The organism is Streptomyces sp. NPDC025273, assembly GCF_040638585.1.
In the GTDB taxonomy this organism is placed as follows: domain Bacteria; phylum Actinomycetota; class Actinomycetes; order Streptomycetales; family Streptomycetaceae; genus Streptomyces; species Streptomyces cinereorectus.
In genome coordinates, this window is sequence record NZ_JBEZYP010000013.1 from 168,378 (window position 1) to 212,103 (window position 43,726).

The following is a 43,726-nucleotide window of genomic DNA, read 5'->3' on the forward strand; positions in this document are numbered from 1 at the left end:
GCCCGGGAAGAGACCACCACATGACCGCCGATCGGACAGCCGCGACAGCGGCACCGCCAGCCAAGAGCACCGCGACCCCCGCTCCGCCGCGCCGCAGGCGGAACTGGGCGCCCGCCTTCTTTCTCCTGCCGTTCTTCATACCGTTCGTCCTGTTCACCCTGGTACCGGTCGGCTACGCCTTCTACCAGAGCCTGCTCAAGACCGAACGGACCGGCGGCACCTTCGGCCGCAAGACGACCGTGTTCGCCGGTCTCGACCAGTACAGGGAAGTACTGGGCGACGCCGAGTTCCTCGCCAGCGTCGGCCGGGTGCTGCTCTTCGGGCTGGTGCAGATCCCGGTGATGCTGCTGCTGGCCCTGGTGCTCGCGCTGCTGCTGGACTCCACCGTGGCCCGCCTCAAACGCTTCTTCCGCATCGCCTACTTCGTCCCGTACGGCATCCCCGGCGTGGTCGCCGCACTCATGTGGGCGTTCCTGTACGACCCGCGCCTGTCGCCCGTCGTGGACCTGCTCGACACGGTGGGGTCCGCGCCGGACTTCCTCGGCTCGTCCATGATGCTCTGGTCCATCGGCAACATCGTGACCTGGACCTACACCGGGTACAACATGCTGATCATCTACGCCGCGCTGCAGGCCATTCCGTCCGACGTCTACGAGGCGGCGCGCATGGACGGAGCGAGCGAGGTGACGATCGCCTGGCGCATCAAGGTCCCCATCCTGCGTCCGGCCCTCATCCTGACGGGCGTCTTCTCGATCATCGGGACCCTGCAGCTGTTCACCGAGCCGCAGGTGCTGCGCTCCATCTCCACCAGCGTCACCAGCACCTACACACCGAACCTGGCGGCCTACTCGCTCGCCTCGTCGGACAACTACAGCGAGGCCGCCGCCATGTCGGTGACGCTGGCCCTGGCCACGTTCGTCCTGTCGTTCGGATTTCTCAAGTTCACGGGTCGAAAGGCCGAATCATGAGCCTCCTCACCGACACCGCGGGTGCCCACGCGCCCGCGCCGGCCTCCGGGACGGCATCGCGCGGCCCGCGGGAGAGCCGCCTCTCCGTGGTCGTCGCCACCGGTTTCCTGACCGTGATCGCCCTCTACATGCTGCTTCCGGTGTTCTGGCTCGTCGTTTCGGCCACCAAGAGCCAGGGCGACCTGGTCGGCTCGTTCGGCCTGTGGTTCTCCGACTTCCACCTGATCGACAACCTGCGGGCGTTGTTCGCCAAGCAGGACGGGGTCTACCTTCCCTGGCTGCTCAACAGCCTCCTCTACGCGGGGGCGGGTGCGGCCGTCGGCACGCTGCTGTCCGCCATGGCCGGATACGCCTTGGCCAAGTACCGTTTCCGCGGAAGGGAGTTCCTGTTCTCCGTCGTGCTCGGCGGGGTGCTGGTCCCGGCCACGGCGCTCGCACTGCCGCTGTTCCTGCTCTTCGCCAAGGTGGGCGCCACCAACACCTTCTGGGCGGTCTTCCTGCCGAGCGTCGTCAGCCCGTTCGGCGTCTACCTCTCGCGCATCTTCGCGGCCGCCTCCGTGCCCGACGAACTCCTGGAGGCCGCCCGCATCGACGGGTCCGGAGAGCTGCGGACCTTCTTCACCATGGCACTCAGACTGATGTCGCCCGCCATGGTGACGATCTTCCTGTTCCAGTTCGTCGTCATCTGGAACAACTTCCTGCTGCCGCTGGTGATGCTCCAGGACGAGCGCCTCTACCCGGTCACCCTGGGCCTGTTCACCTGGCAGTCCCAGGTCAGCCGCGACCCCTCGCTGCAGATCCTCAGCCTCACCGGATCGCTCGTCTCGGTCGTCCCGATCGTCATCACCTTCCTGGTGCTCCAGCGCTACTGGAAGGCCGGTCTGGCGGCGGGAGCGGTGAAGTCGTGAACGGCGCACTCAAGCAGCTGTCCGACCGGCTCGGCGGCATCGCGTACGGCGGCGACTACAACCCGGAGCAGTGGCCGCGCGAGGTGTGGGAGGAGGACGTCCGCCTCATGCGCGAGGCGGGCGTCAACCTCGTCACCGTCGGCGTCTTCTCCTGGGCCTTCCTGGAGCCCCGTCCGGGAACGTACGAGTTCGGCCTGCTCGACGAGGTCATGGACCTGTTGCACGCGAACGGCATCGCGGCCGACCTGGCGACGGCCACGGCGTCCCCGCCACCGTGGTTCTCGCTGCGCCACCCCGAGGCCCTTCCCGTGACCTCCGACGGCGTACGGCTGAGTCACGGCTCGCGGCAGACGTTCTGCCCGAGCAGCCCCGCGTACGCCGAGGCGGCCGGCCGTCTCGTCGAGCGGCTCGTGGAGCGGTACCGCGACCACCCCGCGCTCGCGCTGTGGCACCTCCACAACGAGTGGGGCAACCACAACGCGCACTGCTTCTGCGACACCAGCGCCGAGGCGTTCCGCACCTGGCTCAGGCAGCGGTACGGCGGTCTCGACGGCCTCAACGAGGCCTGGGGAACGGCGTTCTGGAGCCAGCGGTACGGCGACTGGGCGGAGGTCGTGCCGCCACGCGCCACCGCCGCCGTGGCCAATCCGACCCAGCAGCTCGACTTCTGGCGGTTCTCCTCGGACGCGCTGCTGGGGCTGCACCGGCGGGAGGCCGGGATCGTGCGCCGCCTCTCCCCCGGTGTGCCGCTCACCACCAACCTCCTGGTCACGCTCGAGAAGAAGGTCGACGGATTCTCCTTCGCCGGGGAGTGCGACTTCGTCTCCGTGGACCAGTACCTCACGGCCGCGGACCCCGAGGCGCACGTCGGGCTCTCCCTCGACGCCGACCTCGCACGCGGCATGGGCGGCGGCGCACCGTGGCTGCTGATGGAGCACTCCACCTCCGCGGTGAACTGGCAGCCCCGCAACGTCGCGAAGACCCCGGGGCAGATGCGGCGCAACAGCCTCGCGCACGTGGCGCGCGGCGCCGACGGCGTCCTGTACTTCCAGTGGCGCCAGTCGAAGGCCGGCGCCGAGAAATGGCATTCGGCGATGCTGCCGCACGGCGGCACGGACACCAGGACCTGGCGCGAGGTCACCGCTCTCGGCCGGGACCTGAGGGCGCTGGCGGAGGTGCGCGGCACCCGCGTGGTGTCGGACGTGGCGCTCCTCTTCGACTGGAACGCCTGGTGGGCCCTCGAGATGGACGCCACCCCCTCACAGGACGTGCGCTACCTCGACCTGGTCCGCGCCTGGTACGAGGCGCTGTGGTCGCTGGGCGTCACCTGCGACCTCGTGCACCCCGGGAGCGACCTGAGCGGCTACCGGCTGGTCCTCGTCCCCAGCCTCTGTCTGACGCGCGACACGGACGCCGCGGCGCTGAACGGGTTCGTCGCACAGGGCGGACACGCGGCCGTCGGCTTCTTCAGCGGTGTGGTGGACGAGAACGACCACGTCCGCCTCGGCGGCCACCCCGGAGCGTACCGGGACATGCTCGGAATCCGTGTCGACGAGTTCTTCCCGCTCCGGGAGGCGGAGACGGTCCGGCTCTCCGACGGCTCCCGGGCCACGGTCTGGACCGAACTCGTCGAACCGCGCGGGGCCGAGACGGTCCTGTCGTTCGCGGCGGACCCCTCGCGCGGCGGCCCTGCCCCGGGCCACCCCGCGATCACCCGTCACCGCCACGGCGACGGCGTCTCCTGGTACGTGGCGACGCGCCCGGACCCGGACGCCCTGCGCGCGCTGCTGGCCCGGGTGTGCCGGGAGGCCGGGGTCACCGCCGCGGCCGAGGTCCCGGCCGGGGTCGAGGCGGTCCGCAGGCGTGGCACGGACGCCACGTACCTGTTCCTGATCAACCACTCCCCGCGCCACGTGTCCGTCCCGGCGGCGGGCACCGACCTGTTGAGCGGCGCCACGGCCGACGGTGAGGTCGTCGTCCGCGCGGGCGACGTCGCGGTGATCCGGGAGCACGGCGCCCCCTCGCCGGGACGGTGACGGGGCGCCGTGCTCGCCCGGCGACGGCAGGATGAGAGGGCCGGGCTCGGGCGTCGCCGGGCACCGCCGTGAGGTACCGGAACCCGGTGTCGGCGACCTGACCGTGGTCGATCCGGCCCGGCTTCCGCCGCGGACGGCTTCCTCCCACCCCCATTCCTGACCGATCGAAAGCGTACGCACGTGACTACCGACAGTTCTCCCCGCTTCCTCCATTTCCGTGCAGGAGGCACGAGCCTGGTCCTCGACTGCTCCGGTCCCCGCCTCCCGCGGGTACTGCACTGGGGAGCCGACCTCGGAGACGTGGAAGGGGACGCACCGGGCGGCACCGGCGATCTCGCGTCCCTCGCCGCGGCGGGCGTCGCGGAGCTGGGCACCAGCGTGCCCGACGTCCCGGTCCCCGTGAGTGTGCTGCCCGAGCAGTCGGCGGGCTGGCTGGGCACGCCGGGGCTGTCCGGTCACCGCGAGGGCGCCGACTTCTCGTGTTCCTTCACCGTGCGGGAGCTGCGGTTGCCCGCCCCCCGTTCGCTGACGGTCGAGGCCACGGACGAACAGGCCCGGCTCCACCTGCGATGGGAGCTGGAGCTGACCTCCTCCGGTCTCGTCCGCCAGCGTGCGCTCCTGACCAACCGAGGTGAGGGCACCTACACGCTGGAGGCGCTGCAGCTCGCCCTGCCGGTGCCGGCCCACACCGCCGAAGTACTCGACCTGACCGGCCGCCACCTGCGGGAACGCTCTCCGCAACGGCACGAGTTCACCCTCGGCACCCATCTTCGGGAGAACCGTCGCGGCCGTACCGGCGTCGATGCGACCCTCGTCCACGCGGTGGGTGAGCGGGGTTTCGGCTTCCGCGGCGGCGAGGTGTGGGGCCTGCACGTGGCGTGGAGCGGCAACCACCGCTCGTTCGCCGAGCGGACGAACTCCGGCGTCTCGCTCCTGGGCGGCGGTGAGCTGCTCCTGCCGGGCGAGGTGCGCCTGCGGCCGGGCGCCACGTACGGGACCCCGTGGATGTACGGCTCGTACGGCCGGGGTCTGGACGACATGGCGGCCCGCTTCCACGCCCACCTGCGGCAACGCCCCCACCACCCCGCCACACCGCGGCCCGTCACGCTCAACACCTGGGAGGCGGTCTACTTCCGGCAGGACCTGGACACTCTCGCCGCCCTGGCGGACGCGGCGGCGGAGGTGGGCGCCGAGCGGTTCGTGCTCGACGACGGCTGGTTCCGCGGACGCCGCGACGACCGGGCCGGGCTGGGCGACTGGTACGTGGACCCCGAGGTCTGGCCGCGGGGACTGCACCCGCTCGTCGAACACGTCCGGTCCCGGGGGCTCCAGTTCGGCCTCTGGGTCGAACCCGAGATGATCAACCCGGACTCGGACCTGGCCAGGGCCCATCCGGAGTGGATCCTGTCCGCGGCCGGGCGCATGCCACCGGAGGCCCGGCACCAGCAGGTGCTCGACCTGGGCCGCCCGGAGGCGCACGCGCACGTGCTCGACCGCCTGGACGCCCTGGTCACCGAATACGCCGTCGACTACCTCAAGTGGGACCACAACCGCGACCTCGTCGACGCGGGCAGCGGTTCGCGCGGCGTCGGCGGGGTGCACGCGCAGACCACAGCGGTGTACGCCCTGATGGACGAACTGCGCCGACGCCATCCGGCGCTGGAGATCGAGTCCTGCTCCTCGGGCGGCGCCCGCGTGGACCTCGGAATCCTCGAACGCAGCGACCGGGTGTGGACGAGCGACTGCATCGACGCCCTGGAGCGGCAGCAGATCCAGTGCTGGACGGGCCTGCTGCTGCCTCCGGAGCTGATGGGGGCGCACGTCGGCGCCCCCGTCTCGCACACCACGGGCCGCACGCACGGTCTCGACTTCCGCGCCGGCACCGCGCTCTTCGGCCACATGGGCATCGAGTGGGACCTCACCCGGGCGACGCCCGGGGAACGCCGGCGGCTCGCCGAGTGGATCGAGGTCCACAAGCGCCTCCGCCCGCTGCTGCACGGCGGGACGGTCGTCCACGCCGACCATCACGACCCCGCGCTGCTGGTGCACGGCGTCGTGGCCCCCGACCGGTCCCGTGCCGTCTACGCCGTGGTGCAGACGGCGACGAGCGTGCAGGTCCCGGCGGGGCGCGTGCGCCTGCCCGGCCTGGCGCAGGACGCGCGCTACACCCTCGCGCCGCTGCCGCCGGGCAACGAGTTCCGGGGGCCGACGACGAGCCCCCTGCCCTGGTGGACGCCGGAAGGTGTCACGCTGCCGGGCCGCGTCCTGTCCGTCCTCGGCGTCCAGGCCCCCACCCTCCATCCGGAGAGCCTGGTACTGATCGAGGCCCGGCGGATCGCCCCCTGATCGTCGGCCGCCGGGGCCGGCCCAGAGGTGCCGGTGGAGCCGCCGAGGCCGTTGGGGACGGAGAACGAACCGCCCCGGCTCACCGCCCATCGCGGATTCCGCGACCGTTTCCCTGACCGGGATCTCGGCCGGCCCGCGAACGGCCGGGGCCGTCCGCTTCCGCGCGGCATGGATCCGGGTGAGGCGCTCGATCGCGTGGTCCTGCGACGCAAGGAGGTATCACCGGGGGCCGACGGCACGGTCGTGCCGACGGCGCCCGGGCTCGGTGCCACGCCGACGCCGACGCCGGCGGGCAGGACGTGACCGGGCCGGTGCGGGCGAGGACGCCCCCCGGTCTGCCCGGCGCGATCAGTCCACCGCCTCGATCTCGCCCGGCCGCCAGGTCTTGTCGAAGAACGGCCGCAGAGGGCTGTAGAGCCGCAGGACCACGAACCACCCCCGGCCCGGCGGGGTCTCGATCCAGTTGCCCTCCGGCACGCCGTCGGGCCGGCCGGGCCCGAAGTGCACCGTGGTCGTGCCGTCCGCCCCGGCCACCGCGGCCGGGCTCGGGTAGGCCTGGCTGCCCGCCCGGGGGAACCGGCTCGGGGTGTCGATCATCGATCGCGTCTGGTTGTCGTAGACGGTGCACGACCAGAACCGGGCGGCGGGAATGTCCGGCGGAAGCACCAGCCGGTAGTGCCTGCCGCCATCGAGGGCCCCGCCCTCCTGGTCCGCGAACGAGAACACGTACTGCGAGCCGACACCGGTCAGCCGCGTGGCGAACGTCGGGCTGATGCCCACGGCCAGGTACCACCACCAGGACCGCATGTTCAGCTTCCGGGCGCCGGTGCTCGGACGAGGCTCGACGCCGCTGTCGGTGATGTCCGCGGGCGGGGTCATGAAGTCGTAGCCGGACGCGAGCAGGCCGTTGACCCACCGGGAGGACGCACCGTAGAAGTGCGCCGCCTCGGCCGGGCGCGGACGGCAGGCGAGCGTGCGGGCCGTGGCGTTCCCCACCGCGGCCGCTTCGGTGAGGATGTTCCGCATGCGCGCGTCCGGCTGGAAGGACTCGCCCGCGACGATCCCGACCGCGGCCAGAGGACCGGCGATCTCGGGATCGAGAGCCTCGGCCGGCTGATCCTGCACCAGCTCATTCGCGAAGTCGAAGTACGTCGCGTCCGCGGGCGGAATCGTGTTCACCGGGAGTCCGGAACCCTCGACGAAGCGCGGCGGGCCGGCCCGGTGCAGCGCGTCCGTCCAGGTCTCCGCGGTCCATGGCAGTGGCGGGGCCGTGCCCCCGCTGACGATCTCGGCGACACTCGTTCCGTACAGCCCCGGGACGTAGCGGTGGATGCGCAGCCCCTCCTTGACACGGTCGACCGCCGGCGTCGGGTCATCGCCCTCCAGGAACGCCCGCCCGCCCAGGAGCAGCCGCGTGGTGCGGACGTGGTGCGTGAAGAACCCTCCTTCGGGAAGCGGACCTTCATAACCCGGCGGGACGAAGAGGTAGGCACCGCCCGCCCCGCGATCGGGTCCGGGCATCCCGGGGTCCGTGACCCAGCGGAACCACATGTCATTGACGAAACTGAGGGCACCGGGCGGCATCTCCACCACCACCGGCCCCTCGGTCAGGTCGAGGAACGTCGAGAAGTAGACGGTGTCCGCGTTCCCGGTCAGCAGCAGCGTCCCGGCGTCCATGAACTGCGAGAAGAGCAGGACGTCATGGTCCTCGACCCCCGCCGCGAGGAAGCCCCTGCGCACCGCCCACGCGCTGACCCCGGCGTACGCGTCGAGGAACGCACGCTCGGCGTGCGCTTGGTCCAGATGGTCATAGATGCGCCCGGCGGTCTCATCGGTGGGCATGCCCAGCGGAAATTCCAAAGTGCCCAGGTGCGTCTCGACCCGCTCGGGAGTCGAGATCGACTCCATGACCTGTGGTGGGATCTGTGCGGCTTGCCGCAAGGGACCGCTCCGGTCTCGGGAAGACGGAAAGGCGTCCCCTCGACCATGATCCCTGCCTGCCGCAGACCACCACTTCACCTGGGCCAACAGGGTGCCTCCGAGGTGAGCGGTGCGTGGGCATGGCTTGCGGCGAGGTTCACGGCGAACTGACGCCGGTGGACACCCGCCTTCAGGTGTGCGGGATCGCCCCCTCCACCGACCGGGACGAGCCGCGTCCCGGCCCGCCGGAACCGATACGCCCGTAGGCCGATGCCTGCCGCCCGGACGCCACGCTTTCCGGCCCCCTGTGGCATTCCTCACAGCGAAAGCAGAGGGAGTGAAAGCAACTGCACCTTTTCGTCTTCTCTGTCCGCCCCGGGGTCGCGAGGTCCGCCGGAAGGGGTGAAGAAACCGTGACAGCCGACCGCCGTCCCGGCCATACGATCACCCCAAGTCGCATCTGCGTGTCCCATTCCGCTGCGACCTCTTCTCTTCTTTCGGACCTCGAAGGGCTTTTGTGAAGATTCGCCGGATTCTTGCCACAGCTGTTGCCTCCGCAGTGACCACGCCTGTCCTCCTGCTGTCGGTCACCCCCGCGTTCGCCGACGACAAGCCGGCGGCACAGGCACAGGAGAAGCCGTCCATCGCGGAGCTGGAAAAGGCCGCCGCCGCAGCGAAGGCGGCGTACGACGACGCCGTGGCGGCCGAGAGTGCCGCCTACGCGGCTCTGGAAGCGATCCTGTCCGACACCGCTCCCCTGGCCGTGGCGGCCAAGGCCGCCGAGGCCGCCGCGGCGGCGGCCGCCACAGCGAAGACCGACGCCGACCAGGCGGTCGTCGACGCCGAGGCGGCGGTGGACGCGCTCCCGGAGACGGCCACCGAGGAGGAGAAGAACGCCGCGGCGACGACGCTCGCCGAGGCGGAAGCCGCCGCGACAGCGGCCGGTGAGGCGTTGACCGCCGCCGACACCCGGCTCGCGGAAGCCCTGGACGCTCGCGACGACGAGCGGGTCGCCGCAGCCCGGACCCTGCACCAGGCGCAGAAGGCCACCGAGACGGCGCTCGCTGACAAGACCGCCGCCGACGAGGCGCTGGCCGAGGCGAAGGAGGAGGAGGATGAAGGCGGCGAGGACTGCGTCCCCGAGGCCAAGCTCACCACGGTCGTCACGGGTCTGCCGTCCACGGTCGTCGCCGGCACGAAGGTCAGCTTCAGGCTCCGGGTGACCAACGGCACCGACAAGACGATGGACGAGGTGCTTCCGTTCGCCTACGTCCACGCGACCGACCGGAGCGGGCTGAACGACATCGACGACCTGGTGCACCTGCAGTGGTCGTCCGCCTCGTCCTCGACGTGGAAGACCGTCGACAACGAGCACTACATGGACGCCATCAGCCCGCTGAAGGCGGGTGCCCACGCGGACGTCAAGATGCGTCTCACGATCGACGCCTCCGCTCCCGCGGGCAACGGCGTCACCTTCGTCGCCGGTGACTACTTCAACGACAACGGCACCTGTGGCGGGAGCCCGGATGTCGAGGGCTACGAGTTCCTGATCGCCGCCGCGGGCAGCAAGCCCGGCAAGGTCGACGACGCCAAGCCCAGCACGACGGAGCCGAGCACCTCGGACCTCAAGCCGCAGAGCGGCGCGTCGGCCGGTCCCGTGGGCGGCAGCCTCGCCGCCACGGGCTCGTCCTCCGCGACGTCGCAGCTCGCCCTCGCGAGCGGCGCGGCCCTGGCGATCGGCGCGGGCGCGGTGTTCGTCGCACGCCGTCGCGAGGCCGGATCCCACGCCTGACGCACAGGCCGGGGTGCCGACCAGGCACCCCGGCCCGCCCGCCGGCCGCGCAATGGGCCCGACACCGCCGCCTCGGTGTCGGGTCCATTGCGCTGCGCGGGTGCACCGCATGATTCCCTGGTTCGGTGGCGGTCGCTTCGGCGGCCTTCAGCCGAGCTGCTCGGCCAGTTTGACGATGATGCCTTCGGGGCCGCGGACATAGCAGAGCCGATAGCTGTCCTCGTGATGCGACCACGGTGGCCGTATCCACCCCTGGGACGGAGCCGCCACGCCGCTTTCGACCCTCCCCGGCCACAGCAAGCCGCTCATCCGGGCTGGCGAGGGAGCATGGGCGCCGTAACCGAGTTCCGCGGACAAGAAGCGGAGAAGGAAAGCGGCTGGAGCCACATGGGGCTCGTCGCGCGGATGCCGTATTCCCTTCCGGGCGTCGGCACGACGGTGCTGGCCGGAAAGCCCCGGTGGCCGATGAGCGCGCCGATCGGGCCGTCGGAAGCGCGAGCATCCTCCGGGCGCTGTCCGGCAGTTCGGGTACGGACGCATCACCCCTGCGGTTACTCGTTCGCCGAAAAGGGGTGGAATTCATGGAATTCATATGGGCCCACATCGGGGACGGCGGTGAGCGCCGGAGGATTCGACGGATCCGGACCGATGGCAAAGAACACGGTGACGTCGCTTTCCTGACATGCCGTCGCCCTTCGGATCGCGTACGGATCACCGACGCGTACCCGAAGGTCATGTTCCGAACCCACGGGCATCCGGGCGGCCGGGCCCTTCGCATGTGCTTCTCCACCTGCTGACAGATGTCGTCGGGGAACACGGGTGAGGCTCATCGTCCGCGGCCGGCGCAGACACGAAGACGTGAGGAGTGAAGCCGGGACGCCCGGGCACATGAGGCCTCGGAGGTTGATAATCATGGTCCCCGTCATTCTTGTTCTTCTGCTCGCCCTGATCCTCTTCGGTGCCGGTTTCGCACTGAAGGCCCTGTGGTGGATCGCCGTCATCGTGCTGGCGGTATGGCTGCTCGGCTTCGTGATCCGTCCCGCAGCAAGCGGTGGCAAGCGCGGCCGCTGGTACCGCTGGTAAAGAGACCTGAACAGCACAGTCGATATGCGGGTGGGCCGCGGCGAACCGTCGTCGCGGCCCACCCGCGTGTCGACTGCCGGTCCCATCGATTTCCTGCGCGTAGCAAGGAACGGGAAGTAAGGGTGGGCGAGATCATCGGCATTCGGGATACGTGGCTGGATGCACTGACGGCAACCGTGGTCTCCGGGGCGACGCACCCTGTCGCCTTAACTTCCACCGCGGGAATGTGTGGGGCCCGTCATCCAGGGCAGGCGGTGTTCCGAGAGCGCGTCGACGGATTACCGGAGGCGCCGATCCAGCTTCACGCGAATGTGGAGCAGCAATTTCGATGAGGGAGCCGTTTTATGAGTGACAGCATCTGGGGCTACCAGCCGACCGCCGGCCACACCGCGGGAACCGACCTGATCGGCTACAAGGTCGAGGCCACCGACGGCAGCATCGGCAAGGTCGACAAGCACTCGGACGACGTCAACTCCGCGTATCTCGTCGTCGACACCGGTGTCTGGATCCTCGGGAAGCATGTTCTGCTGCCCGCCGGCACCGTGCGCGCTGTTGACCAGGCCGAGCGGAAGATCTTCGTCGACCTCACCAAGGACCAGATCAAGAACTCACCCGAGTTCGACAAGGACAAGCACGTGGGCGACTCCGGGTACCACGAGCAGGTCGGCGGCTATTACACCAGCCACCGCCGCCCCTGACCCCCAGCGCCACCCCGGAAGTGGGGGCCGACCGGAGTCTCTCCGGTCGGCCCCCACCTTTCGTGGGCAGCCTGACCCGTGACCGCTGTAGCCGGGACGCGGACTCCGACGAGATCCAGGATGGTTCGCCTTGCCACCGGCAGCGGGGCCGAGTGCCCCGCCCGATGCCGCCGGCCCCGGAGCGGCCACCGCCCAGAACCATTGCGCAGTGTGGTCCAGCACCCGTCGCCAGCTCACCGAACCGCCTGCGCGGCACACCCCCACACACGGCACAAGCCCGCCGAGCACTCCCGCCGCCGGGCGGGCGTTCCGGCACCGATGCCGGAGCCTCGCTTCGGCGGGGTTTTCAGGCGGTGCGCTCGTGCAGGGGCTGGAGGGGTTCGGAGACGGCGTCGCTGAGTGCGGAAAGTCCGGTGACCAGGGCTTGACGGTCATCAGGAGTCATGCGGCTCATGGCCTGGGACAGGGCGTACTCGCGGCGACGCCGGATTTCCCGCAGATGGGCGGAGCCGGCGTCGGTGAGTTCCAGCTGGATCTCCCGGCGGTCCTCGGGACGGGGAACCCTCCGGAGGAAGCCGGCGGCCTGGAGGCGGTCGCAGAGGCGGGTGACGGAGGGGGCGGCGATCGACAGGTGGTGGCGCAGGGTGCTGAGGTTGATGCCGGGTTCGCGTTGGATGATGTACATCACGCGTGTCTGCGCGGTGGAGACGGGAGCCGTGGTGAGAACGTCGCGGCCGCGCTCCCAGGCGATTTCGAGGAGTTCCAGGGCCTGGGTCACTTCCGGATGGGCGTCGGGCGCCCGCGGGTGGAAGGCGGAGGGGTCCTCGCGCATGTGACACTCCCGTTGGGCATTTTATGCCCGTTCCGGCTGGTCGAAGTGAGCAGTCGCATAGATGAAGATATGTCAGGGAAAGCAGGGCCAGTACAGGTGGAGAGACCCAGTGCAGTCGATCGCGTTCTGCGTGAGGCCGCACCACATGAGATTTTCGACGTCCTTCGTGCCCTGATCGAGCGGCGCCATCACGCCGTGACGGTGGAGCTGCTGATGGCCGACTACGCCATGACGAAGCTCCAGCCGGTCGGTGTCCTGCCGCGAACGCGTACGCCTGTGCCGGTGCACGACTCCGCTGCGGGTCGCGCTTTCGGCACCCAGGAGCCGCACTGCGTTCAGGACGGCTCCGCCTCTACCGTAACGGTCCATCTGCCCGTCAGCGTCCGGGGTGACCGGCTGGGCGTGCTGAGCGTCACACTGCCCGCCGGTGAGGACGGGCTGAGGGAGGATGCGAGGGATGACCTTCAGCAGTGCGCGGATGCGCTGGCGCACGCGATCGTCGTAGCTGAGCGGGACACCGATCTGTTCCTCCAGGCCCGTCGGGCCGAGCGGCTGACCCTGGCTGCCGAGATGCAGTGGCAACTGCTCCCCGGCCGGGCGTCCGCCCGGCCCGAGTACAGCATCGGCGCCCAGCTGGAGCCCGCCTACGCCATCTTCGGGGATTGCTTCGACTGGTCGACATCGGCCGACGATCTCACGCTGACGGTCAGCAACGGTATGGGCGAAGGCATCGACGCCGCCCTGCTCACCAACCTCGCCGTCAACGCCCTGCGCAACGCTCGCCGCGCCGGGCTCAGCCTGGCGGACCAGGCGTTCCTGGCCGATCAGGCCGTCTACGGCCAGCACCAGGGACGTCAGTTCCTGTCCACGCTGCTGCTTCGTTTCCATCTGCCGACCGGGAATGTGGAGATCATCGACGCCGGGTCCCCGCGTATCTGGCGGCTGCGCCGGGAGGTCATCGAGCCGATCGAGCTCGAAGCGCAGATGCCACTGGGCATGTTCGAGGACACGTCCTACAGGTCGCAGCACTTCACGGTCGAGCCCGGAGACCGGCTGCTGTTCATCAGCGACGGCGTCTACGACGCCTTGTCGCCCTCGGGCGAGAAGTACAGCCTCCACGCACTGGCCAGGGCGATCACCAGTACGCGCCTGCTGCCCGCGTCGCAGGTACCGAGGACGATGCTGCAGGAGCTGCTGGGGCATCGCGGCGCAGGTCCGGCCGCAGATGATTCCCTGGTCGTCTGCCTGGACTGGCACGGCCGCCCGGCCGCGGACTGAACCGGGTGTTCGGTGGATCCATCCCGGATGGCGGTCGTCGGGACGGGCGACATGACCTTTCGGTGAAGGTTCCGAAACCATGCCGTGTGCCCGCGTCGGAGCATGGCGTTCCTCGGTGCCCCGACGCGGGTCGTGGGTTGCTATTGGGAGCGCGCCTGCGAGATGGTTGCCGCAAGGTAAGTAATTTCTTCCAGTTGGAAGGTGGTGCGGCTCGCCGTAGGCGGGTCCCCCCTCATGGCACCTCCCATCAAGGGAAACTCCGTCACGAAGACTCAGAAGCGTCGTGCGTCCGACGTCTGGGGCATGGCCCCGTGCCCCGTGATCGAGGCCCACGCGGACGGCACCGTCATCGAGTTGAACCCCGCGGCCGCACTCCTCCTGGACGGCGTGCTACCGGGGGCCCGCATGGCGGACGCTGTCCCGGCCTGGCTCGCCCGGGCCCACCACGAGGCGGTCGTACACGCCACGCCTCCGGGCCAGGACCCTCGGAGCGGCGAAGCGCTGCCTCCGGTGTCGGGGCGGATCGAGGCGCACAGCTTCGAGGCACATCCCACACGGGGCGAGGACGGTAGCGTGATCTGGTGGCTGGTGGAGGACACCGGCCGGCGGCGCGCCGAAGAGGCCCTCGCCGCGGAGCGGGAGCGCACCACCTTCCTCGCGGAGGCGTCAAGTGTCCTGTCGGCTTCGTTGAACACCGACAGGTGCATGCTCACCACCGCGCAGCTCGCCGCGGAGTACCTGGCGGACGCGGCGGTCGTCGTCGCCCCCGCGACGGGTCAGAAGCTGCCCGTCGCGCACGCCGTCGCGGACCAGGCGGCCACCCGCGGCCTGATCGTCGCGAGCCCGTCGCAACTGCCCGGTCTGAGCGAGGCGCTGCAGGGGTTCCCACCCGTGCCCTCTCGCTGGATAGACCCCGCGTCCCTGCCCGAATGGGTGGTTCCGGCCGGCTACGAAGGCGTCATCAGGTCGGTCGTCATCACCCCGCTGCCCGGTCACGGGATGCCCGCCGGCGCGCTGATCCTGCTGCGCGGCAGCGGGCAGTTCAACGAGAACGAGGAGACCTTCGCCCGCCTGTTCGCCGCGCGGGCCGGTGCCGCCCTGTCAGCTGCCCGGATGTACGCGGAGCAGAGCAGCATCACCAAGACCCTGATGCGTGACCTGCTGCCGCCGCAGCTGCACCGGATCAACGGGGTGGAGTTCGCGGGCGGCTACCGGCCCGCCGGTGCCAGGGAACGGGTGGGGGGCGACTTCTACGACGTCCACCCGGGGAGCACGGCGTCGGACGCGTCGCTGGTGGTCCTGGGTGATGTCTGTGGCAAGGGCCTGGACGCGGCCGTGCTCACCGGCAAGATCCGCAACACCCTGCAGGCTCTCGCACCCATGGCCGAGGACCACGAGCGGATGCTGCAACTCCTCAACGGGTCCCTTCTCAACTCCCACCACGCCCGCTTCGCGACGATGGTCATCGCCTCGGTACGGCGGTCGGAGAACGTGGTGCGGCTGCGCCTGACCTCGGCCGGACACCCCCCGCCCCTGGTGGTGCGGGCCGACGGCCGGGTCGAGGAGGTCCGTACCCTCGGCACCCTGATCGGCGCCCTCCCCCACGTCGAAGCCCGCACCGAGGAGATCACCCTGCAGCCGGGCGAGACCTGTCTGCTGTACACCGACGGGATCACCGAGGCCCGCGGCGGGCCGCTCGGGGACGAGATGTTCGGCGAGGACCGTCTGAGACAGGCACTGTCGGAATGTACGGACATGCCCGGTAAGGCGGTCGTCGAGCGCATCCAGATGCTTGCCTCCCAGTGGCTGCGCGACGGCAACCACGACGACATGGCTGTGGTCGCGATCACCGCGCCCCGCACCCAGCACCTGAGCGCGGTGAACGGCCACACCCGGGGCAGGTACACCACATGACTGTGTGCACCACCGCTGGAGGAGACGACCTGCAGGCACTGCGTGACCGACTGTGGACCACGGTGACCCGACGGGACGAGTTCGCCGCCGCGGACCTGATCCTCGCCGCCCTGGACGACGGCATGCACCCGGAGACGGCCCTTCTGGACGTCATCGCCCCGGTGCAGATGAAGGTCGGCGCGGAGTGGGCGGCCAACCGTCTCAGCGTGGCGCAGGAACACGCCGCCAGCGCGATAGCCGAGCGCGTGGTCGCGGCCCTCGCCCACCGCACCACCATCCGGGCCGTACCCCGGCTGGGACGGGTCACGGTGGCCTGTGTGGAACAGGAATGGCACGTCCTGCCGGCCCGCCTGCTCGCCGAGGTCCTCACCCTGCGGGGCTGGCAGGTGGACTTCCTCGGCGCACAGGTACCCACGGCGCACCTCGTCTCCCACCTGCACGACAGCGGTGCGGACGTGGTCGCTCTGTCCTCCTCCTTGCCCACCCGGCTGCCCGCCGCCCACGGAGCGATCGCCGCCTGCCAGTCCGTGGGCGTCCCGGTCCTCGTCGGCGGGGCGGCCTTCGGAGCCGACGGCCGCTACGCACGACTGCTGGGCGCCAACGCGTGGGCTCCTGACGCCCGGACAGCCGCCCGGCAGCTCGCGGACGGGATTCCCGAACCCGATCTGGCAGCCGGACGGCTGCAGGTGGACGACCTGCCCCACCTCGCCGACCAGGAGTACACCCTCGTCGCCCGCTCCCGGGGACAGCTCGTCAAGCAGGTGCTGACCGACCTGGAGCAGCGCTTCCCGGCGATGGCGGCCTACACCGATCAGCAACGCGAGCACACGGCCGAGGACATCTCCCACCTCGTCGAGTTCCTGACCGTCGCCCTGTACACCGACGACGACGACCTGCTCACCACCTTCGTGACCTGGACCGCGGACGTCCTCACCGCCCGACACGTCCCCGCCCGGTCCCTGCACCCGGCCCTCGACGTCCTGAGGACCGAACTCAAGGACTTCCCCCGATCCAACCGGCTGCTCGAACGGGCGCTCGTCGCCCTGGATGGCAACCTGGCAGCCACCGGCCGAAACCCCGGAGCTCTCACATGACCGCGATGCCCCGCCCCTCCTTCACCCTCACCGTTGAAGCCGGCCCGGGCACGGCCCATCTGCACCTCACGGGTGATCTGGAGTACGACACCACCGACGAACTCCTGGAACGCGCGGACAGGTGTCTCGCCGAGCAGCCACGGCTACGCGAACTGCGTCTCGACTGCACCCACCTCCAGCTGTGCGACTCGATGGGCATCTCCGCCTTCATCCAGATCCAGCGCACCACCAGCGCCCGCGACGTACGGCTCCATCTCGACAACCCCCCGCCGTTCCTCGCACGCATCCTGACCATCACAGGGGTCGACAAGCTCTTCTCCCCCGACCGGGAAGACCAGCGAGCCGACCAGACACGCGCCGAGAAGGGTCCCTCGCCCGCCGGTTCCCCGCTCAACACCCCCTCGGTCTGACGAGCGCGGAATCACCGAACGGGCCGACCCCGCTCAGCCCCAGCATCGTCACCGGCGGGATCAGCGGCCGTGTCGCGAGCCGCTTCACGGGTAGTCACCAGGCCGGCCACGCGAATCGGCGGCTCGCCGGCCGTCAGCCGGCCCGTGTTCCGGACGGCTGACGGCCGGCGGCGCCGAAGTCGAACGTCGTGACCGTCCACGGTCCACGGTGAGTCCAAGGGCGGCGGCCTTGCCGGTCAGGCCACGGTCATCGCGTCACCGTCCACTTCTGGTTCGCGGCTCCGGTGCACGTCCAGATCTGCAGCCGGGTGCCGTTGGCGGAGCTGCTCCCGCTCGCGTCGAGGCACTTGTTCGCCTGGGGGTTGACGATGTCCCGGGCCGCGGGGACGGCCCATTGCTGGGCGGCGCTGCCGTTGCAGTCGTAGAGCTGTACGGGCGTTCCGTCCGCCGTGCCGCCCGAGGCCACGTCCAGGCATTTTCCGAGCGCGCGGACGGTGCCGTCGGAGCCGACCGTCCAGCGCTGGGCGGCGGAGCCGTTGCAGTCGTAGAGCTGTACGGGTGTGCCGTTGGCGCTGTTGGCCCCGGCCACGTCCACGCACTTGCCGCCGATGCCGGTGATGGGTCCGCCACCGCCCGGCTGGCCGCTGTCGGTGCTGACACGGACGTAGTCGACGAGGAGCTGCTGCGGGAAGACCGTGTTGCCGTCGGGGTCCCCGGGCCAGTAGCCGCCGACCGCGAGATTGAGGATCAGGAAGAAGGGCTTGTTGAAGACCCACTGCCTTCCGCCGAGGTCCGCGGGGGTACGCCGCTGGTACACGGTGCCGTCCACGGACCAGGTGATCGCGTCAGGGCTCCAGTCGACGGCGAAGGTGTGGAAGGCGTCGGCGAACACCTGACCGCCGGGCAGGGTGTACCCGGCACCGATGCCTCCGGAGCCGGAGTATCCGGGGCCGTGCAGGGTTCCGTGGACCGTGGAGGGCTCGAAGCCCACGTTCTCCATGACGTCGATCTCACCGGAGTTGGGCCAGCCGACCTGGCCGATGTCGTTGCCCAGCATCCAGAACGCGGGCCACATGCCCTGGCCGCGCGGGATCTTCATCCTGGCCTCGACGCGGCCGTACGTCGTGGTGAACCTGCCGGCCGTGTTCAGCCGTGCGGAGGTGTACTCGCACCGCCCGTACCAGCACTGGTAGTTGTCGGGGTTCTCCCGGCGGGCGGTGATGGCCAGATGGCCCTGGCCGTCGAGGACGGCGTTGCGGTTGCCCGCGGTGTAGTACTGCCGCTCGTGGTTGTTGACGTTGTCGCCGGTCTCGATCTGCCATTTGGAGCCGTCGACGGCGGCACCCGCCGGCCCGTCGAACTCGTCGGAGAACGTGACGGCGGCTGCCGCGGCGGCGGTGGACGCCGACGGCTTGTCCGCGGGCGGGGGTGCTCCCTGCGCCAGTCCGGTGGACAGCGTCGCGAGGGCGAGGACCGAGACGAGGGACGAAAGCAGTCGCCGGGGAAGGCGTGAAGCGTCCATGAGTCTCCCTTCGAGGAGCGTGTGGGGGCACTCCCTCAGGGCATGCACATGTCATGCATGAGGGTGCACGCCAATTCAGGCAATGACGGCGCTGACCAGGATCAGGCAGAGACAACTCACCCCGGGAGGGGCTTACTTCACTACGTGATTTAAGAAGTGAACGTCAACCCTGTCAAGGGTTCGGTCTGGACCGGACTCATGAACGAAAGCCCCGCCGGCCCACGTCGACGCATGGGGGTTCCGCGGTGCGCCGCCGGGGCGGGCTCCACCTGCGCGGCTCCGGCCGACCCGGTGGTCCGCGCGGCCGACCGGAGCCGGACCGGCCGGACGACCGGCATCACCGCCGTCATGCACACCGCCTCGTACCGTCGGGTGGCCCCCGGCACCACACGCGGGAGGACGAGGACCGTCACGCGTCCGATGCGGGCGAACCGACCGGGACGGCAGCCCGGTTCGGCAGCCCGGTTCGGCACCGCCTTGCGCCACACCCCCGCGCGACGCCCGGGCGGTCGAGAACGGCGACCGCCCGCGGGTCGTCCCCGTTCGCGGCGGCCCGCGGCCGGTCCGGTGCTGCGCCCTCAGCCGTTGGGCAGGATGACCGCGCGGCCGTTGATCCTGCCGGCGTGCAGCCGCTCGTAGGCGAGCGGGGCCTCGTCGATGGAGTACGTCTCGACGTGCACGTCGACCGCACCGGCGTGGGCGAGCTCGATCACCTCGGCGAGCTCCCGGCGGGAGCCCCAGTACGGCGCGGTGACGGACGTGGAGAACGGCAGGACGCCGAAGCCGACGGGCAGCGTGCCGCCGCCGATGCCGACGATGGTGACGTCGCTGTCGATGGAGGCGACCGCACCTGCCGTCCTGACGGTGGGCTCGGCCCCGACGAAGTCGAACACGACCCTGGCGCCCGTGCCTCCGGTGAGCGCACGGACCTTCGCGGCCGCGTTCTCGTCGGAGAGCACGGTCTCGTGGGCGCCGACCGCACGGGCGAGGGCGAGCTTCTCGTCGGTGACGTCCAGGGCGATGACCCGGACCGCGGTCATCGCGCGGAGCAGCTGGATGGCGACGTGGCCGAGGCCTCCGGTGCCGATGACCACCGCGGTGGCGCCGGGCAGCAGCTTCGGCAGCGAGCGCTTGATCGCGTGATACGGAGTGAGACCTGCGTCGGTCAGCGAGACGGTCTTGACGGGGTCCAGGTCGCCGATCGGCGTCAGATGACGGGCGTCGTCGACGATCATGTATTCGGCCATGGCACCGGGGTTGCCCAGCCCGGGCGGGTTGATACCGAGCTCGGCGGCGCGCAGGCAGTAGTTCTCCCTGCCCTCCGCGCAGTTGACACAGGTGCCGCAGCCCCAGGGCCCGTAGACGGCCACGGGGTCGCCCACCGAGACGCCCTGGGCTCCTTCACCCAGCACGGCGACCGTGCCGACGCCCTCGTGGCCGAGGGTGAGCGGCAGCTCGTAAGGCAGTTCGTCGGCGGACCAGCTCATCACGGCGATGTCGGAATGACACACGCCGGCGGCGGTGACCTTCAGCAGGATCTGACCTGGCCCGGGTACGGGCTTCGGGATCTCGACGACCTCGGGGGCGGCGCCGACTGCGCGGTACTGGACGGCTTTCATGGCTCTCCTTCGTTCTCCGTTACTACCTTTGTGACCCTCGTGGTTCCCGTGCGCCACTCGGGGCTCCGGACGCGGAGCAGCCGCCGCCCACCGGGTGGTGGCCGCCGTGCATGAAGGAAGGGGGGTGGAAGAGCGGAAGGCCCTGAGCTCGGCGACGTCCCGTGACGTGCCGGGGCGGACCGCTGAGGACGGGGAGACCCGGGAAGTGGCGGCCGACGATGCGCGTGTCCTCTGCCGCCTGCGCGCTTTCCTCGACCCACACATGGCGCAGCCTTCGGTCGGGCACCAGCCCGAGCACGGCCCGCGACGACGCGTCCCCAGTCCTGCGCGTCGTGCGGCCGCGCCGTTCGGAACCGTTCCCTGTCCGGTCCCTGGACGGGTCGCGCACCTGGAAGTGTCCCGGTGCGACTCATGTCGCACCGGGACACTTCATCGGCATGCAGCCTCACGGATCCCCCCGGGGCACCGCGGCCTCAGGAGACGGGGTGCTCCGCCTTCACCTCCGGCTCCCGGCTCAGCGCGCCGGGCCACCACGCGACGCGCCCGATGTCCCTGACCAGGGCGGGCACCAGGAGCGAGCGGACCACGAGGGTGTCGAGCAGTACGCCGAAGGCGACGATGAACGCGATCTGGACCAGGAACGCCAGCGGGATCACGCCCAGCGCGGCGAAGGTGGCCGCCAGGACGACACCGGCCGAGGTGATGACCCCGCCCGTGGTCGTCAGCCCGCGCAGCACGCCCTGGCGCGTTCCGTGGATGAGGGACTCCTCGCGGACCCGGGACATCAGGAAGATGTTGTAGTCGACCCCGAGGGCGACCAGGAAGACGAATCCGTACAGCGGCACGGAGGAGTCCGTGCCGCTGAACCCGAACACGTGCTGGAAGACCAGTGCCGAGATCCCGAGGGTGGCCAGGAAGTTGAGTGCCACCGTCGCGACGAGGAGGAGCGGCATCAGCAAGGAGCGGAGCAGCCCGATCAGGATGACCAGGATGATCGCGAGGACGACCGGCACGATGAGGACGCGGTCCTGCTCCGCGGTCTTCTGGGTGTCGTACTGCTGCGCGGTGTAGCCGCCGACCAGCGCGTCAGCGCCGGGCACCGCGTGCACCGCGTCGCGCAGGCGCGTGACGGTCTCCTTGGCGGCGTCGCTGTCGGCCGCGCTCTTCAGCGTGGCGTCGATGCGGACCCGGCCGTCCACGACGAGCGGCTCCCCGTCCCCCGGGCGTCCGGAGACGGTCACCACGGAGACGTCCGCGACACCGTCGACCCGCGCGGCCGCGTCGGCCACCTTCTGCGACTGGGCGGCGCCCGCGATCACCACGGCGGGATTGCCCGAGCCGCCGGGGAAGTGCTCGCTCAGGGTCTGCTGGGCGGCGACGGACGGTGCGTCGTTGACGAAGATCTCCTCGAGGGGCACGCCCTTCGAGTTGAGCGTCGGCATGAAGGCGGCACAGGCGAGCAGGCCGACCAGGGTGACGCCCCACACCTTGCGCGGGGCCCGGTCGACGAGGGCGGCGATCCTCGCCCAGATCCCCGTCGAACCCGATGCGGCCTCACCCTCCTTGGGCTTGGCCGGCCAGTACGCGGTCCTGCCGAGCAGGACCAGGACGGCGGGCAGGAAGGTGAGCGTGCTCAGGACGGCGCAGACGATACCGATGGCGCCCACCGGCCCGAGCGCACGGTTGTTGGTCAGGTCGCTGAGCAGCAGGGCGAACAGCCCCAGGGCGACGGTGGCGGCACTGGCGACGATCGGTCCGGCGGACTCGCGCAACGCGGCACGCATCGCGGTCCAGCGGTCCAAGTGGCGCCCCAGTTCCTCGCGGAACCGCGCGGTGAGCAGCAGGGCGTAGTCGGTGGCGGCCCCGATGACGAGGATCGACAGGATTCCCTGGACCTGACCGTCGACCCGGACGATGTCGTGGTCGGCGAGCACGTACACGATCGCGCAGGCCACACCGAGGGAGAAGACGGCGCCGATGATGATGATCAGCGGCAGCAGCACGCTCCGGTAGACCAGCAGCAGGATGACCAGCACGGTCACGAGGGCGACACCGAGCAGTAGGCCGTCGATGCCGGCGAAGGCTTCGGAGAGGTCCGCCTGGCTGGCGGCGGGGCCGGCGACCTGGGCCAGCGTTCCGGGTACCCGGTCGGCCGCCTTCTGGACGCGCGCGAGCGTGTCGGGGAGTGCGTCCCCGAGGTCCGATTCCAGTTGGACGATGCCTTCGAGGGCCTGGCCGTCCGCCGAGGGCAGTGCCGGGGTGACCTCGCCCGCCACCCCCGGTCCACCGTTGAGCGAGGCCAGGGCCGCCGTCGCCGCCTGCCGCTGCTCCGGGCCGAGCTCCGCGCCGTCCTTCTTCGACGTCCAGACGACGATGGCCGGCACGGTCTCCTGGCGGCTGAACGCCTTCTGCTCCTCGACGACCCGGGTGGATTCGGCGCTCTGCGGGAGGAACGAGGCCTGGTCGTTGGTGGCCACCTCGCCGAGCTTCCCGGCGTACGAGCCGAACGAACCGCCGACGGCCAGCCAGATGACGACGAGGAATACGGGGATCAGCCAGCGAACCGGCTTCGATGCGATGGGCATGGTGCTCCCGGGTCGGGGGAAACTAATTCAATCATCGAGTATCTCAATTATTGAAATATATTAGCGCTTCTCCATCCCACTGCCCGGCGCCAGCCCGGCCATGACACGGCGGAGGAGGTTCAGCGCCCGGGGGGCTGCATCCGGGTGAGTTCCGCGTTCATCCGGGCGAGGAAGCGCAGCGCGGCAGCCAGCTCCTCCGGTTCGGACGAACGGCGGGCCCCCGACGCCGCTTCGGCGAGGGGCATGAAGAACGAGCGGGCGGCGGTCCTGGCCGTGGGCTCGTAGTGCAGGTGCACGACACGCCGGTCGGCGCTGTCCCGTGAGCGCCGGATGTGACCGGCACGCTCCAGCCGGTCCAGACAGGCGGTGACCGCACCGGACGTGAGACCGAGATGATCGCGCAAGCGGCCGGGGGTCAGCGGCACCTGCGCGTCCAGGATCGCCGCCAGCGCCTGGACGTCCGTGGCGTGCAGCCCCTGGGTGTGCGCGAAGGCGTGCACCAGACGGTTGATCTCGCCGTTCATACGGCGCAACTGCACCGCCAGGGCCTGGAGCTCCGGGACGGCGGACGCGTCGGCGCGTGATCCCTCGCGAGCGTCGTCTGCACTGTCCACCGCACCATACTAGGGCGTTCGCCCTCCATCCCCCCTCTATGCTTCTACAGTTATGTAGAGACGCGATGAAGCTGCTCGGCTCGCTCGGCCTGAGCGGTCAGGTCCGGCTGAAGGGAGGCGGCGCCGACTTCACCATCGAGCACGTCGCGCTGGAGCTCGTCGCCCGCGTCGAGGCCCAAGGGTGCCCTGGACCGGCTCATCGTGGAGCCCCTGCCCGCCCAGGAGGCCGTCCTCGAAGCGCTCGGGCAGCTCGGCTTCGGCTTCAGGTCCGCCGATCTGGAGCTCGGACACATCCGCGGCACCGGCCAGCGGTTGCCCGTCTACCAGGAGATCGAGCTCTCCCCCGCACCGCGGTACGCACACCAGGTGAACGAGGTCGAGCTGACCTTCCTGGCCGGCCCGGGCGGCCTGGAGGTCGTCCTGGAGGCGGACAAGCGGGGCGGGCTCCTCTCCGGAAGCGGGGACACCGTCGGCCGCTTCACCGTCGGGCATCACGAGGTCCGGGGGCGCGACTGGGACGCCGAGGTCGACGCCTGGATCCACTCACTCTCCGAAGCCCGTGCCTCGTACGGCGTCCCGGGGACGTACGGACACGGCGACGGACACGGTCACGGCCCCGAGCACCGCTCCGGACCCGGCATGGGCGCGGTCGTCGCCGCCGGGGCGGCCGGTCTCGCCGTCGGCGTCGTGGGTGGAGCGGTGGCCGCCGAAGTCGTCGACGAGGTGGGCGACTTCTTCGGGGGCGACGAGGGCGAGGACGAGGAGAGCGGCGAGGACTGAGGTCCGGCCCGAAGGACGCGGCAGGGCCGAGGCGCCCTGCCATCATCTACTACAGTGCCGTAGATTCGGCGTGGCGGTCCCGGGACACCGCGGACCGCCACGCACAGCCGAGCCGGCCGGTCAGGGAGCGCAGACGTCATGTTCGGAATCAGCGAGATCGCGATCTTCCTCGTCATCGTCATCCTGATCTTCGGCGCCAGGAAACTCCCCGAACTCGCCCGTTCCATGGGCAAGTCGGCCCGGATCCTCAAGAGCGAGGCGCGGGCCCTGAAGGCGGACGGCTCCTCCCCGGTACCGGCGGGACCGACGCGGCCCGGGGCGGACACCCCCCGCGTCATCCGGGGTACCGCCACGGAGAAGCCCGAGTCGCGCTGAGGGCCCGCCCGCTCTCGCGTCTCACTCGCCCGGCCGCACCGCCGAAGCGCACCGGCCGCGCCGGGCGGTGCTTTCCCGGCGGCACCCGGTGCCCCGCCCGGCGACCCCGACAAGCGGAACGGCCCGCGGGGGGACACCGTGGACGAAGGACATCCGAGCCGGATCGGAGAGGCCATGGAGAGCACGAACGACGACGACGGGCTGCGGTGCCTGGTGACCGGAGCGACGGGGTACATCGGGGGCCGCCTGGTGCCCGAGCTCCTGGACGCCGGCCACCGGGTGCGCTGCCTGGCGCGCAGCCCCGAGAAGCTGCGGGACTACCCCTGGGCCGGCAGGGCCGAGGTGGTCAGGGGCGATGTGACCGACGCGGAGTCCGTCGGAGCGGCGATGCGGGACATCGACGTGGCCTACTACCTGGTGCACGCCCTGACCAGCGGGCCGGGCTTCGAGGAGACGGACCGCACGGCGGCCAGGATCTTCGGTGAGCAGGCGCGGGCGGCCGGGGTCCGGCGCATCGTGTACCTGGGCGGGCTCACCCCCGCCGACGTCCCGGAGCGGGAGCTGTCGCCCCATCTCCGCTCGCGCGCCGAGGTCGGCCGCATCCTGCTCGATTCGGGTGTGCCGACGACCGCGTTGCGTGCGGCGGTCATCATCGGCTCCGGTTCCGCGTCGTTCGAGATGCTGCGCTACCTCACCGAGCGGCTGCCGGTCATGGTCACCCCGAGCTGGGTGTCGACACGGATCCAGCCGATCGCGGTCCGGGACGTGCTGCGCTATCTCGTGGGCAGCGCGCACATGCCCGCCGAGGTGAACCGCACCTTCGACATCGGCGGACCCGACGTCCTCACGTACCGGGACATGATGCAGCAGTACGCGCGGATGGCGGGACTGCCGCAGCGGCTGATCCTGCCGGTGCCGGTACTGAGTCCGGGGCTGTCCAGTCACTGGATCGGTCTGATCACGCCGGTGCCCGCGTCGATCGCCCGCCCGCTCGCGGAGTCCCTGCGCTTCGAGGTGGTGTGCCACGAGCACGACATCGCGGACCACGTCCCGGACGGACCGGGGCAGCCCTTCTCCTTCGGGACCGCCCTCAGCCTCGCCCTGCAGAGGGTGCGCGAGGCGAGGGTGACGACCAGGTGGTCCTCGGCGTCCACCCCGGGCATCCCCAGCGATCCGCTGCCCACCGACCCCGACTGGGCGGGCGGCAGCCTGTACACGGATGTGCGCGAGCTCGATGTGGATGCCTCGCCGGACGCCCTGTGGCGGGTCATCGAGGGAATCGGCGGTGAGAACGGCTGGTACTCGCTCCCGTGGGCGTGGGCGGTCAGGGGCCGGCTGGACCGGCTGGTCGGCGGGGTGGGTCTGCGCCGGGGACGGCGGGACGCACAGCGGCTCCGGGTCGGCGACTCGCTCGACTTCTGGCGGGTCGAGGAGATCGAGCCCGGCCATCTGCTGCGACTGCGCGCCGAGATGAGGCTGCCGGGTCTGGCCTGGCTGGAGATGTACGCGGAGAAGGGCGAGCACGGCAGGTCCCACTACCGGCAGCGCGCCGTCTTCCACCCGGCCGGCCTGCTGGGCCATGCGTACTGGTGGAGCGTGTCGCCGTTCCACGCGTTCGTCTTCGGCGGGATGGCACGCAACATCGCACGGGCGGCGGGCCGCGAGGCGGCCGGTGGTGCCGCATGACCGTCTCGGTCGTCCTGTTCACCTCCGATCTGCGGCTGCACGACCATCCGCCGCTGCACGCGGCCCTGGCATCGGCGGACGAGGTGGTCCCGCTGTTCGTCCTGGACGACGCCATCGAGGACGCCGGTTTCCCCGCTCCCAACCGGCGCGCGTTCCTCGCCGACTGTCTCCGGGACCTGGATTCGGGGCTCCGCGACCGCGGGGGACGCCTGGTGATCCGCCCGGGAGACGCGGCGGCCGAGGTATGCCGGATCGTCTCCGAGACGGGTGCGGGTGACGTACACGTGGCTGCGGGTGTCAGCGGGTACGCCCAGCGACGCGAGGAGCGGCTGCGCGGGGCGCTGGCTTCCCAGGGCTGCCGGCTGCATGTGCACGACGCGGTGATCACCGCCGTCGCACCCGGTGCGGTGACCCCCTCGGGTGCGGGCAGGGACCATTTCGCCGTGTTCACGCCGTACTTCCGCCGCTGGTCCGGAGCGCAGCTGCGCACTCCCTTCGGCGCGCCGCGCGCTGTGCGCGTCCCGGCGGGACCCGGGTCGGCGGAGCCGCCGTCCCGGGCGGGGATCTCAGGGGTGTCACGGGGGCTGGCCGAGGGCGGGGAGAGCGAGGGCCGCAGGAGCTTGACCGCGTGGCTCCGGCACGGGATCGGGCGGTACGAGGAACGCCACGACGATCTCGCCGGGGACGCCACCTCGCGCCTCTCCCCCCACCTGCACTTCGGCACGCTGTCCCCCACCGAGCTGGTCCACCGGGCCCGCCCCGCGGGCGGCCCGGGTGCGGAGGCCTTCGTACGGCAGCTGTGCTGGCGGGAGTTCCACCACCAGGTCCTGGCCGCCCGCCCGTCGGCGGCCCGCTCCGACTACCGCTCGCAGCGGGACCGCTGGCGCACCGCGGAGTCGGCGGCCGACGACCTCGCGGCCTGGCAGGCGGGCCGCACCGGATATCCGCTGGTCGACGCCGCCATGCGCCAGCTGCTCCACGAGGGCTGGATGCACAACCGGGGGCGGCTGCTGGCCTCCAGCTTCCTCGTCAAGACGCTGTACGTGGACTGGCGCGTCGGTGCGCGCCACTTCCTGGATCTGCTGGTGGACGGGGACATCGCCAACAATCAGCTCAACTGGCAGTGGATGGCGGGGACGGGCACGGACAGCCGCCCGAACCGGGTGCTGAACCCGGTGCTGCAGGCGAAGCGGTACGACCCGGACGGCGCGTACGTACGCCGCTGGGTGCCCGAGCTCGCGGGGATCGACGGCGGTGCCGTCCATGAGCCCTGGAAACTGCGCGCCGCGGAGCGGGCCCGGTGCGACTACCCGGAGCCGCTGGTCGGTCTGGCCGAGGGGCTGGCCCGGTTCAGGGACGCCCGCGGGCTCGACTGAGCCGGTCCGGTGCGGCTGCCGTTCAGACCTTGCGCCAGCGGGCGTTGGCCCAGGAGAAGGCGCCGAAGGCGGCCAGGCCGAGCGCGATCAGTGCGAGCAGCCAGGGGCCCGCCGGGGTGTCGGTGAAGGAACGCAGGGTGTCGTCCATGCCCTTGGCGCGGCCCGGTTCGTGCTGGACGGCAGCGGCGACGGCGAACCCGCCCGCCGTCGCGAAGACGATGCCGCGGACGCCGCCGCCGAAGACGCCGGTGAAGTCGACGGCCCGACGGACCCGCTTCGTCATCTCGGACATCTTCAGGTGCTTGCGGTACTTGCGCATCACGGCCCGGACGGCGATCCAGAGCCCGGCGCCGACGACCGCCGCGCCGGCGATCCCGACGATCCACTGGCCGCCCGTCCATTGGAGGGCCCGTGCGGTGACGTCGTCGGTCTGCTTGTCGCTCGATCCGCTGCCGCTGCCCTGGTCGCCTGCCGCATAGGAGAGCACGGAGTACGACACGAAGCCGTAGAAGAGGAAGCGACCGGCGGCCATGGCCCGCTTGCCCGGCTTGTCGCCGTCGGGGCCCGCCTGGCCGAAGAGTGCCTCGGACAGGCGCCACAGGGCCATCCCGGCGAGTGCCACTCCGAGCACCCACAGCAGGACGCTCCCGAAGGGCTTCCCGGCTATCTCGGCGATGGCGCCGCCGCGGTCGGCCTGCTGCCCGCCGCTGTCGGAGAACGCGATGCGCAGCGCGAGCACTCCCACCAAAAGGTAGATCACCCCGCGCGCCACGAATCCGGCCCGGGCGCCGGCGGCCACGGTCTTGCTGTTCGCGGCTCTTCGCGCGGTACCACGTCCACCTGTCGACAACACGTTCGTCTTCATGCACTGGCGGCTGCCCCCGAAGCGGCGCTCCATGCCCGCCGGGTGCCACGGTGCCCGGTCACGCGTCCTCCTCGGCCGCCGCCGTCACCTGCCCCTTGGCGCGTCGGCCCAGAACGGCGGCGGCGGCCATGGCACTGCCGGTGAAGGCGAGGGCGAGCGTCCACGGCCGGTCGAGGACGTGGTGCGTCGCGTGGTCCAGGGAGTAGCGTCCGGCACCGGTCAGGCCGATCGCGGCGGCGGTGAAGCCGAGGAACGCCGGGTACTCGTAGCCCCCGCCCATCGCGAAGAAGCCCGCTGGCGCGTGGACGGCGACCGCACCGGCCATCGTGCCGGCCGCGGCGGCTCCGGCCGCCGGGGTGGCGAGGCCGAGGGCCAGCAGCACCCCGCCGCCGGCCTCGCCGAGGCCGGCGGCGACGGCGCTGTACTTCGGCGGGTGGAAGCCCATGGCCTCCATCCCCCGGGTGGTGCCCTCGATGCCTCCGCCGCCGAACCAGCCGGCCAGCTTCTGACTGCCGTGGGCGGCCAGCACGGCTCCCGTGCCGACCCTGAGTACCAGAAGTCCGAGGTCACGCCGGTTGGTGCAGGTCATGGGAGTCTCCCGTCGACGCGGAACGCACGGAGGTGCGAAACCGTACGGATCCACTGTCGTCGGGCCCGGACGGCAGCGTGCGGCGGAGCTGGGCCGTTCGGGAGCCGCCCGTGCGGCACCGTGTCCTGGGAGCCACCGAGTGCGACGTACGTCATTGTGCAACTAGTTGCATAACGGTGTGCGCCTCGTCTACAACTGGCACGACGACACTGTGCGAGGAGACCCGGATGAGCCCCTACCCCCACCTGCTGAGCCCGCTCGACCTCGGATTCACCACCCTTCCCAACCGGGTCCTCATGGGATCGATGCACATCGGCCTGGAGGAGACCGAGCGCGGCTTCGAGCGGATGGCCGCCTTCTACGCTGCCCGCGCACGCGGCGGGGTGGGACTCATGGTGACCGGCGGGATCGCGCCCAGTGAGCGTGCCGGCTCCTTCATCGGCGGCGCCAAGATGACGACGGAGGCGGAGGCGGAGCAGCACAGGGAGGTCACCGCCGCCGTCCATGCCGCGGGCGGCCGGATCGCGATGCAGATCCTGCACTTCGGGCGTTACGCGCACCACCCGGACCTGGTCGCGCCGAGCGCGCTCAAGGCTCCGATCAGCGCGTTCACACCGCACGCGCTCACCGACGACGAGGTCGAGGAGACCATCGAGGACTTCGTGCGGGCGGCCACGCTGGCGCAGCGCGCGGGCTACGACGGTGTCGAGATCATGGGCTCCGAGGGCTATCTGATCAACGAGTTCATCGTCGCCGCGACCAACCACCGTGACGACCGCTGGGGCGGCAGCTACGAGAACCGCATCCGCTTCCCGGTCGAGATCGTGCGCCGGGTCCGTGAGCGGGTCGGCAGCGACTTCATCCTGATCTACCGGCTCTCCATGCTGGACCTGGTGCCCGGCGGCTCCACGCTGGAGGAGGTCGTCCAGCTCGCCCGCGAGATCGAGGCGGCCGGGGCCACCATCATCAACACCGGGATCGGCTGGCACGAGGCCCGCATCCCCACCATCGCGACCTCGGTGCCGCGCGGCGCCTTCACCTGGGTGACCGAGAAGGTGCGCGGCGCCGTCTCCGTACCGCTGGTGACCAGCAACCGCATCAACACCCCGGAGCTGGCCGAGGAGGTCCTCGCCTCGGGCCGTGCGGACATGGTGTCGATGGCGCGGCCGTTCCTCGCAGACCCGGACTTCGTCGCCAAGGCGGCCGAGGGGCGTGCCGACGCCATCAACACCTGCATCGGCTGCAACCAGGCCTGTCTCGACCACATATTCAGCCTGCAGATCACCTCATGCCTGGTGAATCCGCGCGCCTGCCACGAGACCGAGCTGGTGCTCTCGCCGACCCGTACCCGTAAGCGCGTCGCCGTGGTGGGTGCCGGTCCTGCCGGTCTGGCCTGTGCGGTCACGGCTGCCGAGCGCGGGCACTCGGTGACACTGTTCGACGCGGCCGACGAGATCGGCGGCCAGCTCGACGTGGCGCGCCGGGTCCCCGGCAAGGAGGAGTTCAACGAGACGCTGCGCTACTTCCGCACGCGGCTGGCCGAGGAGGGCGTCGAGCTCCGGCTCTCCACCCGCGCCACCTCCGAGGTGCTGGACGGCTTCGAGGAGATCGTCCTGGCGACCGGGGTCGAGCCCCGCTCCCCCGCGATCCCCGGCGTCGAGCACCCCAGCGTGGTCAGCTACCTGGACGTCCTGCGCGACGGTGCCCCGGTCGGCGACCGGGTCGCGATCGTCGGGGCGGGCGGCATCGGCTTCGACGTCGCCGAGTTCCTGACCGACGGCGGCGACGCGGCGAGTCTGGACCCCGAGGTGTTCTTCCGGCAGTGGGGCGTGGACACCGACTACGCGGAGCGGGGCGGGCTGTGCGCCCCGGAGCGGCCGAAGACGCCCCGCACGGTGCATCTGATCCAGCGCAAGGCGAGCAAGGTCGGAGCCGGGCTCGGCAAGACCACCGGCTGGATCCACCGCACCGAGCTGCGCCACCGCGGCGTGACCATGATCGCGGGCGCGTCCTACGACCTGATAGACGACGCGGGCCTGCACCTCACCGTCGACGGCGAGCAGCACCTGCTGCCGGTCGACACCGTCGTCCTGTGCGCGGGCCAGGAACCGCGTCGTGAGCTGTACGAGGAGCTGCGCGCGGCGGGCCGCCCGGTGCACCTGATCGGCGGTGCCGATGTGGCCGCCGAACTGGACGCCAAGCGCGCGATCCGCCAGGGCACGGAGCTCGCGGCCGGGCTGTGACCTCGGGCCCGTCCCTAGGATGCACCCCATGTCACTCCCGCACGCGATCCTCACCGCCCTGCTCGAGAAGCCGTCGTCGGGGCTGGAGCTGACCCGCAGGTTCGACCGGTCGATCGGCTACTTCTGGCCGTCCACGCACCAGCAGATCTATCGCGAGCTGGGGAAGCTCGAACGGGCCGGTCACATCCGGGTGCTGCCCGCCGCGCAGCCGGCCCGCGGGCAGAAGAAGGAGTACGAGGTGCTGCCCGCAGGCAGCGAGGAGCTGGCGGCCTGGGTGGCGCTCGCCGAGGACCCGCGGCCCGTCCGTGACCCGCTGCTGCTGCGGATGCGGGCGGCGGCGGTGGTCGGGGCTCCCGGCCTGACCGGGGAGCTGCACCGGCACCTCGCGCTGCACCGGCGGCAGCTGGAGGAGTATCGGGAGATCGAGAAGCGGGACTTCCCGCCGGAGCGGACCGCGCAGGAGGACCGGCTGCGGCATCTGGTGCTGCGCGGGGGCATCGACCTGGAGACGTTCTGGACGGGCTGGCTGACCAGGGCGATCGACGATCTGGAAGGGACCGGGGCGGACAAGGGCCTCTGGCGCGCTTCGTCCGGATCACGCGCGGCACGATCCGGACGGTGACCTCGGGCCGCTCGTCCGGATCAGGCCGGACCCCGCGAGCCCGGCATGCTCCGGACGAGAGGTTCTACCCGGGTCCGCAGACGGGATCCGTGTCCCGCTCGGGCCGGGGCGCTCGCCGGCGCAGGTCTCGCGGGCTGCCGATGACGACCCGTGACGGCTCACTCGCGACACCGGCGACGCTCGCCGCGGGGGCCGCCCGGGGATCGTCCGTTCCTGCGCGCGGCTGAGCAGGATGACACCCCGTACGGCGGCCGCCGCCCCGAGGAGTGCCGGGACCAGCCCGGCCGTGCCGCTCCGGAGGCCTTCGCCGAGCAGGGCCAGACCGATCGCGGCGGCGGCGACCGGGTTGGCGAGGGTGACCACGGCGAGCGGGGCGCCGAGGCCGCCGCGGTACGCGGTCTGGGAGAGCAGGAGGCCGCCCAGGGCGAAGGCGGACACGAGCAGCGCCACGGTCATCAGCCGCCAGCTCAGCAGCGGCCCGTCGTGATCGGTGGCGGCGACCGTGAGGGTCTGGGTCAGCGCGGAGGCCACCCCGGAGGTGATGCCGGACGCCGCCGCGTGCCGGAGTCCGGGGCGTGCGCCGGGGCGGCCGAGTACGGCCACGAGCGCCATGGTCACGCCGCCGGCCCCGAGCGCCTCGGCCTGGGTGAGCGTGTCGTGCGGCGCGGTCCCGCCCGCAGCGCTCAGCAGCGCTCCGAGACCGAGCAGGGTGAGGATCGTGCCGCGCCATTCGGCGCGGCTGACACGGCGCCCCGCGGCGCGGGCGCCGAGCGGGACGGCCAGGACCAGGGTGAGCGCGCCGAGCGGCTGGACCAGGGTGAGCGGTCCGTACTTCAGCGCGGCGACGTGCAGCAGCGCCCCGCCGGCGTTCAGCCCGACCGCCGACCACCAGGCACCGCTGCCCAGCAGCCGCAGCAGTCCGGTGGACGGTGCGGTGCGCCCGGCCAGCCGGGACTGGGCCACCGCGGCGGCCGCGTAGGCACCGGCGGAGACGAAGGACAGCGCGACGGCTGCCAGGGTGGCGTTCATCGCGGGGCTCCGGACCGTGCGTACGCCGGGGCCGCGTGGACCGGGGCGGGCACCGGAGCGGACGGCCACGGCAGGTGCGCGCGCACCGGCGCGGGGCCGGGTGGCCGCAGCGCGGCAAAGGCGACGGCAAGCAGCGCGGTGACCACGATCGCGTCGAGCCAGTAGTGGTTGGCCGTGCCGACGATGACGAGCAGCGTGACGAGCGGGTGCAGCAGCCACAGCGGGCGCCACCGGGAACGGGTGGCGACGATGAGCCCGACCGCCACCGCCAGGGCCCAGCCGAAGTGCAGTGAGGGCATGGCAGCGAATTGGTTCGCCATCGAGTCGGTGGCGGGCGCGTCCCCGTACACCGTCGGGCCGTACACCTGGCCGGTGTCGACGAGGCCTGCGGGGGGCAGCATCCGCGGCGGTGCGAGCGGGAAGAGCAGATGCAGGGCGAGCGCGGCACCGGTGAGCGCGGCGAGGATCCGCCGGGACCGGACGTAGTGGTGCGGGCGGCGCAGGTACAGCCAGACCAGGAACAGCAGGGTGGCCGGGAAGTGCACGGTCGCGTAGTAGGTGTTCGCCGCCTGGACGAGCGTCCGGCTCTGCAGCAGCACGCTCTGCACCGCCCCCTCGCCGGGGAGGTGCAGGATCCGCTCGAGGTCCCAGACGTGTCCGGCGTTGCGGAAGGCTTCCTCCACGTGGCCGTTCGCGGCCTGCCGGCCGAGTTTGTAGACGAGGAAGAGTCCGGCGACGAGAAGGAGCTCACGGACGAGGGGAGGCCGGGCAGGGACTGCCGACTGCCGGTCCACAGGCTCACCGCGGGTGCGTATCACCCCCGTGCCTCCTGTCTGCCGAAGCGCTGTCGTGCCGGCATGGCGGAGCCCGTGCCGTATCGATACGCCAGTGTACCGATACGCGAACGTATCGGTACACGCGCGTATCGGTACACTGGCGTACCGAGGGTCCTCGTCGCAGATTCGCAGAGAGGGAAGCAGATGCCGTCGCCCGATTCCGCACAGGAGTCAGCACGCGCTTCACGTCGGTCGAAGATCACACCGGAGCGGGCACAGGAGCTGTACACGGCCGTGCTGGACCTGCTCAGGGAGAGCGGCTACGAGTCGCTGACCATGGAGGGCGTCGCCTCGCGCACCCGGTGCGGGAAATCGACCCTCTACCGCCAGTGGGGCTCCAAGCCGGAGCTGGTCGTCGCCGCGCTGCACGGCACCCGCAGGACCCTGCTCTCGCACATCGACACCGGCAGTCTGAGCGGCGACCTGCACAGCGCCGCACAGGCCATCGACGAGGCGTCCAGCGGTGACACCACCCTCATGCACGCCCTCAGCCATGCCGCGCTCCAGAGCCCCGAGCTGCTGTGCGCCCTGCGCGAGACACTGATCGCACCGTCGATCGCCGCGATCGACGCGATGGTCGAGCGCGCGGTCGAGCGCGGGGAGATCGCGGCGGACAACCCCGCGACGGCGTACGTCTCGGCCCAACTGCTGGGCATCATGCGAGCCCGGCCCCTGCTGGAAGGGCGGTACGCGGACGACGCGTTCCTCTCCGGCTTCATCGAGAGCTCCGTGCTCCCGGCACTCGGGCTGCCGCCGACCCCACCGGGGTCCTGATGAACGTGGGCCGTCGCCCCAGCGGTTGACGGCGGCCCGCCGCGCCGGACCGTGGGGACGGGGACGGCGCACACCCGGCCGGCCGGCGGTTTCCACGCGAACCACCGGCCGGCCGCACGTCGTCCAGGACCCTCCCTTTTCGTCCTCTTGACGATATCCAGGGAATTCTTTATCGTCGTGATGACGAGAAAGAGGGGGTCCTGACATGGCCGACATCACCAGGCGCTTCGGCTGGCGGCACCTGCGTTCCGCGCCCACCGCCCACATCCGCCACCACAAGCGCGGACGGCTCACCCACGACGGCCCGGGACTCAGCTTCTGGTACCGGTCACTGTCCGCCGCGCTCTCCGAGGTGCCGGTGAACGACCGCGAGCTGGCGATGGCGTTCCACGCCCGTACGGGCGACTTCCAGGACGTCACCGTCCAGGCGACCGTCACGTACCGGATCAGCGACCCCGCCGAGGCCGCGGCCCGGCTCGACTTCTCCGTGGATCCGGACACGGGGGTCTGGCGGAGTGCGCCGCTGGAGCAGATCGCCACCCTGCTCACCGAGACCGCGCAGCAGCACGCCCTGGACGTCCTGGCCCGCACCCCGCTCGCCACCGCCCTCGTGGACGGTGTCGCCTCGGTGCGCGAACGGGTCGCCGGCGGCCTCGCGGCCGAACCCCGGCTGCCCGCGACCGGAATCGACGTGGTGGCCGTCCGCGTCGTCGCCATCCGTCCGGAGGCCGAGGTGGAGCGCGCCCTACGCACACCGGCCAGGGAGCAGATCCAGCAGGAGGCCGACAGGGCCACGTACGAACGCCGGGCCGTCGCCGTCGAGCGCGAGCGCACCATCGCCGAGAACGAGCTCGCCAGCCAGATCGAACTGGCCCGCCGCGAGGAGCAGTTGGTGGACCAGCGCGGCACCAACGCCCGCCGGGAGGCCGAGGAGAAGTCCGCGGCCGACGGGGTGCGTACGGAGGCCGAGGCAGCGCGTAAGGTGCGGCTCGCCCGCGCCGAGGCGGAGGCCGCGCGTGACATCGGCGCCGCCCGCGCGGAGGCCCAGGCCGCCTGGCTCGGGGCGCACGCCGAGGTGAATCCGGCGACGCTGCACGCCCTGGCTGCGACCCGGCTGGCGGAGAATCTGCCCCGCATCGACAGCCTCACCCTCTCCCCCGACGTGCTCACCGGCCTGCTCGCCCGGCTCGGCGGATCCGGTCCTGAGGCGCGGGCGTGAGCCTGGCCCCGCGTGCGGTCCTCGTGCACCGCACCACCGAGTACGAGGAGTTGCTCGCCCGGCACGGGACACACGGTCAGGCGGCGTTCTTCCTCTCCACCCGTGGCCGGTCCATCGACGAGGTGGCCGCCCGGCACCACCGTACGCGGCAGGCCCTCATCGACGTGGCCGCCGCGGTGCCCCTGCAGTGGCGCCGGTCCCGGGTGGAGCGCGCGGACCTCGACCGCTTCCTCTTCGGTCCCGAGGACGTGGTGATCGTGGTCGGACAGGACGGTCTGGTCGCCAACGCGGCCAAGTACCTGTCCGGCCAGCCGGTGGTGGGCATCGACACCGATCCCGGCCGCAACCCGGGGGTCCTCGTACGCCATCGCGCGCCCGACGCGGCGGCGCTGTGCCGGGCCGCCGTCGCGCCCGGGGACCGGGTGGACGCGCTCACCATGGTCGAGGCCGTCGCCGACGACACCCAGCGGCTGCTCGCCCTGAACGAGATCTTCTCCGGCCCGCCCGGCCACCAGACCGCGCGCTACCGCATCGGCCCGGACGGCTCCCCGACCGCCGGCGAGTCCCAGGCGTCCTCGGGCGTGCTGGTCGGCACCGGTACGGGTGCGACGGGCTGGCTGCGCTCCCTCTGGGCAGAACGCGGCAGCGGGCTGCGGCTGCCGGGCCCGTCCGATCAGCGCCTGCTGTGGTTCGTGCGCGAGGCATGGCCGTCGCCCGCGACCGGTACGTCACTGGTCGCGGGCGAACTGGGGCGGGGCGAGGGACTGACGCTCACGGTCGAGTCGGACCGGATCGTGGTGTTCGGCGACGGGATGGAGGCGGACGCGCTGGAGCTGACCTGGGGTCAGACGGTCCGGTTCGGCGTCTCGGCCACGACGCTGAACCTGGTGGTGTGAACGCCACCCGCGTCGGCCGCCTGCCACACCCGGCTCCCGGCCTCACCCCCGCTCACCACCGGAGTCGTCCTTGACGGCAACCTCTGTGGTCCTAGGATCGGGCCATGACCAGGACCGACCGCGCCGGCCGGGTGATCGCCGCGCCGCCTGCGACTGTCTACGGCGCTCTCCTCGACCGGGAGGCGCTCGAGACCTGGCTGCCTCCGGAAGGCATGCGCGGGCGGATCGAGCGGTGGGATCCCCGGCCCGGTGGCGGGTTCCGGATGGTCCTCACCTACCTCGACCCCACCGACAGCCCGGGCAAGACCTCGGAGGTGACCGATGTCGTGGACGTCGGGTTCGTCGACCTGGTGCCACCGGAGCGCGTGGTGCAGCGGGCCGTGTTCGAGGCCGACGACCCGTCGTACGCGGGCACCATGACGATGACCTGGCACCTCGCCGCCGCCGGTGGCGGAACCGAGGTCACCGTCGCCGCGACGGACGTGCCACCGGGCATCTCCCAGGCGGACCACGAGGCCGGGATCGCCTCCTCGCTGGCCAATCTGGCGTCGTACGTCGAAGCGCTCGGCCGCATCGAGCCCGCTGCACCCCGAGCCGGGCCCGAGGCGGGTCCGGGAGGCCGGGATCGGCGAGGCCTCCGGGACCGATGAGTTCTCGGGCGGCACGATGTCTCCGGGGCAGTACGGACACGTCCCTGCCCGAGAGAGAGTGGTGCGCGATGAGACTGGTTCTGCAGGAATTCCTGTCGCTGGACGGCGTCTGCCAGGGCCCGGGGTCCCCGGACGAGGACACCGGTGACGGATTCACCCGGGGCGGCTGGTTCGTGCCGCACCTGGACGAGGAGTTCGAACAGCAGGCCGGTACCTGGCTCGCCGCGGCGGACGCGTTCCTGTTCGGCCGCCGTACCTACCTGAACTTCGCACGCGACTGGCCGAGGATGACCGAGCACCCGTTCGCCGGCACCCTGAACGGCCTGCCGAAGTACGTCGCCTCCCACAGCCTGACCGAGGCCGGGTGGGAGCCGACCACGATCCTGTCCGGCGACATCCCCGCCCAGGTCGCCGCGCTGAAGCGGCAGCCCGGCCGCGAGGTGCAGATCCACGGCAGCGCCCGGCTGGCCCGGTCCCTGCTCGCTGCCGGGCTGATCGACGAACTGCGCCTCGTGATCGCCCCGGTGGTCGTCGGCGCGGGCCGGCGCCTGTTCCCGGACGACGGTGCCCCGGCAGGCCTGCGGCTCCTGAGCAACGGGACGACATCAGGCGGACTGGCGATCCACGTCTACGAATCGACAGGACTTCCGGAGTACGGGACGTACGGGCCGCACGCGTAGGCACTCCGCGCCGGTGCGTACGCCCTGCGGCAGACCCGTGCGGAGATCACCGAGAATAGGGGTGCGGTACCCCACCGGCACCGCACCCCACCGACACGCACCGGGAGCAGAGGCATGGCAGCCGACTCCGTGAACATCCCCACACGCAACACTCTGCCGCCGAAGGCGCAGGCGGGCTTCGGGGTGGGGGTCGTCGTGCAGGACCGCGGTGGCAGGATCCTGCTCGGCAGGCACCGCGACGGGACCTGGGAGCTGCCCGGCGGCAAGGTCGATCCGACGCACGAGTCGGTGGCCGCGGCCGCGGCGCGTGAGCTGCGCGAGGAGACCGGGCTGACCGTGGCCGAGGAGGCGGTGACGGTCTTCGCGATGGTGCACGACGTGGTGGCCGGCATCCACCGGATCAGCATGGCGGCGCTGGTGACCGTGGATTCGGCCACGGCCGAAGTGACCGAGCCTCATCTCATCAGCGCCTGGCACTGGACCGAACCCGACGCGCTGCCCAGCGCCTTGTTCGATCCGTCGGCCCAGATCCTCGCCGCATGGCGTCCGGACCTCGGCATCACGCACCCGCCGGCCCATCATCTGCCGATCGCCCCGTCGGCCTAGGGCCTGTTGCGAAAGTGGCGCGGTCGCCCGAAGGGCGGCCACGCGGCAGGCGCCGCTTCGTATCAGGTTCCGGAGGACCGCTGTCCCTGGGAGCCGTGGGCTGCGAGCGGAAGACTGCGCAGCGACAGTGCGCTCGGCGCTGGCAGCGCTCCGTGGGCCGCCTCGGCGCGGAACGACTGGAGCAAGTACGCCACCAGACGCCGGGACGCGGCACGGTCATCCGGCAATGCGGTGACCAGACCGCAGTGGGACAACAGGGCCACGGCAAAGTCGGAGGGGTGGAAGTCGGCCCGCAGCACGCCCGCCGCCTGAGCCCTGCGGACCAGGGTCATGAAGTCCCGCTCGGCCTGTTCCCGTACCCGCGCGTGTTCTCGCGTGCTGTCCGGAAAGGCCGCGACGAACGCGGCCGGGAAGCCCCGTTCCTCCCGTTGTAGTTCGCAGACCGTCTCGACCAGTCGCTGGAAGCCCTGCCACGGATCGGGGTCGGCCAGCGCCTCGGTGAGCGCCCGAGCGCAGGTGTCCATCTGGTGCGCGAACGCGGCCCGCACCAGTGCGTCCCGCGTCGGGAAACGCCGGTACAGCGTCGCCACGCCGACCCCCGCCCGCCGGGCCACGGTCGCCATGGGCGCGTCGATGCCGTGCTCGGCGAAGACCACGCGGGCAGCCGAAAGGATGCGCCGCCGGTTGCGCCGGGCGTCCGCCCGCAGACTGTCCTGCCCCGCGATCCGAGAGGATTCCCCCACCGCTGTCTCTCACCTCCGGTCAAATGGACGATCTCGTCCGCTTGCCAGCCTACGCTCGGCGCCACGATCCCCCGCACGGCCACTGGTGGCGAAGGTGAGAACGCAACGATGGACGACCGCACGATGAAAGCCGTACTGTTCGACCGCTTCGGCGGCCCCGAGGTGCTGTATGTGGGCCGGGTGCCACGTCCCGGACCGGCACCCGGCGAGGTCCTCGTGCGCGTGCGCGCGTTCAGCGTGAACGGCGGCGAACTGGCGGCCCGTTCCGGTCGGGCCCGCCTCGTCACCGGCCGGAAGTTCCCGCAGCGCATCGGGCTGGACTTCACTGGCGAGATCGCCGCACTCGGCACCGGCGCGACCGGCGTAGCGGTCGGCGACCAGGTGTGGGGCGTCCTGGGCCGCAGCTCCGGATTCGGCAGCGCCGCCGAGTACGTGACGGTACGGCCCGAGCGGCTCGGCCGGGTCCCGGACGGACTGGACCTCGTAGCCGCTGCCGCGCTGCCGGTGGCCACCACGGCCGTCACGGCCCTCCGCGACAAGGCCGCACTGCGCCCCGGCGAACGGCTGCTTGTACGGGGCGCGGCGGGCGGCGTCGGCAACGCCGCCGTCCAGCTGGGACAGGCGTACGGTGCCGAGGTCACGGCCCTGGCCCGCGCTGCCAACCTCGACTTCGTCCGTACGCTCGGTGCCCACCACGCCGTCGACCACCGGACCGTGTCCCCTGCGGAACTGGGGCTGTTCGACGTGGTCCTCGACACGGCGGGCACCGACCTGCGTACCGTACGGCGGATGCTGAAGCCGGGCGGACGCATGGTCACCATCGCCTTCGACCTGACGCGGCCGGCCGCCTCGCTGGGCTACATCGCGGCCAGCGCCGTCCACGGACGCGGCCGGGTGCGCTTCTTCAGCGGCAACCCCGAACGTGCGCTCTTCGACGACCTCGCCCGCCAGGTGACAGAGGGGAAGCTGCGGCCGGCGGTGGACACGGTCTTCCCGCTGGAAGAGACAGCGGCCGCACACCGGGCGCTGGAGGCGGGCGGTGTGCGGGGGAAGTACGTGGTCAGGGTCGACTAGGGTTTGTTGGGAAGGTGCTGGTCACAGCCACTCGTTGAGGACTGCGACCAACACGGTCGCCTCGTAGCGGACGGCGAGCTTGTCGTATCTCGTGGCCACGGCCCGGTGGCGCTTGAGGCGGTTGATCCCGCACTCGACGACATGCCGCTCGCGGTAGTCGGTTTTGTCGAACTTCGGCGGCCGACCGCCTCGGGCACCGAGTTTCTGGCGGTTGCGGACGCGGTCGGCGGGGACCGGGATGGTCGCCTTGATCCCGCGTCTGCGCAGGTAGGCCCGGTTGCGGCGGGAGTCGTACGCTTTGTCGGCCCGCACCCGGTCCGGCCGCCTGCGGGGCCTGCCCGGCCCCGGCCGTCCCCCGGCCTGCGGACGGCTCCGACGCGGAGGCCGATTCCGCTACGGGTGCGGGGCGGCCGGAGCGGATGGACGCATTCGAACCGCGCGTCTCCGCCTCGTAGGCTACGCGGCCGTCGCCCGTGGCGTCCCTGTAGGAGTTGTCGGGGTACGCCTTGTGGACGCGGGTCCGGTGCTGCCCCTCGCCCCAGGCCCAGCTCGGCTCGATGTACACGGGATACGCGGTTCCAGCGCCGGTCGGTAGAGCCTGGTCCGGGGTGATGGTCAGGGTGTCGCCGCTGACCGCGGTGTCCATCTGTGCGTCTTCGGCGCCGGCTCCCGTCCGACGGAGTGATCCCGATACTTGACACCTCGGCAAACATTCGTCCCCATTTGCTCCTAATATGGTAGATGTTGCCGCCTCAGTGCGTCTCCCGGAACGGAGATTCGTACGCCACCAGAGGAGGCATCAGTGAAAGCGGTCGTCTTCAAGGAACCCTTCAGCGTGGCCGTGGAGGAGGTCGAGGATCCCCGGATCGAAGCCCCCACCGATGTGGTCATCAAGGTCACGACGTCAGCCATCTGCGGCTCCGACCTGCATATGTACGAGGGGCGCACAGGCGCGGAGTCCGGCATCGTGTTCGGGCACGAGAACATGGGGATCGTCCAGGAGGCCGGCTCCGGAGTCACCCGCGTGCGCAAGGGCGACCGGGTCGTCCTGCCGTTCAACGTCGCCTGCGGCTTCTGCAGGAACTGCCTGGCCGGATACACCGGCTTCTGTCTGACCGTCAACGAGGGCTTCGCCGGCGGCGCGTACGGCTATGTGTCGATGGGCCCCTACCGCGGGGGCCAGGCGGAGTATCTGCGAGTGCCGTTCGCCGACTTCAACTGCCTGCAGCTGCCCCAGGGCGATGAGCACGAGGATGACTTCGCACTGCTGGCCGACATCTTCCCCACCGGCTACCACGCCACCGAACTGGCCCAGGTCTCGCCGGGCGAGTCGGTGTGCGTCTTCGGCGCCGGACCGGTCGGGCTCATGGCCGCCTACTCCTCGATCATCCGCGGCGCCTCCAAGGTCTTCGTCGTCGACAAGCAACCGGACCGACTGCGGCTGGCCGAGAACATCGGCGCGATCCCCATCGACTTCGGCCAGGGCGACGCCGTCGAACAGATCAAGGACCGTACCGGCGGCGAGGGTACGGACAAGGGCATCGACGCCGTCGGCTACCAGGCGACCGCGGCCGAGGGGGAGGAACAACCGGCGCTGGTGCTCAACAGCCTGGTCGAGGCAGTGCGCCCGACCGGGACGCTCGGAGTGGTCGGACTGTACGTACCCTCGGACCCGGGCGGTCCCACCGAGTCCGCGCAGAAGGGCGAACTGCTTTTCAAAATCGGCAAGTTCTTCGAAAAGGGCCTGCGCATGGGCACGGGCCAGGCCAACGTCAAGGCCTACAACCGGCAACTGCGGGACTTGATCATCGCCGGCCGGGCCACCCCCAGCTTCCTGGTCTCCCAGCGGCTCCCACTCGCCGAGGCTCCGGACGCCTACCAGCGCTTCGACCGCCGGGAGGACGGCTGGACCAAGGTCCTGCTCAAGCCCTGACAGCGGCGCGGCCAACGTTCTCGCGTCACACTGGCCATGCCGTCCTTGCGGCGTGTCCGTTCCGAGGACGGCGCCCGCCGGTCGGGCGGGTGGGACACGACAGTGAGCCTCTTCAGCGACGTCACCTGATCGTGGCCCTATGGGCGCCTCAGCGGTTCGCAGCGGAAATTCCGTGACCTGCGAAGACGGGTCGTGGCACAGTCGCCCGCATGTCCAACGACATCGCCTACCCCGTCTTCCGCACTTCCGACCTCGGCCTAGCTCTCAGCACCGCGCGCCGTCTGATGGAGTTCGGCCGCCGCGAGGACTCTCGGGTCACCGTGTATGCCGAGCTCTGCTCAGTTGCCGAGGTGCAGCGGGTGGCGAGGCAGCTGCCCCAGGGGCAGTACGCGGGGGATTTTGATTATCGAGAGGTCGACGGAGTGCCACGGGCGCAGTGGCCCCCGCTGGTGGCTGGCCTCGCAGGGCTTGATCTGCCGACCGATCCGACGGTGTACGAAGGACGGCTGCCCGTGACGTGCGAGCTCGACCACCTGCCGATTGGAAGAATTGAGGACGTCTTCGCAGCGGCGATCGGTCCGAGCAGGGGCTGGATCAACTGGGAGTGGCTGTGCTGGCCGGATGCATCTGAGCTGGATTTCCCTGGTGAGCGCAAGCATGCCGAGGTGTCGCTCCTGTTCAATACACGCACCCGCGAGCTCGACGAGCCTGCCGACGATCACACCGTCCTGCTTCACGTTCGTAGCGTCTGCATTGAGAGGCTGTTGTCTTTCCGTACTTGATCGCTGACTTTCTGCTGGTCATGCATGGTGTGGCGGGTTCTGTGGCAGACAGGACTCGTCGTGTCGTCTTGGTCGTGGAGGTTCGGGGATGCCGTCGGTGGTGGGGTTGCTGGAGGAGCGGGAACGGGGTGCCCGGCAGCGGGTTGAGGTGTTGCGTGAGGAAGCGGACCGGGTTCTTGCCGAGTTGCGCGACGCGGAGTTGTTCTGGGAACGGTTCGTGACTGCGCGGGAGGTTCTGGTCGAGGTTCTCGCTGGTCCGGGCGGTGGTGCTGATGTCGAGGAGACGGCCGTGCCGGTCGCGGAGAACACTGCCCCGACGCCGACGCCGACGCCGACGCCGACGCCGACG

General features: G+C 71.1%; 36 protein-coding genes and 4 pseudogenes. 27 read left to right on the top strand and 13 right to left on the bottom strand.

From position 1 onward, the window contains the following. Positions 1–20 precede the first annotated feature (20 nt). From AB0F38_RS21970 to AB0F38_RS21985, 4 genes are all read left to right on the top strand, one after another. Positions 21–968 (top strand): sugar ABC transporter permease, encoded by a 948-nt coding sequence (locus AB0F38_RS21970; protein ID WP_361895868.1) that lies wholly within the window; start codon positions 21–23, stop codon positions 966–968. After that, the gene (locus AB0F38_RS21975; RefSeq protein WP_361895871.1) at positions 965–1,876 is read left to right on the top strand and encodes a carbohydrate ABC transporter permease; all 912 of its coding nucleotides are present in this window, start codon (positions 965–967) and stop codon (positions 1,874–1,876) included. The genes AB0F38_RS21970 and AB0F38_RS21975 overlap by 4 nt, the downstream gene beginning before the upstream one ends. Beyond that, the gene (locus AB0F38_RS21980; protein ID WP_361895874.1) at positions 1,873–3,912 is read left to right on the top strand and encodes a beta-galactosidase; all 2,040 of its coding nucleotides are present in this window, start codon (positions 1,873–1,875) and stop codon (positions 3,910–3,912) included. The genes AB0F38_RS21975 and AB0F38_RS21980 overlap by 4 nt, the downstream gene beginning before the upstream one ends. Before the next feature lie 180 nt (positions 3,913–4,092). Beyond that, a complete protein-coding gene (locus tag AB0F38_RS21985; RefSeq protein WP_361895876.1) occupies positions 4,093–6,258 on the top strand; it encodes an alpha-galactosidase in 2,166 nt (721 codons plus the stop codon). Positions 6,259–6,606: 348 nt separating this feature from the next. On the opposite strand, the gene AB0F38_RS21990 is transcribed toward AB0F38_RS21985, so the two are convergent. Further along, positions 6,607–8,166 (bottom strand): DUF1254 domain-containing protein, encoded by a 1,560-nt coding sequence (locus AB0F38_RS21990; RefSeq protein WP_361895879.1) that lies wholly within the window; start codon positions 8,164–8,166, stop codon positions 6,607–6,609. A gap of 529 nt (positions 8,167–8,695) precedes the next feature. Between AB0F38_RS21990 and AB0F38_RS21995 the strand changes: the two genes are divergently transcribed. After that, entirely contained in the window at positions 8,696–9,970 is a 1,275-nt protein-coding gene (locus tag AB0F38_RS21995; RefSeq protein ID WP_361895882.1) for an LAETG motif-containing sortase-dependent surface protein, read from the top strand. Between the two features lie 147 nt (positions 9,971–10,117). Here the strand turns inward: AB0F38_RS21995 and AB0F38_RS22000 are convergent. Then, a pseudogene (locus AB0F38_RS22000) lies at positions 10,118–10,192 on the bottom strand (VOC family protein); the annotation flags it as partial. A 690-nt stretch (positions 10,193–10,882) separates the two neighbouring features. Between AB0F38_RS22000 and AB0F38_RS22005 the strand changes: the two are divergent. Both AB0F38_RS22005 and AB0F38_RS22010 read left to right on the top strand, forming a co-directional pair. After that, complete coding sequence (locus AB0F38_RS22005) at positions 10,883–11,053, top strand: hydrophobic protein (protein ID WP_361895885.1); 171 nt, start codon at positions 10,883–10,885, stop codon at positions 11,051–11,053. 344 nt (positions 11,054–11,397) lie between these two features. Continuing rightward, positions 11,398–11,751, top strand: a complete 354-nt coding sequence (locus AB0F38_RS22010; RefSeq protein ID WP_361895889.1) for a PRC-barrel domain-containing protein — start codon at positions 11,398–11,400, stop codon at positions 11,749–11,751. 346 nt (positions 11,752–12,097) lie between these two features. Here AB0F38_RS22010 and AB0F38_RS22015 read toward each other — a convergent pair whose 3' ends face one another. Further along, complete coding sequence (locus AB0F38_RS22015) at positions 12,098–12,583, bottom strand: MarR family transcriptional regulator (protein WP_361895892.1); 486 nt, start codon at positions 12,581–12,583, stop codon at positions 12,098–12,100. A 96-nt stretch (positions 12,584–12,679) separates the two neighbouring features. Here AB0F38_RS22015 and AB0F38_RS22020 point away from each other — a divergent pair, with 96 nt between their 5' ends. The 4 genes from AB0F38_RS22020 (at position 12,680) to AB0F38_RS22035 (ending at position 17,279) form a co-directional block, all read left to right on the top strand. Then, positions 12,680–13,861 (top strand): PP2C family protein-serine/threonine phosphatase, encoded by a 1,182-nt coding sequence (locus tag AB0F38_RS22020; RefSeq protein ID WP_361895895.1) that lies wholly within the window; start codon positions 12,680–12,682, stop codon positions 13,859–13,861. 303 nt (positions 13,862–14,164) lie between these two features. Beyond that, positions 14,165–15,775, top strand: coding sequence for a SpoIIE family protein phosphatase (locus AB0F38_RS22025; RefSeq protein WP_361895898.1), 1,611 nt, complete (start codon positions 14,165–14,167; stop codon positions 15,773–15,775). Beyond that, the gene (locus tag AB0F38_RS22030) at positions 15,772–16,869 is read left to right on the top strand and encodes a cobalamin-dependent protein (protein WP_361895901.1); all 1,098 of its coding nucleotides are present in this window, start codon (positions 15,772–15,774) and stop codon (positions 16,867–16,869) included. The genes AB0F38_RS22025 and AB0F38_RS22030 overlap by 4 nt, the downstream gene beginning before the upstream one ends. After that, positions 16,866–17,279, top strand: a complete 414-nt coding sequence (locus AB0F38_RS22035) for an STAS domain-containing protein (protein WP_361895904.1) — start codon at positions 16,866–16,868, stop codon at positions 17,277–17,279. Before AB0F38_RS22030 ends, AB0F38_RS22035 begins: the two co-directional genes overlap by 4 nt. A gap of 247 nt (positions 17,280–17,526) precedes the next feature. On the opposite strand, the gene AB0F38_RS22040 is transcribed toward AB0F38_RS22035, so the two are convergent. The 4 genes from AB0F38_RS22040 to AB0F38_RS22055 all read right to left on the bottom strand — a co-directional run bounded on the left by AB0F38_RS22040 (position 17,527) and on the right by AB0F38_RS22055 (position 23,619). Continuing rightward, positions 17,527–18,801, bottom strand: coding sequence for a family 16 glycosylhydrolase (locus tag AB0F38_RS22040; protein ID WP_361895907.1), 1,275 nt, complete (start codon positions 18,799–18,801; stop codon positions 17,527–17,529). Between the two features lie 578 nt (positions 18,802–19,379). Continuing rightward, the gene (locus tag AB0F38_RS22045) at positions 19,380–20,420 is read right to left on the bottom strand and encodes an NAD(P)-dependent alcohol dehydrogenase (protein WP_361895910.1); all 1,041 of its coding nucleotides are present in this window, start codon (positions 20,418–20,420) and stop codon (positions 19,380–19,382) included. Between the two features lie 473 nt (positions 20,421–20,893). After that, the gene (locus AB0F38_RS22050) at positions 20,894–23,005 is read right to left on the bottom strand and encodes an MMPL family transporter (RefSeq protein WP_361895913.1); all 2,112 of its coding nucleotides are present in this window, start codon (positions 23,003–23,005) and stop codon (positions 20,894–20,896) included. 119 nt (positions 23,006–23,124) lie between these two features. Then, positions 23,125–23,619 (bottom strand): helix-turn-helix domain-containing protein, encoded by a 495-nt coding sequence (locus tag AB0F38_RS22055; protein ID WP_361895916.1) that lies wholly within the window; start codon positions 23,617–23,619, stop codon positions 23,125–23,127. 38 nt (positions 23,620–23,657) lie between these two features. Here AB0F38_RS22055 and AB0F38_RS22060 point away from each other — a divergent pair. The 4 genes and pseudogenes from AB0F38_RS22060 (at position 23,658) to AB0F38_RS22075 (ending at position 27,836) form a co-directional block, all read left to right on the top strand. Next, positions 23,658–24,399, top strand: a pseudogene (locus AB0F38_RS22060) (sporulation protein). A 138-nt stretch (positions 24,400–24,537) separates the two neighbouring features. After that, a complete protein-coding gene (locus AB0F38_RS22065) occupies positions 24,538–24,774 on the top strand; it encodes a twin-arginine translocase TatA/TatE family subunit (RefSeq protein ID WP_361895919.1) in 237 nt (78 codons plus the stop codon). 174 nt (positions 24,775–24,948) lie between these two features. Beyond that, the gene (locus tag AB0F38_RS22070; protein ID WP_361895922.1) at positions 24,949–26,460 is read left to right on the top strand and encodes an SDR family oxidoreductase; all 1,512 of its coding nucleotides are present in this window, start codon (positions 24,949–24,951) and stop codon (positions 26,458–26,460) included. Next, positions 26,457–27,836, top strand: a complete 1,380-nt coding sequence (locus AB0F38_RS22075; RefSeq protein ID WP_361895924.1) for a deoxyribodipyrimidine photo-lyase — start codon at positions 26,457–26,459, stop codon at positions 27,834–27,836. Before AB0F38_RS22070 ends, AB0F38_RS22075 begins: the two co-directional genes overlap by 4 nt. Positions 27,837–27,858: 22 nt before the next feature. Here AB0F38_RS22075 and AB0F38_RS22080 read toward each other — a convergent pair whose 3' ends face one another. Further along, on the bottom strand, positions 27,859–28,701 hold the full coding sequence (locus AB0F38_RS22080; RefSeq protein WP_361895926.1) for a DUF1206 domain-containing protein: 843 nt from the start codon (positions 28,699–28,701) through the stop codon (positions 27,859–27,861). Positions 28,702–28,759: 58 nt separating this feature from the next. Next, positions 28,760–29,290, bottom strand: a complete 531-nt coding sequence (locus AB0F38_RS22085) for a DoxX family membrane protein (RefSeq protein ID WP_361895929.1) — start codon at positions 29,288–29,290, stop codon at positions 28,760–28,762. Between the two features lie 227 nt (positions 29,291–29,517). Between AB0F38_RS22085 and AB0F38_RS22090 the strand changes: the two genes are divergently transcribed. Then, complete coding sequence (locus AB0F38_RS22090) at positions 29,518–31,533, top strand: NADPH-dependent 2,4-dienoyl-CoA reductase (RefSeq protein ID WP_361895932.1); 2,016 nt, start codon at positions 29,518–29,520, stop codon at positions 31,531–31,533. A gap of 28 nt (positions 31,534–31,561) precedes the next feature. Continuing rightward, positions 31,562–32,155, top strand: a complete 594-nt coding sequence (locus AB0F38_RS22095; RefSeq protein WP_361895934.1) for a PadR family transcriptional regulator — start codon at positions 31,562–31,564, stop codon at positions 32,153–32,155. On the opposite strand, the gene AB0F38_RS22100 is transcribed toward AB0F38_RS22095, so the two are convergent. Beyond that, positions 32,129–33,184: a hypothetical protein gene (locus AB0F38_RS22100; protein WP_361895937.1), complete on the bottom strand. Its 1,056-nt coding sequence runs from the start codon at positions 33,182–33,184 to the stop codon at positions 32,129–32,131. The genes AB0F38_RS22095 and AB0F38_RS22100 overlap by 27 nt on opposite strands. Next, positions 33,181–34,002 (bottom strand): phosphatase PAP2 family protein, encoded by an 822-nt coding sequence (locus AB0F38_RS22105; protein WP_361895940.1) that lies wholly within the window; start codon positions 34,000–34,002, stop codon positions 33,181–33,183. Before AB0F38_RS22105 ends, AB0F38_RS22100 begins: the two co-directional genes overlap by 4 nt. Before the next feature lie 162 nt (positions 34,003–34,164). On the opposite strand from AB0F38_RS22105, the gene AB0F38_RS22110 reads away from it, so the two are divergent. The 6 genes from AB0F38_RS22110 to AB0F38_RS22135 all read left to right on the top strand — a co-directional run bounded on the left by AB0F38_RS22110 (position 34,165) and on the right by AB0F38_RS22135 (position 38,845). Beyond that, positions 34,165–34,794: a TetR/AcrR family transcriptional regulator gene (locus AB0F38_RS22110; protein WP_361895943.1), complete on the top strand. Its 630-nt coding sequence runs from the start codon at positions 34,165–34,167 to the stop codon at positions 34,792–34,794. 205 nt (positions 34,795–34,999) lie between these two features. Continuing rightward, positions 35,000–36,013: an SPFH domain-containing protein gene (locus AB0F38_RS22115; RefSeq protein WP_361895946.1), complete on the top strand. Its 1,014-nt coding sequence runs from the start codon at positions 35,000–35,002 to the stop codon at positions 36,011–36,013. After that, positions 36,010–36,909, top strand: coding sequence for a hypothetical protein (locus AB0F38_RS22120; protein WP_361895949.1), 900 nt, complete (start codon positions 36,010–36,012; stop codon positions 36,907–36,909). Before AB0F38_RS22115 ends, AB0F38_RS22120 begins: the two co-directional genes overlap by 4 nt. Before the next feature lie 104 nt (positions 36,910–37,013). Continuing rightward, positions 37,014–37,559: an SRPBCC family protein gene (locus AB0F38_RS22125; RefSeq protein ID WP_361895952.1), complete on the top strand. Its 546-nt coding sequence runs from the start codon at positions 37,014–37,016 to the stop codon at positions 37,557–37,559. Positions 37,560–37,627: 68 nt separating this feature from the next. Continuing rightward, positions 37,628–38,239 (top strand): dihydrofolate reductase family protein, encoded by a 612-nt coding sequence (locus tag AB0F38_RS22130; RefSeq protein WP_361895955.1) that lies wholly within the window; start codon positions 37,628–37,630, stop codon positions 38,237–38,239. Positions 38,240–38,353: 114 nt separating this feature from the next. Beyond that, a complete protein-coding gene (locus AB0F38_RS22135; RefSeq protein ID WP_361895958.1) occupies positions 38,354–38,845 on the top strand; it encodes an NUDIX hydrolase in 492 nt (163 codons plus the stop codon). A 62-nt stretch (positions 38,846–38,907) separates the two neighbouring features. Here the strand turns inward: AB0F38_RS22135 and AB0F38_RS22140 are convergent, their stop codons facing one another. Continuing rightward, entirely contained in the window at positions 38,908–39,588 is a 681-nt protein-coding gene (locus tag AB0F38_RS22140) for a helix-turn-helix domain-containing protein (protein ID WP_361895961.1), read from the bottom strand. Between the two features lie 108 nt (positions 39,589–39,696). On the opposite strand from AB0F38_RS22140, the gene AB0F38_RS22145 reads away from it, so the two are divergent. Beyond that, on the top strand, positions 39,697–40,662 hold the full coding sequence (locus AB0F38_RS22145) for an NAD(P)-dependent alcohol dehydrogenase (protein WP_361895964.1): 966 nt from the start codon (positions 39,697–39,699) through the stop codon (positions 40,660–40,662). Between the two features lie 21 nt (positions 40,663–40,683). On the opposite strand, the pseudogene AB0F38_RS22150 reads toward AB0F38_RS22145, so the two are convergent. Further along, a pseudogene (locus AB0F38_RS22150) lies at positions 40,684–41,001 on the bottom strand (transposase); the annotation flags it as partial. Positions 41,002–41,464: 463 nt separating this feature from the next. On the opposite strand from AB0F38_RS22150, the gene AB0F38_RS22155 reads away from it, so the two are divergent. The 3 genes and pseudogenes from AB0F38_RS22155 to AB0F38_RS22165 form a co-directional block, all read left to right on the top strand. Next, positions 41,465–42,595 (top strand): glutathione-independent formaldehyde dehydrogenase, encoded by a 1,131-nt coding sequence (locus AB0F38_RS22155; RefSeq protein WP_361895967.1) that lies wholly within the window; start codon positions 41,465–41,467, stop codon positions 42,593–42,595. Positions 42,596–42,804: 209 nt separating this feature from the next. Continuing rightward, positions 42,805–43,377, top strand: a complete 573-nt coding sequence (locus AB0F38_RS22160) for a hypothetical protein (protein WP_361895970.1) — start codon at positions 42,805–42,807, stop codon at positions 43,375–43,377. A gap of 88 nt (positions 43,378–43,465) precedes the next feature. Then, positions 43,466–43,726, top strand: a pseudogene (locus tag AB0F38_RS22165) (hypothetical protein); the annotation flags it as partial.

Excerpts from the sequence above, each read along its gene's own strand:
- AB0F38_RS22130 (WP_361895955.1), top strand. The coding sequence starts at position 37,628 with ATGAGACTGGTTCTGCAGGAATTCCTGTCGCTGGACGGCGTCTGCCAG.
- AB0F38_RS21975 (WP_361895871.1), top strand. The coding sequence starts at position 965 with ATGAGCCTCCTCACCGACACCGCGGGTGCCCACGCGCCCGCGCCGGCC.
- AB0F38_RS22070 (WP_361895922.1), top strand. The coding sequence starts at position 24,949 with ATGGAGAGCACGAACGACGACGACGGGCTGCGGTGCCTGGTGACCGGA.
- AB0F38_RS22090 (WP_361895932.1), top strand. The coding sequence starts at position 29,518 with ATGAGCCCCTACCCCCACCTGCTGAGCCCGCTCGACCTCGGATTCACC.
- AB0F38_RS22160 (WP_361895970.1), top strand. The coding sequence starts at position 42,805 with ATGTCCAACGACATCGCCTACCCCGTCTTCCGCACTTCCGACCTCGGC.
- AB0F38_RS22035 (WP_361895904.1), top strand. The coding sequence starts at position 16,866 with ATGACCGCGATGCCCCGCCCCTCCTTCACCCTCACCGTTGAAGCCGGC.
- AB0F38_RS22015 (WP_361895892.1), bottom strand. The coding sequence starts at position 12,583 with ATGCGCGAGGACCCCTCCGCCTTCCACCCGCGGGCGCCCGACGCCCAT.
- AB0F38_RS22030 (WP_361895901.1), top strand. The coding sequence starts at position 15,772 with ATGACTGTGTGCACCACCGCTGGAGGAGACGACCTGCAGGCACTGCGT.
- AB0F38_RS22080 (WP_361895926.1), bottom strand. The coding sequence starts at position 28,701 with ATGAAGACGAACGTGTTGTCGACAGGTGGACGTGGTACCGCGCGAAGA.
- AB0F38_RS22010 (WP_361895889.1), top strand. The coding sequence starts at position 11,398 with ATGAGTGACAGCATCTGGGGCTACCAGCCGACCGCCGGCCACACCGCG.
- AB0F38_RS22110 (WP_361895943.1), top strand. The coding sequence starts at position 34,165 with ATGCCGTCGCCCGATTCCGCACAGGAGTCAGCACGCGCTTCACGTCGG.
- AB0F38_RS22050 (WP_361895913.1), bottom strand. The coding sequence starts at position 23,005 with ATGCCCATCGCATCGAAGCCGGTTCGCTGGCTGATCCCCGTATTCCTC.
- AB0F38_RS22125 (WP_361895952.1), top strand. The coding sequence starts at position 37,014 with ATGACCAGGACCGACCGCGCCGGCCGGGTGATCGCCGCGCCGCCTGCG.
- AB0F38_RS22065 (WP_361895919.1), top strand. The coding sequence starts at position 24,538 with ATGTTCGGAATCAGCGAGATCGCGATCTTCCTCGTCATCGTCATCCTG.
- AB0F38_RS22040 (WP_361895907.1), bottom strand. The coding sequence starts at position 18,801 with ATGGACGCTTCACGCCTTCCCCGGCGACTGCTTTCGTCCCTCGTCTCG.
- AB0F38_RS22135 (WP_361895958.1), top strand. The coding sequence starts at position 38,354 with ATGGCAGCCGACTCCGTGAACATCCCCACACGCAACACTCTGCCGCCG.
- AB0F38_RS22100 (WP_361895937.1), bottom strand. The coding sequence starts at position 33,184 with ATGAACGCCACCCTGGCAGCCGTCGCGCTGTCCTTCGTCTCCGCCGGT.
- AB0F38_RS22085 (WP_361895929.1), bottom strand. The coding sequence starts at position 29,290 with ATGACCTGCACCAACCGGCGTGACCTCGGACTTCTGGTACTCAGGGTC.
- AB0F38_RS22075 (WP_361895924.1), top strand. The coding sequence starts at position 26,457 with ATGACCGTCTCGGTCGTCCTGTTCACCTCCGATCTGCGGCTGCACGAC.
- AB0F38_RS22025 (WP_361895898.1), top strand. The coding sequence starts at position 14,165 with ATGGCCCCGTGCCCCGTGATCGAGGCCCACGCGGACGGCACCGTCATC.
- AB0F38_RS22095 (WP_361895934.1), top strand. The coding sequence starts at position 31,562 with ATGTCACTCCCGCACGCGATCCTCACCGCCCTGCTCGAGAAGCCGTCG.
- AB0F38_RS22045 (WP_361895910.1), bottom strand. The coding sequence starts at position 20,420 with ATGAAAGCCGTCCAGTACCGCGCAGTCGGCGCCGCCCCCGAGGTCGTC.
- AB0F38_RS22115 (WP_361895946.1), top strand. The coding sequence starts at position 35,000 with ATGGCCGACATCACCAGGCGCTTCGGCTGGCGGCACCTGCGTTCCGCG.
- AB0F38_RS22145 (WP_361895964.1), top strand. The coding sequence starts at position 39,697 with ATGGACGACCGCACGATGAAAGCCGTACTGTTCGACCGCTTCGGCGGC.
- AB0F38_RS22005 (WP_361895885.1), top strand. The coding sequence starts at position 10,883 with ATGGTCCCCGTCATTCTTGTTCTTCTGCTCGCCCTGATCCTCTTCGGT.
- AB0F38_RS21990 (WP_361895879.1), bottom strand. The coding sequence starts at position 8,166 with ATGGAGTCGATCTCGACTCCCGAGCGGGTCGAGACGCACCTGGGCACT.
- AB0F38_RS21970 (WP_361895868.1), top strand. The coding sequence starts at position 21 with ATGACCGCCGATCGGACAGCCGCGACAGCGGCACCGCCAGCCAAGAGC.